We start from the raw sequence: 57,671 nt of genomic DNA, 5'->3' as shown, positions 1-57,671 counted from the left end.
ATCGCAAAGATATCGCGAGTAAAGATGCCTACCGTTCCTTTTTCATTGTTCTGCTGACCTTTGGATTCGTTTGGGTCTTTTTAAAGAAAAAACTGAGCGAGGGTGTATTATTAGGGGCTTTGCTCGTCTTATTCTTGTTTGATTTATGGAGTGTAGATAAGCGCTTCTTGAATGACAAATCTTTTATGGAGAAGGGTGCTACAGCACAGCAAGTATTCCAACAACGTGAAGTGGACCAATTGATCTTAATGGATAAAGATCCAAGCTACCGCGTACTTGACTTGACTTCAGATCCGTTTTCGGATGCCCGTCCGTCCTACTTCCATAAATCCTTAGGCGGATACCATGCAGCAAAATTAATGCGTTTCCAGGAAATTTTGGAAAATCAATTTAATGGCGCCCTGAACGAAGATGTATTGGATATGTTCAACGTACGTTATTTGATTACGACAGATCCTCAGAATCAGTCACAACGTATTGTAAGAAGAAGTACAGCTGCAGGAAATGCTTGGTTTGTAGATCGGGTAAGTTTTGTGAAAGGAAATGCCGAAGAAATGCAGGCAATCAGTTCGTTTGACCCACATAAGGAGGCCTTTGTGAATCAACAATATCAAAATGAGATTAAGGCTAAAACTTCGAATGCTTCAACGACAGGAGAGATTAAGTTGACCTCCTACCATCCCGATAAAATGCAATATGAATATACATCTGCCAATGATGCCTTTGCGGTATTTTCTGAAGTATTTTACGATAAAGGGTGGAAAGCTTATGTGGATGGAAAGGAAACGCCTATTATTCGTGCGGATTATATCTTAAGAGCACTGCAGTTACCTGCGGGAACGCATAAGGTAGAATTTGTTTTTGATCCAGAGTCGCACAAATTGGGTAATGTATTGACTTTAATCTCGTCTATTGTTCTTGTATTGGGAATAGGCGCGGCGATATATTTCTCCTTTAAAGGGAATAAAAAAGAAACAGCGGCTTAGCTGCTGTTTCTTTTTATTGTGTGAGCTTTAGAATAATTTGAGTTGTGGATCAGTTATTCTAAAGCTTTTTCTATGATGTGGCGTAGACCCATGCGCCAATACAGCTGTTCTGTGTTTAACTGTTGGGTACCCTTTGTTGTTGAGCCAGTCGTAGTGGGGATAATCCACAGCAATGTTGTCCATATATTCATCCCGATAAGTTTTGGCCAGAATTGAAGCAGCTGCGATCGACAGATACTTGCCATCCCCCTTGACGATACATGTATGCGGAATTTGTTGATAGGGAATAAACTTATTTCCGTCAACGATGATATACTCCGCTTTGGTTTTTAAGAGATCAAGCGCCTTGTGCATGGCTAAGTAGCTTGCATTATGGATGTTTATGCGATCTATTTCTTCGGCTGAAACACTGGCAACTGCAAATGCGAGAGCTTCGCGTTCGATAATTGGCCGCAACATCATCCTTTTTTTCTCACTAAGTTGTTTGGAGTCGTTAAGGAGATCGTGGTAATAGTCTGTTGGGAAAATCACTGCTGCAGCGAAAACGGGCCCTGCCAGACAGCCCCTTCCAGCTTCGTCACAACCGGCTTCAATCCACTGCTCCTGATAATATGATAATAGCATATGCGATTCTTAAAATAGCCGAAATTACAAATAAATTTGGAGTTATTTATTGTAACTTCTGTGTGAATATTGGCCATTTACATTAATTAACACTAATAATGTCTTCTTTTGTAAAGATTTAGAGCACTAGACTATTAATATGATGGAATAATTTTCATTAGCAAAATAAGAAGTTGTTCCGGTCTGGGCCATATTGTTTCAATATTAAACTTGGGCAATAGTTTTGGTGTCAAAGATTTAACAATTATAGAAATATAAAAATACATATTATGAGAGGCTTTATGCTTTTGTTGTTTAGTATGCTGATGGGATGGACTGTTTATGGCCAGACGAATAGCGTACAGGGAATCTTGAAAGATGACAAGAATCGAATTGTTGCCGGGGCGACGGTTAAGCTGACGTCAAAGTTGGATTCTATGACTACAGGATCCAATATGGCGGGGATTTTTATCTTTGATAAGATCAAATCCGATACCTTTAAAATTACCGTTTCAAACTTAGGCTTCGAGCGCTTTGAAAAGGAATTTAGTATTCCTAAAGGCGAGTCAAAATATATAATTCCAAGTTTAACTTTACAACAGAATTCACAGATGCTGCAGGAAGTTGTGGTTGATGGAGTACCTACTGTCGTTGTTAAAAGTGATACCCTGGAATATACCATGAAAGATCTAAAGCTCCGCGATGGCGCCGTTGCGGAAGACGCGTTGAAAAAGTTACAGGGAGTCGAAGTGGATAAAGATGGTAACGTTACAGCACAAGGTGAATCCGTAAAGCGGGTTCGTATTAATGGTAAGGACTTTTTTGGTGGAGATGTAAAGACAGCTACCCAAAATTTACCTGCAAATATTATCCAAAAGATGCAGGTCATCGATGATTATGGTGATATGGCCAATGTCACTGGCAATAAAAACGGTGATTCGGAAAAGGTGTTGAATATTCAGATAGATCCCAAATACAATACTGGGCATATGACTACCCTACGGGCTGGCGTGGGAACAGAAGATCGCTATCAGGCTACCGGTATGTGGATGGGGATGCGTGAAGGTGAACAAATTTCGGTGCTGGGGAATTTGAACAATACCAATGCCCCCTTATTCGATTTTAGTACTGTAGGTGGTGGCGCCCGCCGTGGCCAGGGTGGTGGCGGCCGCCGAGGTGGTGGTATGTTTGGTGGCTCGGACGGTTTGACAAAAATTGGTTCCATAGGACTGAATTACCGCAAAGACTTTAATGATAAACTGACTGTTTACGGTAGCTATAGTTTTAGCCATAGCAACAATACAACACTATCCCAACGTTTTCAGGAAAATACACTGCCTAATATAATGCAGACGGACAGTGTGACATCCAATTCGAACACGGTTGGTGATAGCCATCGTTTCGAAGCAAATGTCGAATGGAAGCCTACAACGAAAGATTATATCAAAATATCGCCTCAGTTTGGCTACGACAAGAGCGATGCAACGACAGGTACGAATTCGCTCACGTATCGTAGTAGTGTATTTAATAATTCTCAGGCGCAAGATATTGTTGCCAATTCCACTGCACCGAGATTTGGGATTAGCGGTTTATACAATCATAAATTTAATGATAAAGGAAGGAATGTTTTTGTAAACATGAACTTCAATAATGCAAAAACAACGAAAGATCAGAATGCCATTCTGGATAGGTTGTTGGCCGATCCCAACAATGCAAATGCTCCCTTAGATTCGATCTATGAGAAGACGATTCTGGAAGCTAATAATAAAAGTTGGAATGGAGGAGCCTCGGTGAATTATACTGAACCTGTTTCCGAGAAAGGAAAAGTAGAGTTTACCTATGATTTCAACAAAAATAAGTATGATAATTCGAACAAACAGCAAGGATTTGACCGCGATGGAAACCTTATAGCAGAAGACCCGAAGTTGAATTTTGATTATAATTACGATTATTCCTTCACAACACATAAAATAGGGGCAAACTATTTGTATAGTGGCGATAAAATAACCTATTCCATTGGAGCAGCAGCTCAACCTTCCCAATTAAGAGGAGATGCGATCAGTTCAGGCTTAGTCGTTCCAATTCATCGCAACAATATGAACTGGATGCCTATTGCACGTTTTGAGTATAAATTTTCGAGACAGTCCAATATCTCTGTCAATTATTCGGGAACACCGAATGAGCCTTCAGTAACGCAGATCTTGCCCTTTGATATGAGTACAAATCGGACCAGTATCGTAATCGGTAACGCCAATCTGAATCCGGAATTTAGCCATCAATTGAATGTACGGTTCCGTAAAAATGATTTTCAAAAAGGAAATAACTTCTTTGCGTTCGTTAATGCCGGTTTGACTAACAACAAGATTGTGAGCTTGAGCAAAAGCTATTTTGATGATTTAATGGACTATCAAACTGGACAAACAAATTCTACGTTAGTATCCGAAACTCGCTACTTGAATGAAACAAGCGATAAACCATTTAATGTGAGTTCTTTTTATCATTACGGAAAGTCATTGAAAGAAAAAACATATAATATTATGTTAATGGGCGGGGTGTCCTACAACAAAAATATTGGATATGTTTCTACGGAGAAAGATGATAACATCGGTCAAAAGAACGTTGCCCGGAATATTGTATTAAATCAAGGTTTGATGTTTAGATACAACCCTTCGGAGAATTTGGAAATCAATCCGGGAGTACGCTACCAATTTAATCATACGGAGAATTCATTGACAAATCGTACGACGAATGTTTCTTCTTGGACACCCACATTGATTGGCTCTGTTAACATCACAAAAACTACAATTTTCGGAGCGGATCTATCGAAGCAATTCAATAGTGGTTATGGAGCCGGTATCAATGCAAACCCGTTTGTCATCAATACGTACCTTGAGCAGAAGTTCTTGAGTCAACAACGTGGTACAGTACGTTTACAAGCATTTGACTTATTGAATCAGCAAACGAATGTTTCCCGGACAGTGAGCGAATCTATGATTACAGATAGCCGTACCAACCGTTTGGGACGATATTTTATGATTTTGTTTACCTACAAGTTCCAAAAATTCGCTATGGGGAACCCTGAAGGCGAGAACAGATTCCCAGGCGGAATGAGACCACCGCGTATGTAATTTGAATAATCTTATTGCTATAGGATATAAAAACGGTCATAGTGATTTCGCTATGACCGTTTTGCGTTTAAAAATGCCTAGTTTTGTGATCACTTCATGTGCCCTATGATTTGAAGATTGAGCAAAGTGGCGAAAGAATGTACGATTGTATATTTTTTTGGAGGAGATAGTCAAGGCTAACGGGCACACAAAATAGATAGACTAAAGAAGTTACAGCAAGTTTATACTGCATGGAATACGAAATTATTAGACTTTCAAACGGAATACGCGTAGTATTTCAATATCAGAATTTACCGGTTACACATGTCTGCATGGTCATCAATGCGGGGTCTCGGGATGAGTCTGCTGGAAAATATGGTGTAGCCCATTTTATTGAGCATCTTTTATTCAAACGAACAGAAAGACGCTCTACACAACAGATTATAAATCATTTGGAATCCGTTGGCGGAGATTTGAATGCTTATACAACGAAGGAATATACCTGTGTACATGCCTCTATTCTTCAGCCTTATTTAAGTCGTGCCTTAGATCTTTTTGAAGATATCTTTTTTCATTCCACTTTTCCCGATATAGAATTGGATAAAGAAAAATCTGTCATTGTAGATGAAATGGCGTCTTACCTGGATAGCCCAGAAGAGTCTATTGTAGACGATTTTGAGGATCTGGTTTTTCAGGGGTCGGGTTTAGGACACAATATTTTGGGACTGGAAGATCAGCTTCTCGCACTACAAAAGGGCGATATCGTAGACTTTATGCAGGCAAACTATGATACAAATGAAATGGTTATTGGTATCACAGGTAATTATACGCTAAAAGAAGTTGAGCGATTGTTGCACAAGATCTTTGGTGGTGTTCCAGCAAATACAATTATGCGGATGAGAAACGATGTCAATCCAATTATTGAACAGCATCTTGCAGTTGCAAAACCAATTAATCAGGTTCATTACATGCTTGGATCTTTGGCTTACGGTTATCGTGATGAGCGTAAGACAGGGCTGTTGCTTTTGAACAATATGCTTGGCGGCATGGGAATGGGTTCTATTCTGAATCTTTCTATTCGGGAGAAATATGGAATAGCCTATACCATTGAATCTAATTATACTATTTTTTCGGATACAGGGTTATTTAGTATTTACCTCGGTACCGATGAAGAAAAAGTTGAAAAAGCTAAAAAACTCGTCTTTAAAGAACTAGCGAAGCTAACCGAGCAACCGCTATCCGAAACTGCAGTAAAAAAGGCGAAGCAGAAATTTATTGGTCAGATTGCTTTGACCGAAGAGAACCGTATGAGTATGATTATCTCTGCCGCGAAAAACGTGATGGACTATGATCGTGTCATCTTATTGGACGAAGTAATTGAAAAAATTCAGGACTTGACTAATATAGGGCTGCTGGAAATAGCGCAAGATGTATTTGACCCGAAGAAGATGTTGTCGCTAAGTTTTGTTCCCGAAGACTGAATTTAAGGATCGATAGATCCTTCTGAGGAAATGAACAATATGAGATCGAACGGCCGAAGATGGGAATATAGCTGGCTGAAATGAATTTATATTGCATATAAAAAGCAATTTATCTAAGTTTGCGCTTACGGGAATTCGTTCTCATCAACCATTGACTGCAGAAAGCAGATTCAATACCTATTGTAGCAGACAAATAAACGAATAAAAAATATAAGGGATGAAAACAGCATATGTATTTCCTGGTCAAGGGGCCCAATTTGTTGGAATGGGGCAAGACCTGTATAATTTAAATGATGAAACGAAAGCTTTGTTCGAACAGGCTAACGATATTTTAGGATTTCGCATCACGGATGTCATGTTTTCCGGTACAGACGAGGAGTTGAAACAAACCAACGTAACCCAACCGGCTATTTTCTTGCATTCGGTCATTTTGGCAAAAGCATTGGGAGAGTCTTTTCAACCGGACATGGTTGCAGGTCACTCATTGGGTGAGTTTTCGGCTTTGGTAGCAGCGGGCGCACTGAGCTTTGAAGATGGCTTGAAATTGGTTGCACAACGCGCCAACGCGATGCAAAAAGCATGTGAGCTTCAGCCTTCAACGATGGCTGCGATATTAGGTCTGGAAGATGCTATAGTGGAAGAGATCTGTGCTAAAGTTGATGACGTTGTGGTGGCAGCGAATTATAACTGTCCCGGACAATTGGTGATTTCGGGATCTATTGAAGGTGTGGATAAAGCTTGTGCTTTATTGACCGAGGCCGGTGCTAAGCGCGCATTAAAGCTAAATGTTGGTGGAGCATTTCACTCACCATTGATGGAATCTGCCAAAGTCGAATTGCAGGCGGCTATCGAAGCTGTAGACATTTTGTCGCCTAGCTGTCCGATTTATCAAAATATAGATGCCAAACCACAGACAGATCCAGCGGTTATCAAGGAAAATCTTATTGCGCAATTAACTGGCGCTGTACGGTGGACGCAGACAGTACAAAATATGTTGGCCGATGGTGCAACAGCTTTTGTAGAAGTCGGTCCAGGAAATGTATTGCAGGGATTGGTTAAGAAGGTTGACCGTCAGGTGCAGACTTCTGCGGCTTCAGTGACCGCGTAACAAAATATTCAGTATAAAAAAAGGAATTATTTTGCTGTGCCCTCAAAAAGTGTCCAACTTTTTGAGGGCATTTTTTATGAACGAAAAATCGGAATCACATCAAGAATTACCTGTCCATCCCTGAAAAATGTTTACAAAAGGTCTAATACGGTTCTTACTTTACCTCAAGAATTAACCTGTAAAAATGGATAAGACATAGCGATCAGTTTCGGAGATTACTCGGTGCTTATTCGGTACTTGTTCGGAGCTCGTTCGGTACTTCTTCGGTTGCAAGCGAAGAAACACCGAACGAGCTCCGATCGATATCCGTTTTTTAACCGAGAGAATGCAGAATCAACTATGAGCGTAAAAACTATTTATCCTTAAACATGCTGTAATGATCTTTCATGACCTGCAGCACGAAGTCGTTGGGAGTCATTTTTTCAGGATGTTTGACTTCCATAACCGCCTCAAGACGCTGGACCAAAGCTGTTAAAATGCCCACATCTCTTCTATCAAAAGCTGTTTGGTAGATCTCTTTGACCGAATTAGCATCCTTGTCGCTCAATTTGATAACCTGTGGAAATAGAATTGGATGATTGTCGAAAGTCTCTTCGTAAATTGTGTCGCTCAATTTTAATGTAGGTTTGAGGCTGATAACGGAAGTTTCTGCGGCAATATCTCCAATGCGTTGCCCATTTTTGGATAAAACGATCGAGGTAATGGCGACACCACCCATCGTCATCCAAATATCTACAATAGATAGACTCCATCTGGACAAGTATTGATAAAAGTTGGCTCGCGAACCGTCAAGTTTAACGACCTTTATTTTCATGATTTTCTTACCTACTGTCTGACCACCAAAGGCGGTTTCGGTAATCAATGTGTAAAAAAACGCAGGTAGGGTCAATGCCATCATAACGCCATAAAAAAGATAGGGATCTCCTGCGTTCATGTTTATGCTGTCCAAGAGAAAGAAGCAAAAGAAATAATAACAGACTATAATAAAATAATCTATTGCAAAAGCGATCATTCTTGAACCAAGACTGGCAAGATTATATTCGATTTTTACATTTTGTGCTGTATTTATCTCAAGCTTATTCATGTGTAAATTATTTGAGTTTAATAGCAATATAGAATTTCTAGGTCATTTTAGCTCCAATTTGTGCTTTTCAATCATGGATATTTCCTATATTTGGTTCAGCCAGTTAAAAAAATTAATGAGAGAAGCATCCTTTGTAGAACGAAATAAAGAAAAATGGACGTTAATTGAAAATAATTTATCAATTAATATGCAGGTTGATCCAGATGAACTGGCCTCAAATTACATTGAGCTCACTAATGATCTGGCTTATGCACAAACTTTTTATCCTGAAAGTAAGGTAAAGGCTTACCTGAATGAACTGGCAGTGACCGTGCATCAGAAAATCTATAAAGATCAGAAAGCTTCCAATAATAAGTTTAAATCTTTTATCAATGAAGAGATACCGCAGGCGATCTGGTCAATCCGTAGACCTTTGTTGTACTCCTTCTTAATTTTTGTTTTGGCTTCAGTCATTGGTTTTGTATCGTCTGTATACGATATGGATTTTATTCGGCTTATTTTAGGTGACTACTATGTCGATTCGACGATAGAAAGTATAAAAGCAGGAGATCCTGCTGCAGTATATGGGAAGGGGAGCAACTTTGGATCAGCGATTTGGATTACGATTAATAATGTGCGGGTTGCTTTTATGGCCTTTGCTGCCGGACTATTTTTCAGTGTAGGGACAGGTTATGTGCTGTTTAGCAATGGTATTATGCTTGGTGCATTTCACCATATGTTTTTCCAGTATGGCGTTATGGGGAAAGCCATGTCGGCGATTTGGATTCATGGCACTATTGAGATTTCGGTAATTATTGTGGCAGGAGGATGCGGATTGGCCATCGGTAATAGCATTCTATTTCCCAAATCGTTTACACGTTTGACATCGTTTGTCCGTACAGCAAAGATTGCAATGAAAGTTCTCGTCAGCACGATTCCTTTTTTTATTATAGCCGGAACATTGGAAGGTTTTGTAACACGGTATTATAATATGTCAATTTGGTTATGTTTAATAATTATCGTTTTATCCGTACTGGCTATCCTTTATTTTTATGTTATTAATCCTTATCGACTAGCAAAACGATTTCAATGGAAATAGATTTTGAGTTTCAAAAAGAACGGAAGGTGGGGGACTTTATCCAAAGTTTCATAGATCTTTTTAAATTGATCTATAAGCACTTTGTTTCTACTATTTTTGGTTTATCTGCGGTTCCCCTAGCAGCGATTGCTTTAGTTTACTATTTTCTTTCTACAAAAATCACTTTTTCGGCCAACAGCGATTCTTTTGAGGATATCGATGCTTTTACTTGGGCTGGATTACTCATTTTGGCATTGATCGCTTTGGGATTGTACGTTTATGGTATTTCCATTGAATATTTTATGCTACTCAAAGAACGTAAAAGCACAGCATTTTCAGGATCGGAAGTATTCAGAAATTTCAGATCTAACCTCGGTAAATACTTTATGTTTTTGATTGCCATGATATTGGCTTTAATCGTTGTCTTTATCCCACTGGCAATCGTAGCTGTGATTTGTGCATTTATCCCTTTTATTGGAAGTTTTGCCATTGGTATATTGGGCTCGATGGTTGGGATATGGTTGTTTTGCTCTTTTCTATTTTATCGGGAAGGTTATTCGGATCTGGGAAGCTGTTTTACAGATGCCTATGTCATGCTGAGCAAAAAATTGATCCAATACGGTATCGCAACCTACATTGTGAACTTTATTTTTCAAATGGCTGTCATGATGATTTCCATTGTACCATTGATTATCATGGGGCTTTTGTCATTTAACTTCCTTGGAATAGATGCCGCTTTCTTTGACTCATCCTGGGGAAAACTCCTGATGACATTTGGGGGCTTATTTATCACACTATTTACGCTCTTTCTTTATATGTCCGGCGTTTTGGCCAATGGTATTATTTATGAAACAGCCAAGGATCTCAAATTTGGAGAACGTATTTATGGCATGATCGAAAAGATAGGAGGAAAAGATGAATAAACTCTTGTCTTTTTTCTGCATTGCCTGTTTATCGATTATGTACGCCTGTGATCCCAAGCCAAGGGACACGGACTCCAACAGCGATAGGATTGATTCACTTAATGTGCAAATAGATTCAACCTTGGTGGGAGCAGATTCTGTCCGCATTGATTCTGCAGTAAAGGCTCCTAATGGCCAACAGGGAAAAGACGAAATTGACCTGTGGGATCCAACATTATTTGATTCGATTCCAAAATATACCGAAGAACGTTCGTTTAAAATGGATCCTTATCAGGATATCATCAAACGTTACGAGACAGACGATTTTGTTTATTCTGAAAATATTAAAGATCGGGTGGGCGTATTGCAACGCATCCTTGCCCGGCTCGCCGATTGGATCGGGAGTATCATGCCGGATAATCCTTATAAATTTCGGGAAGAGTTTGGCTATGTATTTGCCTTCTTAGCTGTCATCGCATTAGCGTTTATTCTTTATAAAGTGCTCTACAACAGAAAACAATATTTTATTAAGCATAGTGAAGAGGAGAGTGAACTGGACGTTTTAGCGTATGTGGAGCGAAACCTGATGAATAGCAACCTGGAGCCTTATATTCAGGAGGCTATCGCTCAAAGGAATTATGCATTGGGTATCCGGTACTTACAGCTATTGAATATTCAGAAACTAGCGCAATCCGATCATATCAAATGGAAGCTGAGCAAAACGAACGCTGAATTTACACAAGAGATTCAAAACGAGGAGCTCCGTCGTGGATTTGCGGAATGTACAAGAATATTTGATTATGTCTGGTTTGGTCAATTTGAATTAACAGAGGACAATTTTAATCAATATCAGCAATTGTTTCACCAGTATCAAAAACAAATTAAATGAAGGGATCGGTAAAATTTGGATTGATATTATTGACTGTTGTGTTAGTGTTAATAGCCCTTATCGATGCAACAAGTAAGAAACCTATTATCTGGGATCGGACTTTTGATGCAAAAGATAAAAATCCTTTTGGCGCTTATGTGCTACGTCAAGAACTAAAGCATATCATTGATCAAAAGAACACAACGATTGAGCGACCATTGTATGAATATTTGGACAGTACAAAGAAAACCGACGCTAACTTATTTTTTTACACCTCCTATTTTTCAATGGGTGAAGCAGCGGAAGATAAATTACTGGATTATGTAAACCGGGGTGGGAAAGCAATGATTGTAGCCGAGGATATTGATCCTTATCTGTTGGATTCCCTCGGTTTGAAAACAGATAACTTCTATGGTTTTAAAAAAGGTGTGAATATAAAAAGCAAACTGCGTGTGCGGTTGATGAACGATAACAATAAAATTCATTATAGTAAATCAGATCTTGGCGAAGTATTCAAAAAACTTCCTAAACATGCGACCATTTTGGGCGCGATTACCTATAAGGAATTTATGTTACCGAACTTCATAGCCGTTCAATTTGGTAAAGGGACATTCTATCTGCACCTGACCCCTGACTTATTTGGAAACTATTACTTGCTGAATTCCGCTTCGCAATATGCCTATGTTGCTAAGTCGTTATCTTATCTAAATGATAAGCCGATCGCTTGGTATGATTTTAAAGCGAATTTGGAGCAATATCGGACACCTTTGCGTGTATTGCTTATGAATGATGGTCTTAGGCAAGCTTGGTATGTTTTGTTGGCGGGGCTAGTTCTTTTGCTTGTATTTCGAAGTAGACGAGAGCAGCGAGCCGTGGCGGTCGTGAGCCCAGAACCGAATCTCTCGAAGGACTTTTGTGGAACCATTGCTACTTTATATTATGAAAATGGCGCACCAGGTAATATGGTCGCAAAAAAAATAGATTACTTCCTGCACGATCTTCGGATGCGGTTTCATTTGGACACGCTGATGTTGCGGGAAGAGGAGTTCAGTGAGGAGCTGGCTGAGCGGACTGGAGTTCCGCTCCTAGAGACGCAGTCTTTAATCAGGCTGATTGTTCATATGCAAGATGCTAAACAACATGATGTGGCTGATCTTAAGATGATTAATGATACAATAGAAGAGTTTAAACATAAAGCAAAAATGATATGAGTGACTTCGATAAATATATATCTTTTGAAAACCGAATAGATGTCTCGGTTTTATTCGATAAAATGGCGCAGGTAAAGTCGGAGGTGAAAAAAGTCATCGTTGGGCAGGATCAATTGATTGACATGCTCTTAATCTCGATCTTGGCCTCAGGGCATTCTTTGATCGAGGGCTTACCCGGGGTGGCGAAAACATTATCCGCAAAATTGATTGCCAAAACGATTCACAGTGAATTTAAGCGGATTCAATTTACACCGGATTTAATGCCCTCGGATGTAACCGGTTCGTCGATACTCGATTTGAAAAGTAATGAGTTTGAATTTCGTAGGGGCCCCATTTTTGCAAATATTGTTTTAATCGATGAAATCAATCGTGCTCCCGCAAAGACCCAGGCAGCACTTTTTGAAAGCATGGCGGAGCAACAGGTGTCGGTAGATGGAACAACCTATCAATTGCCAAGGCCGTTTGTTGTTTTTGCGACGCAAAATCCCATCGAACACGAAGGTACTTATCGATTGCCGGAAGCTCAGCTCGACCGTTTCTTGTTTAAGATCAATGTGAACTATCCTGAACTTGAACAGGAATTGGAAATATTGAAGGAGCATCATGCTCAAAAAGCACAGAATAAAGAGGATCAGGTTCAGGCTGTCGTTTCGGCCACAGAAATTTTAGAATTCCAGAAATTGATCAAGTCTATTTTTGTGCACGAGGAGTTGCTAACTTACATTGCTCAAGTTATTATAAAAACACGAACTAATCCAAGTTTGACACTAGGTGCATCACCACGGGCTTCTATTGCTTTGTTGGAATCAGCAAAGGCTTCAGCTGCGTTGACAGGCCGCGACTTTGTTACTCCTGAGGATATTCGGAGGGTAGCATCTGCCGTACTGGGTCACCGTGTCATGTTGACTCCAGAAAGAGAAATGGAAGGATTTACCACCACTTATGTCATCGACCAAATCATAAATTCTGTAGAAATTCCAAGATAATGAAGAAACTAAAACAGCTTTTTCTAACAAATCAGTTCTTCTACTCCCTGTTGGGGGTAGCGACACTCTTCACATTTTCTTTTTTCGTTAAAGGATTGTTGATTATGGCTTGGATTGTCTTTTGGATCTGGTTGGCTGTTTTGGCTTTTGATTTTATTGTCTTATTTTCAGGAAAGGGTAGAATTGAGATCACAAGGATATATCCTGAAAAATTATCCAACGGAGATGAAAACCCGATGAAGCTAATGGTGAGCTCTTTTTATCCGTTTGCAACAAAAGTGGATGTTTTAGAGGAGTTCCCGGTACAGCTCCAAATTCGGGATAAGGATTTTGCAGCCAATTTATCCGCCTTTCAGCGCTCTGAAATATCATTTTCCCTGCGGCCCACACAAAGGGGAATTTATCAGTTTGGTCGTTGTATGGCTTTGGTTAAACGTTTTGGATTTTTCAAAAGAAGGTTTGTTACCAATCAAGAACAGGAAATCCCCTGTTATCCATCCTATATTCAACTACGAAAATATCAGCTTTTGGCAACAAGTAACCGGTTGAATGAACTGGGGATAAAGCGTATTCGACGTATTGGTTCAGCCATGGAATTTGACCATGTCAGAGAGTATGTGCAGGGGGACGATTATAGGCACATGAACTGGAAGGCATCTGCAAAAGTAAAGAAGCTGATGGTCAATCAGTACGAAGAGGAGAAGTCTCAGCCGATCTATTCATTTATTGATTTAGGTCGGGCAATGCGTATGCCATTCAACGGTCTTACCTTATTGGACTACTCGATTAATGCTGCACTTGTTCTTTCCAATGCGACCATCTTAAAGCAGGACCGAGCTGGATTATTAACCTTTTCAAAAGATATCAATGCATTTATAGCTGCAGAGAAGAGGAATAATCAAATGCATAAGATTTCAGAAGCACTATACCAGGTGTCGACCAAATTTGAGGAGTCTGAATTTGGAAGATTATATAGTTATGCCAATGCGCATATTAACAAGAGGTCGCTTATTTTTGTATATACCAATTTTGAGACCTTAGATTCCTTAAGACGTCAGATAAATTATCTGTCTATGTTAAACAGGAGCCACATTATCGTTGTTGTCGTCTTTAAAAACGTAGAAATAGAGGATTTAGCGAAAAGTACGCCTAAAAAGACAATCGAAATTTACAATCAGGTCATTGCTGAAAAGTTTATCTATGAAAAACAGCTTATCGTACAAGAACTGATTCGCAACGGCTTTCAGACAATCTATACAGCGCCCGAAAACCTGACCATCAACTCCATCAATAAATATTTGGAAATTAAGGCCCGGGGCCTTATTTAATGATGGAGGTATCTTTGACCATTACTTTTGTCCAAAGATGCTGATATTTTTCGATCGCTTTTAAATGGATTGGATGTGTCTCGTAGCTGGTAATATCTTTAAGGTTTTTGAAAGTGACGATCAAGGTATAGTCGAAGCTGTTGTCTACGACAGGCCGCGGGTTTGTTTGAGCCGGGACGCCGTAATTAAGTGTTTTGATGACGTCGATCTTGCGCAATTCCTCAAAAAATCCAACAAAATTCTTTTTTTCTTTTTCACTGAGCTCTTTTTTTAGCCAAAAATTCACAACGTGGACAATAGTGGTAGGTTGGATGTCTTCATCCGATTGAACGTTATTTGCCCATGTTGGGGCAGTTACGAGCACCATTGGTGCCAGAAGAAAATTGCGTCTTTTCATGATTGAAACGGTTTAGAACGCTTAAGATACAAAACCTGCGCGATTTCACCAATAGCCTGGGTATAAAAGTCGGTTCAAACTGTTTAAGAATAGGATGCTGAGAAGGCGCTGTGAAGGGATGGGGTATAAAGTTGAATAAAAAAGGGCAGTCCAACTTTGTACTGCCCCATTCTATTTTGATGGACATCTGGCTCTTATAAACCAAACGCTTCTTTTACTTTGTCGATATAATCTAGTTTTTCCCAAGTGAACAGTTCAACTTCGACTTGCTTTTTCTCGCCTGTTGAGCTTTCGAACTCCTTGGTTACTTTTCTTGGTGTTCTTCCCATGTGTCCATAGGCTGCAGTTTCTGAATAAATGGGATTTCTCAGCCCCAAACGGGTTTCAATTCCGTATGGCGTCATATCAAATAAATGTGCGATTTTTTCCGCAATCTGGCCATCTGTCAAATTTACCTTGCTCGTTCCATAGGTATTTACATAGATTCCCATCGGATCTTTTACACCTATTGCATAAGAAATCTGTACGAGGATTTCATCTGCAACACCTGCTGCTACCAAGTTTTTAGCAATATGGCGCGTTGCATATGCAGCGGAACGGTCTACCTTAGATGGATCTTTTCCTGAGAAAGCCCCACCACCATGTGCACCGCGGCCACCGTAGGTATCGACAATGATCTTGCGACCGGTAAGTCCTGTATCTCCGTGTGGTCCACCGATAACAAATTTTCCAGTTGGATTGATATGAAACTTAATTTCATCGTTAAATAACAACTGAAGTTCTGGTTTCAATTGCGCTTTAACACGTGGAATTAAGATCTTTTTAATATCGTGTGTAATTTTATCCAACATGACTTGTTCAGTAGCGAAGTCGTCATGTTGTGTAGAGATTACGATTGCTTCAATTCTTTTCGGCTTGTGATCATCACTATACTCAAGTGTCACCTGAGATTTTGCGTCCGGGCGCAAATACTTGATTTCGTTATTTTCGCGACGCAGCTCGGCCAATTCATAAAGCAGGCGATGCGATAAGTCCAATGCCAAAGGCATAAAATTTTCGGTTTCATTGTTGGCATAACCGAACATGATACCTTGGTCGCCCGCACCCTGTTCTTGTCTTGTCTTGCGGTCTACCCCCTGGTTAATATCAGCAGATTGCTCGTGAATAGCCGAAAGGACGCCACAAGAGTTTGCCTCGAACATATATTCCGATTTGGTATAGCCAATCTTTTGGATCACCGAACGGGCTATTTTTTGGACATCAAGGTATATGTTTGATTTAACCTCGCCGGCAAGAACTACTTGCCCAGTCGTTACTAGCGTTTCAATAGCGACGCGAGAATCCTCGTCCCATGCTAAAAAATTGTCTATTAATGCATCTGAAATTTGATCCGCAATTTTGTCTGGATGCCCTTCAGAAACAGATTCTGACGTAAATAAATAAGCCATGCTTTACGTAATTTTTAATATTGGATTTGCGCTAGAATGAAATAACAGCAAAGTGATAAGAGCCGTGATAGCGAGGGGTTTTTAGCACTTTTTTACTGTGGTTGCAATCTCCTTGTCGTTGCTTGTAACGCAACAGCACGCAAATCAGTCCACATTCTATTTTTTGTGCGACAAAGCTACGATACTTTGTGGATTATTTAAAATCAAATTTATATTTTAACTTTTAAAAGTATGGGGAAGTGCGGTAATTCGTATAAAGATTACATTATTTTAAGAAATTGGTAATTTCCGCTATCTTTGGATATGTCAGAACGTAAACAAATATTGTTTGTTATTAATCCTATTTCGGGAGGGAAAAATAAAACTTCCTTTAAAAAGCAGGTGCTGGATGTGCTTGATCTACAGAAGTTTGATCCTACTTTCCAACAAACGGCGAGACCGAACCATGCTTATGAAATTGGGCTGAAAGCGATCAAAGAAGGCTATGATGCAGTCATCGCTGTCGGTGGTGATGGGACGATCAATGAATTGGGATCCGCTTTGGTCGGATCTGGAATTCCATTGGGGATTATTCCTGAAGGCTCTGGCAACGGCCTGGCGCTCTACTTGGGAGTTCCAATGAATGAGGCTGCAGCTATCCGTCGGATTAATCGTTTTGAATCAATAGAAGTGGATTGTGGAGTAATTAATGATAGACGCTTTTTTAATATTGCTGGCTTGGGTTTTGATGCATCCGTAAGTGAAAATTTTGCTAATGAAAATATTCGTGGACCTTTGGGGTATATGAAGTCCGTTTTTAATGTGCTCAGTAAATACCAACCGGCACATTATAAATTGACAATTGATGGAAAGGTGTACGAAAGGCAGGCCTTTATGATCAGTGTGGCGAACTCTCCCCAATATGGTAATAATGCTTATATAGCACCGCAGGCTTCGGTTAACGATGGCATTTTAGATGTCTGTATCGTGCACAAGTTTCCACTTTATATTTTGCCAAAGATGATTTTCCATCTTTTTAATAAATCGGCGGATCAATCCAGTTATGTCGAGATTATTCCGGGGAAGAATATACAGATTGAGATTGATAAGGTGTCCCCGGTTCATGTGGATGGGGAGCCGATTGAACTTGGCGATAAATTGGATATTTCCATTATGCCAAAAGCGTTAAAGATAATTTGTTAATATCATGAGTAAAAATAAGAAACAGTCCTATGAGGGCGTTGTATATTCGACAGATGACAGCTTCAGCTATCAGCTGGCCGATTTTTTTCAGGAAGCAGATACGTTACCTGTAAATCAGCAAAACTTAAAGGTGCAGCTTGATCGGAAAATGCGGAAGGGGAAAGTTGTTACGTTGGTCACGGGCTTTGTTGGAAAAGTGGACGACTTGGAGAACTTAGGTAAATTGTTGAAAACGAAGTGCGGAGTTGGTGGAACAGTGAAGGATGGGGAGATCATCATTCAGGGCGAGTTTAAACAAAAGATCTATGATTTGTTACTTAAAGAGGGGTATCGCGTAAAATTAGTTGGTGGTTAAACAAGTATATCCAGCAGAATAGTGGTAAATCTAATGAATTGTCTATTAGGCAAGTATGCTTTAAGTGTAGGATGTCTGATTGTTCAAAAACATGAGTAATCACTTACTTTTTGTCGTTTAAAATCCTTGATTTTCTTGCATATCAAAAAAAAAATGGCTTTCATTGTAAAATAATTATTGCGAATAAGCGATTTAGCATAGAGTAGCAATGATTATATAACGGGAACTGCTGAGAAAAATAACACGGATTAATGGTGTATTCAGTTTTAAAAACAAATTTGATTTTTTTTATATATTTAAGAGGAATATTTTAAATTTGACATTAAATATTAAATTTGCTTTGCAAAATTGGTTTCAAAAGCGAATAAAAGTGCATATAATTTAAACAACATTATATATTTAAACAACAGTAAAAAACTAAAAATTAGAAAAATGGCAAACGCACCTAAAACTGCTGCAAAACAAGAGAGCAACAACGGAGGATCTTTCTTTGCTCAAGCTGCAATCATCATCTGTTTCATCGTGGGTTTCTGTGTATGGAAATTTGTGATGGGTAATCCAACTAACTTCGTTGACAACAATCCTGAAAATGCTCCAAATCCAGGTAACTACTTAGGAATGGTTTACCATGCTGGGGCTATCGTACCTGTTTTGCTTGGTTTATTCTTGATGGTATGGGTTTTCTCAGTAGAACGTTTAATCGTTATTAACAAAGCATCTGGTACAGGAAACGTTGGAAACTTTGTGAGAAAAATCCAAACGTTGATTAATGGTGGAAACATCGACACAGCAATCGCTGAGTGTGACAAACAAAAAGGTTCAGTAGCAAACGTAGTTAAAGCTGGTTTATTGAAATACAAAGCAGTATCAGTAGATCCTAACGTTGACACTGAAAAAGCTACTATCGCAATTCAAAAAGAAATCGAAGAAACTACAGCATTAGAAATGCCAATGTTAGAGAAAAACTTAAACGTTATCGCTACATTAGTTTCTATCGGTACATTATGTGGTCTATTGGGTACGGTAACAGGTATGATCAAAGCCTTCTCGGCATTGGCAACAGGTGGTGCTCCAGATTCAGCTAAATTGGCAAACGGTATCTCTGAGGCCTTGATCAATACAGCAACTGGTATCGCGACTTCAACATTCGCTATCGTATTGTATAACATCTTTACTGCAAAAATCGATAAATTAACTTACTCTATCGACGAAGCTGGTTTCTCAATCGTACAAACGTACGCTGCAAACCACAAATAAGAACTATGATGAAAATTTTTGATTTTATTTTATGGAAATCAAAAATCAAAAGCATCATAGGATAGAAGATTGAGTTTTTAATTTAAAAAGAAGAATTTAAAATGGGTAAAGCAAAAGTAAAAAGAGCCAGTACGTCGATCGACATGACAGCGATGTGTGACGTATCGTTCTTACTGCTTACGTTCTTCGTCTTAACGGCGACTGCGCGCCAACCGGAAGCATTGACGGTGGATACCCCAGCATCGACTACAAAAGATAAGTTACCTGATTCAAATGTGGGTATGATCACAATAGGCGATAAAGGTAAAGTTTTCTTCGGTACGACTGATCAACAAGTTCGCGTAAAAGCACTAGAAAGAATGTCAGCAAAATATGGCGTTGGCTTTTCACAAGAAGATTATGATCGTTTCAAATTGATGGAAAACTTTGGTGTACCAATGTCTAAATTGAAAGGATTATTGGCCCTGGATGGAAGTAAGCGTACAGAAAAAGGTTTGCAAACTGGTATCCCGGTTGATAGTACAGAGAATACTTCAAATGAGTTGTATTACTGGGTTCAAAATGCCCGTCTTGCAGCTGAGGAAGTAAATAAGGAAAAAGAGGCATCAGATAAAAACTTCGTGCATCCAGGACCTTTAAAGATGGCTATCAAAGCAGATGCGAATGAAAAATATCCTTCGGTTAATTTAGTTATTGAAACGTTGCGGAATCAAAAGCAAAACAAATTTAGTTTCATAACAGGCATGCGTGCTGAGGAGAAATAATTGACGATTTAATAAGAACAAACAATGGCAGAATTAAATCAGGATAGTGGTAAAAAAGGCAAAGGCGGGAAAGTAAGATCCAAGAAGAATGGCGGTAAGGTCGACCTTACGGCGATGGTGGATTTGGCATTCTTGTTGATTACCTTCTTCATGTTGACCACGTCCTTAAATAAACCGCAAGCGATGGATGTGGCTATGCCAGACAAAAATAAAATTAAGGAACAACAAAGCGATGAATTGCTTACAGCAGATAATCGTTCCCTGACAATTTTATTGGGTTCTGACAATAAAGTCTCTTGGGTATATGGTCAAGTTGCTCGTCCGATCGAAGGTCCTACTGTTGCTGGTTACGGTGCAGATGGGATTCGTAAGGTACTGATGGAGAAAAAGGCATATGTACCTCGCGTTTCAGGCGGTAAAGACATGATCGTAATCATAAGACCTAGTGATAAATGTACACAACGTAATCTGGTTGACATTCTTGACGAGATGAAAATTGTAGACGTAAAACGCTATATGATCGGTAAGATTACTCCAGAGGAAGTGGAAGTGTTAAAACGTGACAATATCTATAATGATTAGTTATTAGATTGACACAAAAAACTAAAATAAGATGATAGGGTCAAAATTAGATATTTTTAAGAAAGAATGGCTTGACGTCGTTTTTCAGGGCCGAAACAAGGAATATGGAGCTTACGAGCTTCGTAAGCTGGCGCCTAAAGCGACTAATAGAGGTCTACTCGTCGTAATCGGCTTCGTAGTGCTAGCAAGTCTTCTTCGTCTTTTCGGAGATAAAATTTTTCCGAAAAAGGCAGTTGAAGCACCTCCAGCAGTAACCGAGGTTACTTTGGAAGACCTTGAAGAAATCAAACCACCAGAGCCACCAGAAGAGGAGCCGCTTCCGCAAGAGCCGGAAGAAAAACCTCAACAAGTGGCTATGGATGTGCCAAAAGAGGATTTGGTTCGTTTCCCTGAGCCTAAAGTAGCTCCTGCAAACAAAGTTGTGGAAGAAGTTGCTTCTCAGGAAGAGTTGAAGGATCCAAATAAAACGCCAGCACGTATTACCTTGAAAGGTAGTCCGACTGGTACTTCCGTTGCACGTGGTGAATTTGGTTCGAAGAAACAAGACGGTGCAATCACTGGTGCTGCAAAAGGGGATCCTAATGGTAATGGAGACGAAATTCTTCCATTTAATGCCATTGAGGTTCAACCAATGCCTGTAGGCGGTATGCAAGCATTTATGTCTTGGGTTGGTTCAAACTACGAGTACCCAGCTGCTGCGACTGAAAATGGTGTGAATGGTGTCGTTGAAGTGTCCTTCGTTGTAGAAAAGGATGGTAGCTTGACAGACATCAATATCAAACGTGATTTGAAATATGGTACTGGTGATGCAGCTGTAAGGTTGCTTAAAAAAGCGAAGAAATGGAAACCTGGTATTCAAAATGGTCGTCCAGTTCGTGTAGCGTACACTTTACCAATTCGATTGAACCTTCAAAATTAGAATGACAAATTTTAATTCGAATAATAGTTCAAATTTTAGACAGAAATCGCCTCTGAAGCGGTTTCTGTCTATTTTAGGACTATTTATGTTTGGCTTTTATTTTGTTTTGGGCCTTTTGATTATATTCTGGGACAGTTTTCCCATTCCGATTAATCCAACTTACAAAACAATCTTTGGCGTCGTATTGATCCTGTATTCTTTTATGCGGTTTGTACGGCTATGGCAAAATAATTTTTAATTAACTGCCCTCTTCTTTTTGGCTACAACCAATTCTCTCTTCAAAAATTAAACTATTTTTTAATTAAACTGTCTTATTTTATGATGTATCATATGAGAAAATATAAAATGGTTCTTGTGATGCTAGGCATCTGTATGGGCATTTTTGTTTCCTGTAAAAATAAAACAAAGCAAGCGAAAGAGGGCGATGATATTTTAACAGGTAAGCTGCCCGTTATTGTGGATCAAACGTTGTTGCCTATTATCAAAGAATCTGCCGATGTGTTTGAGAGCTCTTATCCAAATTCAAGTTTGGAGCTTATGGCCCGGCCGGAGATTAAAGCGGTGAATGCATTGCTTGCTGATTCGGCCTATGTGGTTGTATTGACGCGAAAGTTGACAAATGAAGAAGATAGCTATTTCAGAAAACGCGGTATTCAGCCAAAGATATTTCAAATTGCTTCGGATGCTGTTGTATTGATCAATAATCGTAACAGTGCTGATACTATAATGCCTCAAAAAGACGTTAAGTCTTTGTTGGAAGGTAACTTAGCCGGACAACGTTTGATCTTTGACAATGCCAATTCAAGTACACTGCGGTATTTGAAGGACTATTTCAAATTGAACAAAATCGATCCGAAAGCTGTTTCTGCTTTAAAGGATAGTGAAGATGTTATGAAATATGTGAGCGAGAATACGAATACAGTGGGCGTTATTGGTTATAATTGGTATTTAAAAGCTGTGGAAAAAAATTCGAATTTATTGGATAAAATTCGTACATTGAGCATCGAAAGCGTTGGTAAGGAGGGCGAAAAGCTTAGTTTTTATAGACCGTCCCAATCAACTATCGCCGACGGCTTATATCCTTTTGTAAGACCTGTCTACATTATGAACTATCAGCCGAATATGGGCTTAGGTTTGGGCTTCAGCGCCTTTTTGACAGGAGATCGTGGACAACGTATTGTATTGAAAGCTGGATTGGTTCCCGCTACAATGCCTGGTCGGGAGATCATTATTAGAGATGAAAGTTATATTAAATAGATAATAAATAGTACAAAAATAGATTATGACAAACAGTAAATTATTATTTAGTCTTTTATTGGCGGGATCTGTGGGCACAGTAAGTGCACAAAGTTTGAAAGATGCTAGAGCAGCCATCGAGGCTGAGAATTATGGTAAAGCGAAAACTATCCTTCAACAGTTAGTGACTAAGCAACCTAAGAATGGAGATAATTATTTCTATTTGGGTCAAATTTATTTGGTAAACGACAGAGCGGATTCTGCCGCTGCGATTTTCAACCAAGGTTTGGCTGCTGATCCAAAGGCTACAATCAACAATGTAGGTTTGGGCTATGTTGACTTAATGAAAAAGGATAAAGCGAGCGCTGAATCTAAATTCGCTTTGGCAACCGCAAAATTAGGTAAGAAAGATTATGAACCATTATTGGAAATCGGTCGTGCATATATAAAAACGCCTGAGCCCGATTATGCGAAAGCTTTGGAATATCTAACGCAAGCGAAAGAAAAAAACAAAAAAGATGTTGCAATTCCTATCGCATTAGGTGATGCATACCGTGGTTTAAAAGAAGGTTCATTGGCCTATACAAGCTATGGTGAAGCGACTGATATCGATCCAAATTCAGTACAAGCGAAAGTTGGACAGGCTGTGATCGTACGTGGTGCACAAGCTTTTGATGAAGCTATCACACAATTGGAAGCTATTGCAGCAGAAACTCCGGCTTACGCACCTACTTATCGTGAGTTGGCTGAAACATACAATCAATGGTCAAGATTACCGGGTACTTCTGATGAGAAATATGTTGAGTTAAATAAAAAAGGTGTTGAGCAATACAAAAAATATCTAGAAGTTGCGGGTGATAATTCATTGGAAGCTAAAATCCGCTACGCCGATTTCTTGGTTTATGCACGTCAATATGACGATTTGAAAGTGGTTTCTGAGGAATTAGCGAAAAATCCTTCTGTAGATCCAAAAATCTATCGTTATTTGGGTTATATCGCTTTCCAAAAAGCGAAAGATTATCCAAAAGCTTTAGAATACTTAAACCAGATGTTTAGCAAAATGGAGAAGGATCGTGTAATTCCATTGGATTATATGTATCTAGGTATGTCAGAGATTGCGGCAAATAGTCCAAAACCAGCTGCTGGGGGTGCAGATAGCACGGCTACTGCTGCTCCGGTATTAACAGCAGAGAATACTGCGAATATTCAAAAAGGTATTGCTGATATTAAAAAAGCGATTGATTTGGACAAAGAATTGTTGGGAGAAACAGCTGAGTTGGCATTTGCGAAGTACCAAGAGCAAGAATTGCAGACAGCAGCCTCTTTATTTGAATTAGTGGCTTCTTACAAAGACAACAAGACGTATTTGTTTGATGCAAATTATTATGCAGGTGAAGCTTACTACCAAATCGGTGCTAAAGAAGATGCGGCTAGTAAAAATGAAGAGCAAGTTGTTGTAAACCAGGAATTAAGAGATAAAGCGCTTGCTAATCTTCAAAAATCTCAAACTTTCTTGTCAGTAATTGAAACTACAGATAATAAGGAAGCGCAAGATAAATATTTGATTAACGCACTTTATTACAAAGCTTTTGCAGCGTTAACTGCAGACAACTTGGAGCAGCCTAAAGGTGATTTCGTGGCACCATTCCAAAAATTGATCGATACCATCAATCAACGTGGCGCGCAAGAGAAAAATAAGAACTATTTAGTCGATGCGAATACCTATATCGGTCTTTACTATTATGTGAAGCAAGATCTTCCTAAAGCGAAAGAAAGCTTCCAAAAAGTATTGGCAATAGATCCAACGAATGAAGCTGTTCAAGGATACTTAGGTGCATTGAAATAGGCTTAAGTAAAATCATTCTAAATTAGGCGCAGATAGTAATATCTGCGCCTTTTTTGTTTTGTTTTTTACCTTGGAATCTCTATATTTAGAGACAGTTACCAATATAAATTGAATTGAGATGGAGCAAGCCAATAGTATGCCGATAGACTACTTGCCTATATTTATACAGCTTCTAGTTGCTGTAGGATTTGGAGTAAGTACCATAATTATTACACATCTTATCGGGCCAAAGGTCCGTACTGAAAACAAGCTTGGGGCTTTTGAGTCGGGGATTGAAGTTGTCGGAAATGCCAGGCAGCCTTTCTCTATCAAGTATTTCTTGGTGGCTATCCTGTTTGTGATTTTTGATGTTGAAGTCATTTTCATGTACCCGTGGGCTGTAAACTTCCGGGAGATGGGATTACAAGGCTTGATTGAGATGTTTATTTTCATGGGACTGCTCTTGTTGGGCTTTATCTATGTGATCAAGAAGAAAGCATTGAATTGGGACTAAACGTCCCGTTGGTCGTTGGCTCTTTGAGTCAATGATACTTAAACCTATAAATCGACTTTTCATGAGTGATATAAAATTGGCAGAAGCTCCTCCGGGAGTAGAAGGCGCAGGTTTTTTTGCGACAAGTTTGGATAAAGCCATTGGCTTGGCCCGAGCCAACTCTTTATGGCCTTTGCCGTTCGCCACATCCTGCTGTGGTATCGAATTTATGGCAACGATGGGCTCTACTTACGATTTGGCCAGATTTGGCGCTGAACGTCCTAGTTTCTCGCCCCGTCAGGCAGATATGCTTTTGGTAATGGGGACAATCGCTAAAAAAATGGCGCCTGTATTAAGACAAGTATATATACAGATGGCCGAGCCGCGCTGGGTAATCGCTGTAGGAGCTTGCGCATCGAGTGGTGGTATTTTCGATACGTATTCTGTTCTACAAGGAATAGACGAAATCATACCGGTTGATGTGTACGTGCCTGGTTGCCCTCCCCGCCCGGAAGCAATTTTGGATGGCGTATTGCGTCTGCAGGATATTGTAAAGAATGAATCATTGAACCGGAGAAATACGCCCGAATACAAAGCGCTGCTTGAGAAGTACGGAATACATACAAATAAATAGATGATGGAAAACAGTTTTTTATTGGATAAGCTCCAAGGAAATTTTCCGGGAAAGATTAACGAAATTCAAGATGCACACAGTCTATTGACCATTGTTGTTGATATGGAAGATGTGATTGATGTACTTCGTTTCTTAAAATCGAATAACGAATTGCAGTTTATTCATCTCACGGATATTACGGCGGTACATTATCCACATTTAGAAAAGGAGTTTGCTGTAGTTTACCATATTCAAAGTCTCGTTCATAATATCCGAATCCGCGTGAAGGTCTTTTTGCATGGACCAAATCCTGAGATTCCAACGGCAACAGTCGTTTGGAGAGGTGCAAATTGGATGGAGCGTGAAACCTTCGATTTTTTTGGTGTCAATTTTATTGGACATCCCGATTTGAGAAGAATTTTGAATGTAGATGATATGGAGGTGTTTCCAATGCGTAAGGAATATCCTTTAGAGGATCCAAATCGCGTAGATAAGAAAGATTTGTATTTCGGCCGTTAATTTATACGATATGAGCGAATTTATAAGCAAGATAACAGCTAATCAGCCTGTCTTTGATGATAATGATCCACAAGATGAGTTGATTACCCTAAATATTGGTCCCACACATCCGGCTACGCACGGTGTATTTCAGAATGTCGTGCAAATCGATGGTGAACGGATTGTTAGCGGAGTTTCCACGATTGGCTATATTCACCGTGCATTTGAGAAAATTGCTGAACATCGGCCTTTTTATCAAATTACGCCTTTGACCGATCGTCTAAATTATTGCTCGTCTCCAATCAATAATATGGGCTGGCATATGACCGTTGAAAAACTACTCAAGATCGAGATTCCTAAGCGGGTGCAGTATATGCGTGTTATCGTCATGGAGCTTGCCCGTATTGCAGATCATATTATCTGTAATGGTATTTTGGGGGTAGATACGGGGGCTTTTTCGGGCTTTTTGTATGTGATGCAGGAGCGTGAATTTATCTACGAAATCTTTGAAGAAATCTGTGGCGCTCGCCTGACAACGAACATTGGTCGTATTGGAGGCTTCGAACGTGATTTCAATGCTATAGCCTTTGAGAAAATACGTGAATTTCTAAAACGCTATCCGCCGGTATTGCAAGAGTTTGAAGAGTTGTTTGTTCGTAACCGTATTTTTATTGAGCGGACTTCAGGCGTTGCTGCTGTAACAGCAGAAGATGCACTGGATTATAGCTGGTCTGGCCCTATTTTACGGGCGACAGGTGTAGATTACGATGTGCGTGTACAGAATCCTTATTGCTCATATGAAGAATTTGATTTCGACGTACCTGTTGGTACAACAGGTGATGTATACGATCGTTTCATGGTTCGGAATGCAGAAATGTGGCAATCACTTCGGATTATAGAGCAGGCATTAGCGAAAATTGAGAAAGAACCTAAAGGTGTCTTTCATGCAGATGTGCCTGATTTCTATTTACCACCGAAAGAGCAGGTGTATACCAATATGGAAGCTTTAATCTACCATTTTAAAATCGTCATGGGTGAGGTGGACACACCGAAAGCCGAAGTCTATCATGCAGTCGAAGGGGCAAATGGTGAACTTGGTTTTTATCTGATTCATGACGGTGGACGGTCACCTTATCGTCTTCACTTTAGAAGACCTTCTTTTGTCAATTATCAAATGTTCGCGCCAATGAGTGCAGGAATGCTGATTTCAGATGCCATTATAAATATGAGTAGTCTTAACGTTATAGCCGGAGAATTAGATGCTTAGTGTAAAACAACATAATGAAAACGTAAACTTTTCTCCAGAATTGTTAGCCAAGTTTGGAGAAGTGGTAAGCCGTTACCCCGAAGGAAAGCAAAAATCAGGCTTATTGCCCATTTTACATCTGGTTCAGGCGGAATATGGCTGGGTAAGCGCAGATGCGATGGATAAGGTTGCTGTTTACCTGAATATATTGCCTATTGAGGTGTATGAGGTGGCAACCTTCTATACCATGTTCCTGTTGCAACCTAAAGGAAAATATGTACTGGAGATTTGTCGTACCGGACCTTGTTGTTTGGTCGGTGCAGAGCGTATCATGGGGCATTTAGAGCAAAAGCTCGGCGTAAAGGAAGGTCAGGTCACCGCTGACGGGCTTTTCTCTTGGCGGGGTGTAGAATGTTTGGCCGCCTGTGGTTTTGGACCAGTCTTACAGATCGGCCCTGAATATACATTCTATGAGAATCTGACAGAAGATAAAGTCGACGAATTGATTGATAATTTAAAAGCTAAAACAGAATAATATGGCACGTAAACTTTTGTTGACTCATATCGATGTTCCTGGCATCAATACCTTTGAGGTCTATCGACAAAAAGGTGGTTATGTTGCTGTTGAAAAAGTAGTAAAGACAATGTCTCCTGAGGATGTTGTTGAAGAGGTTAAGAAGTCTGGATTACGTGGACGTGGGGGAGCTGGTTTTCCTACGGGCATGAAATGGTCCTTTTTGGCTAAACCTGAAGGGGTGCCACGCTATTTGGTCTGTAATGCCGACGAGTCTGAACCAGGAACATTCAAAGACCGTTATTTGATGACGCACATCCCACATGCGCTCATTGAGGGAATGATTGTGTCCAGCTTCGCCTTAGGAGCTCATACATCGTATATCTATGTGCGTGGAGAGATGATGCCGCAAATCAGAATTCTGGAGCGTGCCATTGCTGAAGCCAAGGAAAAAGGTTTTTTGGGTAAAAATATTTTAGGCTCGGGCTATGATCTGGAGATTTATGTTCAACCGGGAGGTGGAGCGTATATCTGTGGTGAGGAAACAGCTTTATTAGAATCTTTAGAAGGTAAACGGGGTAATCCGCGTATTAAACCGCCTTTTCCAGCGATAGCAGGTTTATATAACTGCCCGACAGTGGTGAATAATGTGGAGTCTATTGCGACCACAGTGCCCATTATCAATTTGGGCGGTGAAGAATATGCTAAAATCGGCGTGGAGCGTAGTACCGGGACAAAATTAATTTCCGCTAGCGGAAATATTGTAAAACCAGGTGTCTATGAGATCGAACTCGGTCTGCCTGTGGAAGAGTTTATTTACTCGGATGAATATTGTGGTGGTATTGCCAATGGGAAACGAATGAAAGCTGTCGTAGCTGGAGGCTCTTCGGTTCCAATCCTACCCGCTAACTTGATCTTGAAAACTGCTGCTGGAAATAGCCGATTGATGACTTATGAGTCATTGGCGGATGGTGGCTTCCAAACAGGGACAATGCTCGGGTCGGGTGGTTTCATCGTATTTGATGAGGATCAGTGCGTTGTGCGTAATACGTGGAACTTTGCGCGATTCTATCATCATGAAAGCTGTGGGCAGTGCTCGCCTTGTCGTGAAGGAACGGGTTGGATGGAGAAGGTGCTGCATAAGATCGAGAGTGGTCACGGCTCGATGTCAGACATTGATTTGCTGTGGGATGTGCAGCGAAAAATTGAAGGGAATACAATTTGTCCATTAGGGGATGCGGCAGCATGGCCTGTGGCAGCAGCAATAAGACATTTTAGGGATGAATTTGAATGGCATATCCTTCATCCGGAAGAGTCACAAACACGGAATTATGGACTGGCACATTATGCTGATCCTTTACAACCAATAGTATCATAATAGAAGCTGTAACGATAAATTAATTATATCATGGCAGAAGCGGAAGATGTAAAGTTTAAGGTCACCATCGATGGTATACCGGTAGAGGTTGCTCCTGGGACAAGCATATTAAATGCAGCGAGACAGATCGGTGGAGATATAGTCCCTCCGGCAATGTGTTACTACTCCAAACTGGAGGGAAGTGGCGGTAAATGCCGTACCTGTTTGGTCAAAGTCTCCAAGGGATCTGAAAAAGATCCGAGGCCGATGCCCAAACTGGTGGCTTCTTGTCGTACGACGGTGATGGACGGTATGGAAGTACAAAATATTACTTCGCCAGAGGTGGTGGAAGCAAGAAAAGGTGTTGTTGAAATCTTATTGATCAATCATCCCTTGGATTGTCCAATCTGCGATCAGGCTGGCGAATGTAAATTGCAGGATCTTGGGTATGAACACGGCAGCGCTAATACACGCTACGAATTCGATCGTCGTACCTTCGAACGTATTGATCTGGGCGATAAGATCCAATTGCATATGAACCGTTGTATCTTATGTTACCGTTGTGTTTATGTCGCCAATCAGTTGACCGACCAACGTGTACATGGTATCCTAGGAAGAGGAGATCACGCCGAAATATCGACTTATATTGAAAATGTCATCGACAATGATTTCTCCGGAAATGTTATTGATGTTTGTCCTGTGGGAGCTTTGACGGATAAAACCTTCCGTTTCAAGAACAGGGTATGGTTTACAAAGCCTGTCGATGCACATCGCGATTGTCCGACATGTTCAGGTAAAGTAACCTTATGGTATAAGGGAGAAGAAGTCATTCGGGTAACTGCTCGAAAGGATGAGTTTGGTGAAGTGGAAGAATTTATCTGTAATACCTGCCGCTTTGATCAGAAAAAAACAAGCGATTGGATTTTGGAGGAACCAACAGAAATAGATCCACATTCTGTTATTTCTGCCAATCACTATGAGTTATTTAATCCGCCAAAAGTCATTAAAGAAAATCCAATATTGCAGGAACAAAATCGGGAACAGTTAGCTAGAACGGAAAAATTGAAATAATCACAAACATGGAGTGGTCTTTTGTCATAGAAAAATTAATACTGGTGTCTGTTATTTTTGTTGTCACCCTGGTGATTGCGATGTATTCGACACTTGCTGAGCGTAAAATTGCAGGTTTTATGCAGGATCGATATGGTCCTGACCGGGCTGGTCTCTTTGGTATCTTGCAACCGCTTTGTGACGGTGGTAAATTCTTCTTTAAGGAGGAAATTATCCCTGCAGGGGCACACAAGGTACTTTTTATCTTAGGGCCTACTATTGCCATTATTACGGCCTGTATTAGCTCGGCGGTTATCCCTTGGGGACAGGAATTGCAAATTGGGGGACGGGTCGTTTCCTTGCAGGTGGCCGATGTTAATGTTGGGATATTGTATATGTTTGGTGTGATCGCATTAGGTGTATATGGTATTATGTTGGGCGGCTGGGCTTCCAATAATAAATTCTCACTTATGGGTGCTATTCGCGCTGCGTCGCAGAGCATCAGTTATGAGATCGCCATGGGACTTTCAATTATCGCTTTATTGATGGTGACACAAAGTCTCTCCTTAAAGGAAATCGTTGCGCAGCAGTCGGGTTTTGTCAATTGGAATATCTGGGCGCAGCCGCTAGGGTTTATCATTTTTATGGTCTGTGCTTTTGCCGAATGTAATCGGGTTCCTTTCGATTTACCGGAATGTGAGACAGAGCTTGTCGGTGGTTACCATACGGAGTACTCCTCCATGAAATTGGGACTCTATATGTTTTCCGAATATATTAACATGTTCGTTTCCTCTGCATTGATGGCATCACTTTATTTTGGCGGTTATAATTTCCCCTTTATGAATGATCTGGGATTGTCGGCCAATATGATCACGATCATCGGGGTAGTGGTATTCTTCATTAAAATATTGCTGTTTATCTTTTTCTTTATGTGGGTGCGTTGGACTTTACCACGTTTCCGCTACGATCAATTGATGAATCTGGGCTGGAAGATGCTGATTCCATTGGCAATTGCCAATATTGTACTCACAGGTGTATTTACATTGATTAAAGATACTTATTTCTCATAAGAAAGGACTTTTTATGCAACTAACCAATCGTAAAAAAGTAATTGAACAAAAACCGATGACATTTTCGGAAAGAATATACTTTCCGGCTATTATCAAAGGTTTGCGCATTACATTAAGGCATTTTTTTAAGAAAATTCCAACCATTAAATATCCGGAGGAAATAAGACCTTATTCGAAAAACTTCAGGGGGCAGCACTCGCTCAAACGTGATGAGGAAGGGCGTGAGCGCTGTACAGCCTGTGGATTATGTGCTTTGTCCTGCCCGGCAGAGGCGATTACAATGACTGCCGCCGAGCGGAAAAAAGGTGAAGAGAATCTTTATCGCGAGGAAAAGTATGCGTCGGTATATGAAATCAATATGTTGCGCTGTATTTTCTGTGGTCTATGTGAAGAGGCCTGTCCTAAAGAAGCGATTTATCTGGATGGACCGCATGTGACAGCAGATTACCTACGTAAGGATTTTATCTATGGAAAAGATAAATTGGTAGAACCAACTTTTGATATTACCAAATTAAAGAGCTAAACCAGGAAATTATGACAGTATTTTATTTTGTAGCCTTCTTGTCTATTTTCTTTGCGCTGCTGACCATTTTTACAAAAAATCCTGTACACAGTGTACTGTATCTGGTCATTACGTTTTTTACGTTTACAATACATTATATTCTTTTGAATGCACAGTTTTTGGCTGTGGTGAATTTCATCGTATATATGGGAGCCATCATGGTGTTGTTTTTATTTGTACTGATGCTGCTCAACCTGAACAAGGATACCGAACCCATGAAATCCAATCTGGTTAAGTTTATGGGTGCTATCGCCGGTTGTTGCCTATTGGTGACTTTCTTCGGTGTATACCGCGTATTTGACATTTCTAATCCCTTAACTGTTGTTAATCCGGAAATAGGGTTAGTTAAGAATCTGGGTAAGGTGTTGTTTAACGAATTTTTGCTTCCTTTTGAGTTATCATCATTATTGTTATTGACAGCAATGATTGGAGCAATATTATTAGCTAAGAAAGAACCTAAACAAATCTAATGGAAACAGTTGTTCAACAGTTGCAGGGGGTGCCAATAAATCATTATCTGATTTTTTGTGCGATTATTTTCGTTATTGGTGTTATCGGTGTTCTTATTCGCCGTAACGTCATTATTATTATGATGTCTATTGAATTGATGCTGAATGCGGTGAATCTTCTTTTAGCTGCTTTTTCAGTGCAGCATGGCGATTCGTCAGGACAGGTCTTCGTCTTCTTTATCATGGCATTGGCAGCGGCAGAAGTTGCCGTAGGCCTAGCGATTATTATTATGGTATATCGGAATACGAAGTCTGTAGATATCGATTCCTTAAATAAACTTCGTTGGTAGAACTTAGAAATAAATACGATGAGTGAATTAGTTTGGTTGATTCCCCTTTTGCCCTTAATCGGGTTTATTGTGAACGGATTGGGTAGGAATGCCTTCTCCAAAGGTATGATAGGTGCTGTTGGCAGCGCTGTAGTGCTTATTTCTTTTGTATGCAGCTGTATTCTTTTCTCCGAAGTCTACCAAGCGAGGCAAGCTGGACAAGCAGGTATTATAGAACAACATGTATTTGACTGGATTGCGGTGGGCAATCTCAAGATCGGTCTGTCCTTTTTGGTAGACCCACTAAGTGCCATCATGCTCCTGATCGTTACAGGGATTGGTTTCCTTATCCATGTCTATTCGATTGGTTATATGCATCATGATCATGGATTTGGTAAGTTCTTCGCCTATTTGAATCTCTTTATCTTTTTTATGTTGCTATTGGTATTGGGATCCAATTACCTGGTCATGTTCATCGGCTGGGAAGGTGTAGGGCTATGTTCTTATTTATTGATCGGCTTTTGGTATAAGAATAGTTCGTATGCAAATGCGGCAAAAAAAGCATTTGTGATGAATAGAATAGGTGATTTAGGTTTTCTACTTGCGGTATTTTTAATCCTTGGAACTTTTGGATCCTTAGAATTTTCAACTGTATTTCCTGCGGCCAAGAATTTTGCTGTTGGTGATATCACAGTCGTTAGCATTACCATTTTGTTGTTTATTGCTGCAACAGGTAAATCGGCGCAGATACCTTTGTTTACTTGGTTGCCAGATGCCATGGCTGGCCCAACCCCCGTGTCGGCCCTAATTCATGCGGCAACGATGGTTACGGCCGGTATTTATATGATTGCACGTTCCAATGTACTGTTTATCCTTTCACCGTTTACCTTGCAGCTCATTTCTGTGATCGCTATTTGTACAGCCCTATTGGCTGCTGCAATAGCATTGACACAAAATGATATTAAGAAAGTATTGGCTTATTCCACCGTTTCACAATTGGGCTATATGTTTCTTGGCCTTGGTGTCGGAGCATTTACGGGAGCGTTTTTCCATGTATTGACGCATGCCTTTTTCAAAGCCTTACTATTCCTGGGGGCGGGATCTGTTATACACGGTATGAGTGAAGAACAGGATATGCGAAAAATGGGAGGCTTGAAGAAAGCAATGCCTATTACTTATCTGACGATGTTGATGGGGACAATCGCGATTGCAGGAATTCCACCCTTCTCCGGCTTCTTTTCCAAAGACGAAATATTGGCGGGGGCATTTGCTGCGAGTCCAGTTTTATGGGGTTTAGGTTTTATTGGTGCATTAATGACGGCTTTCTATATGTTCAGGATGTTGTTTATGACCTTTTCTGGAACATTCCGTGGTACGGAAGAGCAAAAACATCATTTGCATGAATCTCCAAAAAGTATGACAGTGCCACTCATCGTATTGGCTATACTTTCTGTGATCGGAGGAGTGATCAATTTACCAGCTGTTTTAGGTGGTAACCATTGGCTTGAGGATTTCCTGACGCCAGTGTTTTCAGAGGGAAAAGCGATAATGCCTGCAACTCATCATTTGGAACATAGTACGGAATATTTACTCATGGGCATTTCTGTTGTTGGAGTATTGATTATGGTTGCTTTGGCTTTTCATAAATACGTTAAACGACAACAGCTACAGGAAGAGGGCGAAGGTACGCGTGGTTTCTTGGGCAATCTTTCTTACCATAAGTTTTACGTGGATGAGCTCTATGATAGCATCATTGTACGTCCCATCAATTGGCTCTCGGCTTTCTTCGGAAATGTCGTGGATCAACGTGGTATTGACGGTGTTGTTAATGGGGCCGGTAAGGCAACATTTGATACGGGAAAGGTATTGCGTTTGCTCCAGAATGGTAATGTTGGTTTTTATTTATTGATGATGGTAATTGGGGTGATTGCCATTTTCATCTATGGATTGTTGAGTCTTTAATTTTGGTGTAATCGATGGATAACTTGTTTTTACTTATTTTATTGCCGTTAATAAGCGCATTGATTCTAACGTTCTTAAAGACCAATGCTGCAAAGTCTATTGCCTTGATTTTATCATTACTATCTTTGGCTTTGACTATTCCGTTCGTCTGTACTTTTGACACAAATGGCGGAATGCAATTTGAACAAAATTGGCTATGGATTTCTTCCTTGCATATTCATTTTCATATCGGCGCTGATGGAATTAGCTTGCCGTTGATCTTATTGACGAATGGATTGATGCCTCTAATTATTGCTACAACCTTTAAAAAGGATTATAAAGGAAACTTTTACGCATTAATGGCTTTTATGCAAGCGGGCTTATTGCTCGTATTTATGGCCCTGGATGCTTTTACTTTTTATGTGGGTTGGGAGATTGCCTTGATACCGATTTATTTTATTTGCGCGCTTTGGGGTGAAGGAGATCGTATTCGCGTAAATTTGAAATTTTTTATTTATACTTTTTTGGGTAGCCTTTTGATGTTGATCGGTATTCTTTATCTCTATCAACAAGTGCCCAACCGTGATTTTGAATGGACCTCATTTATTGCCTTAGATTTGGAAGAAAATACGCAGCGGTGGTTATTTTGGGCATTTTTTGTCGCTTTCGCCATCAAAATACCAATTTTTCCTTTTCATACTTGGCAACCCAATACGTATACAAATGCGCCAGCGGCAGGCACGATGTTGTTGGCAGGTATCATGCTCAAAATGGGGGTTTACGGTTTAATGCGTTGGCTATTGCCTATCGCACCAACTGGTGTTGCGCTGTATGGGCATTTTGCAATGATCTTATGCGTTATTGGGATCGTTTATGCTTCCATTATCGCAATTAAACAGGACGATGTGAAGCGATTGATCGCGTATTCGTCAATAGCCCACGTTGGCTTAATTAGTGCCGGTGTCTTCACATGGAATACGAATGGCCTGAGTGGAGCAACTATTCAAATGTTAAATCACGGTATTTCTGTGATCGGGCTTTTTTATGTGTTGGATATTATACAGCAGCGCACACAGACACGTAGTCTCACAGCGCTTGGCGGAATAGCAAGCAAGGCGCCTCGTTTGGCCATCTTCTTTATGATTATTTGTATGGGGGCAGTGGGTTTACCATTAACGAATGGATTCATTGGTGAGTTTTTATTATTGAAAGGCGTTTTTCAGTATGGATTTTGGTTTGCTGTTTTCGCGGGTTTAACCTTAATTCTGGGCGCAGTTTATATCCTTAGGCTTTACCAAGGAACGATGTTGGGGGAAACGACCGAAAAAACTGTACAATTTGAAGATGTAAAAGGAACGGAACTTATTGTATTGACAGTCGTCTCCGTCTTGATCCTTTATATTGGTATATTTCCTAATTTCCTATTGAACCTTTCTGCAGGTTCCGTGGAAGTTTTAAGTACATTTTTAGGCAGATAATAGATATATTTAATTGTATGGGTGCAATAATTACACTTTCGATATTAGCATTAGTCGTCCTTTATCTTGGTTTATTCAAGATGAAATCTATGCTACTGCCTGTTTCTATTCTTGGCTTCTTGGTCGCTATTGGTTTTTTATGGAATGATTGGACTTCGACCAGTGGACCGCTCTATAGTGGGATGGTTCATTTTGATCATTTTGCTATTGCTTTCTCAATCTTATGTATCGCAGTTACCTTGTGCATCTTTGTCATCTCAAAGGGCTATTTTGATGAGGAGGGACAAATTGCGGAATACTATTCCTTATTAATTTTCTCCCTTACAGGTGCTGTTCTTGTGAATAGTTATCATAATTTTTCAATGCTTTTTTTAGGTATTGAAATTATGTCTGTAGCGCTTTACATTTTGGTCGGTATACGTAAAAGAGACAAAGCATCAAATGAAGCTGCATTGAAGTACTTTTTGATGGGGGCTTTCTCTACGGGCTTTCTATTGTTTGGTATTGCCCTTTTGTACGGTGCCACAGGATCATTTGATTTAAGTGAAATCAAAGACTATGTTGTCAATAACCCGCAGGCAATTTCACCGTTGTTTTATGGGGGTATATTGCTTCTCATTGTAGGACTGACGTTCAAAGTGGGCGCTGTTCCCTTTCATTTTTGGACACCAGATGTTTATGATGGGGCTCCGATATTGATTACGAGTTATATGAGCACCGTGGTTAAAGTTGCTTCTTTTGCTGGATTGTTACGTTTATTCAGTTATAGTCTATTGCCTTTACAAGATTTTTGGACGCCGGTTTTCTTAGTGATCGCCATTCTCACCTTATTTGTTGGAAATATTTCTGCATTAATGCAGTCTTCCTTCAAACGTATGCTTGCTTATTCGAGCGTTTCGCATGCCGGGTATATGTTATTTGCGATTGTAGCAGTTGGGGCTACCTCGGCTAATAGTATCTTTGCTTATGGCCTTGCCTACTCTCTAGCCACCATTGTTGCTTTTACAGGATTGATCCTAGTCAAGAAAACGACCGGCTCTGAACATTTTGAAGCTTTCAATGGCCTGGGCAAACGAAATCCTTTGCTCGCATTTGCCATCACGATAGCAATGCTTTCTCTTGCGGGTATACCACTGACAGCTGGATTTATCGGTAAGTTTATGATGTTTTCTTCTGTTATGGAAAATTATCATATTGTTTTGCTTGTATTGGCTGTAATCAATGCAGGAATTGCAGTGTATTACTACTTGAAGGTTGTTGTTGCGATGTACTTTAGAGACAGTGACGAATCCTGTGTCAATGTACAGTGGAATTATTCATTTGTGTTATTCCTTGCCGTAGCGCTTACAATCTTAATTGGGGTATATCCAGACTGCCTTTTAAAATTAATATAAAGTTTCTGTTAAAATACTTGTTGTTTATTAGAGCATGGCGATTTCGCTGTGCTTTTTTTATTTTTATTGGTATAACTCTTGCATACAAATTGTATATTGTAAAAAAGAAATCCTATCAAATTGCAGATGGCGTTTAAAGTGTGTGTTAAATCTTTTTCGATTCGTGTTTTAAGTGTGTTACTATTCTTCTGTATGGGTGGAAAAGTAATTGCACAGGACTTTATTCGTGGAAAGGTCATTGATGCACAAACAGGCAAGGGTATTTCAAGGGTTTCAATTAACTGGCTTGATGGAGATAGCGGTGGTAGCAGCGATACCCTTGGGTTTTTTAAGATTCTGGATATCAAGAAATACAGACAGCTTGTCTTTGGAGCTGTGGGGTATGAGCGGCGTACGGTGGATGTTCGTCGTTTACAGGATTCAATGCTGACCGTGCACTTAATTGCCTCAAATAACACATTAGAGGAGGTCGTGGTCAATCGAAAAAACAAAAAAACCAAAGATCCTGCTATAGCACTGATTGAACAGGTTATTGCACATCGACCACAAAATCATTACACCCGCATACCTGAAATTCGTTTTGATGAGTATGAAAAGACGCAGTTTGGTTTTGTCAATCCTGAAGATAAAGCGAAGAAATTTCCGAAACCATTCCGATTCCTCTTTGAAAATATAGATTCTACCGCTTTTCGGGGGCAAACCATTGCACCCTTTTATTTGGAAGAAAACTATGCAAATGTCTATTCATCCCATAATCCAGATCGTAGTAAGAAGATTGTCATCAGCCACAACCAGACCGAATTAAATCCACGCTTTTTTAACAATGACAATTGGCAGACGCGGTTTCAAACGATACTCCGTGATGTTGATCTCTATGATAATACAATTCAGATCACAAACAAAGGAGTCTTGAGCCCAATTGCTGCAGGTGCTACAGCGTTTTATAGGTACAAAATTCAAGATACGGTCAAGATCGAAGGCAAGGATTATATTGAGCTCCATTTTGAAGGTAAATCGGCTATTGATCTGCTCTTCTACGGTGATCTTCTGATCTCTGATGATACAAGGTATGCTGTTCATCGCGCAACTTTGAATATCGGACGTTCTGCAAATATCAATTGGATCAATGACGTGCAAATAGATCTCAGCTATAGTGAATTTAAAAATGGTAGCATGCTCCCTGTTCGTGCAGATCTAAAAATGTTATTTGGTGGGAGCAAGTCAGATGTATTGTATGGACGCAGGGAAACCCAATACCTGGGATATCGCACAGATTCTATTTCGAATGAGAATTTTGCTGGTGTACCAGTTGAAAAGAGGTATCTCCTCCAGTCCGCACCGAAGGTACCCATTGTAGGGGTTAGACCAACTCCGTTAAGCCATGCTGAATTAGGAGCCTATCAAAAGGTTGATTCGGTACAGAATATGCGTTCTTTTAATCAGTTGGTCGCATTGGGTTATTTGTTAGCAAAGGGATATTATAATGCCGGGAAAGTTGAATTTGGTCCACTGGAATATCTTTATAGCCGCAATAATTACGAGGGGAATCGTGTGCGCCTGAGTGGTCGGACGACGCGTTTATTTTCGGAAAAAGCCTACATTGAAGGATACACAGCCTATGGCGATAAGGACAAAGAGCTAAAGTACTACCTGAGTACGGCATTTACTTTAAATGGAGAACGTATTGTTCAGTTTCCGGCAAATTATTTACGCTTTACAGTACAGCATGACGTCATGGAACCGGGGCGAGGTTTGGGTTTTTTAAAAGGGGATGGTTTCTTCCGTTCTTTTGGGAAAAACAGGCCTAATAAATGGCAATTTAATGATATCTATCGTATCGATCATCTGATCGAATTTGGGAACCATGTTAGCGTAGGAACGGCGTTTACGCATACCCGCAGACAACCGCGCGCTGACTTGTTTTATATTAATAGCCTACCTTTACCTGATACTGTCCGACAAGTCAATACAAATGACCTACAGCTGATTTTACGTTGGGCTCCGAATGAAGAATTTACTTATCATAATCTCGACAGAGGAACCGTAGAAAACAAATATCCCATTTTTACCCTGCAATATAATAAAGGACTGAAAGGATTTTGGGGCGCAGACTATAGTTATGATGCATTACGCTTTAGCATTTTCAAACGACTATTTTTATCCCCAGCGGGGCAGGCGGATTTTGAGTTTTCAGGAGGAAGAATTTGGGGGAAACATCTGCCTTATACCTTACTGGAACTCCCTGATGTCAATAGAGATAAGCAGGGACCGTTGGTGAATTTTGACTTGATGGCTACCTCGGAATTTGTTTCAGACCAGTTTTTGAAACTGACCTATTACCACAACTGGAATGGTTTCTTTTTCAATAGAATTCCGTTGTTCAGGCGGTTAAAATGGCGTGAAGTGACGGGATTTAAGGCTTTTTATGGAAAGTTAAGCGATGTCAACAACCCCTTTGTAACGCCCGAAAATATTCAGTTTGAAGCGGACAAAAATGGTATTATCCAAACAAAAGCAGTGCGTAACAAACCGTATGTAGAAGGGCTAGTGGGGGTGGATAATATCTTTAAATTGATTAGATTAGAGTATAAAAAGAGATTAAGCTATAGTGGTGGTGAAGGCATACCTTCTGATACCTTTACAGCATCCTTACATTTTAATTTTTAGCAATTATGGTCCAATATTCAAATTTAAATTATGTGATTAAAGATAGCATCGGCTATGTTATCATTAATCGCGAACCCCAGCTGAATGCGTTGAATCAGGAAACCCTTGACGAATTGCAAGATATCTTCATGCATTTCAATGCCGATGACCACGTAAGAGGTATTATCCTGACAGGCGCTGGGCTTAAAGCATTCGCTGCAGGGGCAGACATTAAGGAATTTATGGATTTATCTGTAATTCAAGCACGGTGGCTCAGTGAACGAGGACATATTATTTTTTCGGACCTTATTGAAGGTTCTCCGAAGCCAGTTATTGCTGCAATAAATGGGTATGCTTTAGGCGGAGGGCTGGAGATGGCTTTAGCCTGCCATATTCGTATAGCGTCTGACAATGCAAAAATGGGACTGCCGGAGGTTTCTTTGGGACTGATTCCGGGTTATGGTGGTACGCAGCGTTTACCCAAGTTGATCGGAAAAGGACAGGCTATGCAAATGATTTTAACGGGTGATATGATTGACGCGCAGCGAGCCTATGAACTAGGATTGGTCAATGAGGTGATCGCACAGGATAAACTAATTGCCCGTGCGGAGGAAATACTCCATAAGATATTTACGCGCTCTCGCGTTGCAGTGGCAAATGCTATTACTGCTATTAACGCTGCTGAAGATAAACAACAAAACGGGAGTAAGGTGGAAATGGATGCTTTCGGACATCTGTTCGGAACAGAAGATTTCAAAGAAGGTGTTTCCGCATTTTTAGCGAAAAGGACACCCAATTTTGAATAATACCGCAGCACTTCGCTAAATGCTATATTGCCGTGTATTGTCAGGTTTGAGTATCGATGAAGAGGTAAAATAAGACCAAGAAAGGAGGTTCGGATTGAGCGCCAATCGTTTTGCGGCATTGGTTAAGATGGCTCATGAATCTGAATCAGAAAGCTTTAACCGACATTATTTTTGATATTTTTTGCGATATTCCTGTGGCGACATTTTCATTTCCCGTGTAAACGCTTTTGAAAAATGAAAGGGGTCATAAAAATGGAGTTTGAATGCGATTTCTTTAATCTTAAGTAGGGTAAATTGCAGATAGGAGCAAGCCCTTTGCATACGGAGTTGATTGTAATACACCATGGGTGGGTAAGATGTTTTCTGCTTGAACAAGTTAATAAGATGTGACTTGGAATAGTTGAAATGTGCTGAAATATCATCCAAGTTGATATTGTTTTCCAGATTGTCTTTCATAAATATAATGATGTCCTGTATGATATTATCTACTTGAATTCGGTTACCTTCTCTAAACTGAGCCTGATATTGAATGGACGCTAAAAAATATTGAAAGCAAAAACTCGTATACTCCAAATTTTCTGGACTATACCCCATTTCCAGGTTTTTGTAGATGCTCTCGAAGAGCTGGATGCGGTTGGCATGTTTGTTTGAATCCGCGTCATCTATATGAATCACTTCGCCCATGATATGTTGAAAAAGAACTGCATCTGTGCCGTCGAAATGAATCCAATAGATGCTCCAGGGATCATTTGATTTTGCGCCATAGCAATGAGCGCTATCTCTCGGGATAATGTATATATCGTTTCTTTTAAGGTTGTGCGTTGTTTCATCCTGTTTTATCCAACCGCTTCCATCTTCGCAATAAATCAGAATATATTCCTTACATCCTTCTTGACGATCACGGTAGTGTTTTTTAGCATTGGGATAATAGCCGATATGTGTGATGTGTAATTTTGATGTGATGTTGTTGCCTGTCAGGTAATTGCATACGGCATAGGGAAGGACAATCGCCTTTTCTCCTTTGAATCCTTCAGCGATGACATCTTGGTTTTGTTTCATAGATCGAGCTTATTTTTGGTTATTCGTATAAAAATAGTAATATTTTACATGTTTATCGTGTTCACTTACATGATTCTCCCCAAGTATTCCATTAATTTTACCTAAGTAAATCTAAATATGTAAACTCTTATGCAAAAGACTGCGACGACCTATCTGCTATTGATCACTTTTGTGGCCGCTATTGGTGGATTTCTATTTGGGTATGATTGGGTAGTTATTGGTGGTGCAAAGCCATTTTATGAGGCTTATTTTCATTTGGAGTCCGATCCTGCATTGCAGGGCTGGGCCATGTCTTCGGCGATTGTGGGAAGCTTCGTTGGTGTACTACTCTCGGGGGGATTGGCCGATCGCTATGGCAGAAAACCGCTGATTTATACTGCTGCAATTTTATTTATAATGTCTGCAGTGGGAACCGGTATGGCGTCCGAACTGGACACTTTTATTATCTATCGGATTTTGGGCGGGATAGGTATTGGTGTAGCCTCTAATTTGGCACCGATGTATATTGCTGAGATCGCCCCCGCAGAAAGTCGAGGGAAATTTGTATCGATCAATCAGTTGACCATTGTACTGGGCATCCTTGCAGCACAAGTGGTCAATTGGCTCATTGCAAAGCCGGTTTTAGCCGGAGAATCTATGCTAGAAACCTGGAATGCGCAAGAGGGGTGGAGATGGATGTTTTGGGCAGGAGCGATCCCGGCGGTTATTTTTTTATTGCTACTTTTCCTGATTCCTGAAAGTCCGCGCTGGTTATATACAAAAGGGAAGCACGAACAGGCAAAACGTGTGTTTTTACGCATGGGTGGAGAGGAGTATGCAGCAGAAAATATACGTTCTATTGCCGAGGCGGCTGAACTAAGTCAGGCTAAATCCCGAAAGAGAAATTTATTTCAGGGGAAGCTGCTACGGTTGTTGTTGCTAGGAAGCTTTATTGCGGTTTTTCAGCAATGGTGTGGGATTAATGTTATTTTTAATTATGCCCAGGAAATCTTTACAGCTGCTGGATATACGGTTTCGGGGATGCTTTTCAATATTATTATCACTGGCGTGATCAATGTCATTTTTACATTCATTGGCATGTATCTGGTTGATCGAATTGGTCGTCGCGCATTGATGCTTTTCGGATCAGCAGGCCTTTTTGTGATTTATATTGCCTTAGGAGCATGTTATTATTTCAATTGCAGCGGCATTTTTGTGCTTCTCCTTGTACTGGCCGGAATTGCGGTATATGCGATGACCTTGGCTCCTGTAACTTGGGTAATTATCGCCGAAATATTCCCTACCGCTGTAAGGGCGCAGGCCATGGCGATTGCAACATCGTTATTATGGATTGCATGTTTTGTGCTCACCTATACTTTTCCTTTACTGAATCAAAACCTGGGAGCAGCTGGTACATTCTGGCTGTATGGTGGAGTCTGTTTTATCGGTTGTCTGTTTCTATGGAGCCGATTGAAAGAGACCAAAGGAAAAAGCTTAGAAGAAATTGAACAGGAACTGGAAGGATAATTGGCACCCGGATAATCAACTGAATCAACTCGACCTATATAAACCTATTAGCGTATTAAGAAAATGACAGAATTGACTCGTTACCTCATAAAATCAACAGTGGATCAAAAAGGGATCGTAAAAGCATGGGAAGAGCAAGTTGCTATTCCAACATACGAGATTGGAACGATGGAGAAGAATCCCATATTTGCAGAAAAACGCGTATATCAAGGTAGCTCAGGGGTAGTATATCCCTATCCAATCATAGAGAAAATTAGCGATCAGAAGCGAAACAAGATCTATCAGGCGCTATTTCTTGAAAATGAATATATCAAGGTGATGATTCTTCCAGCCTTAGGTGGGCGGGTTCATATGGCTTATGATAAAGTCAGAGAGCGACATTTCGTTTATTATAACGAAGTTATCAAGCCCGCTTTGGTTGGACTCACTGGTCCATGGATTTCAGGGGGAATTGAATTCAATTGGCCCCAGCATCATCGACCTACTACTTTTATGCCAACAGAGCATTTAATCGAACACAACAGCGATGGAAGCATTACGGTTTGGTGCAACGAAATTGAACGCATGTTTCGCATGAAGGCCATGCAGGGATTTACTTTGCATCCCGATAAAGCATATCTAGAAATTAAGGTTCAGGTATATAATCGGACAGCATTGCCACAAACCTTTCTGTGGTGGGCCAATCCGGCTGTTGTTGTGAATGATGACTATTTTTCCGTCTTCCCTCCCGACGTCAATGCCGTTTTTGATCATGGAAAGCGAGAGGTTTCCTCTTTCCCAATTGCTCGGGGGACTTACTACAAGTACGATTACTCAGCTGGTGTTGATATAGCACAATACAAGAATATTCCTGTTCCGACCTCCTATATGGCCATTCAATCGAAATACAATTTTGTGGGCGGCTATGAGGCCGGTGCTATCAATGCGGGGATGTTACATGTGGCCGATCATCACATTTCACCGGGGAAAAAACAGTGGACTTGGGGAAATGGTGATTTTGGTGTCGCTTGGGATAGAAACTTGACAGATGAAAATGGACCCTACATTGAATTGATGGCTGGTGTATATACAGATAATCAGCCTGATTTTGCTTGGTTACAACCCTATGAAGTGAAATCCTGGTCTCAGTATTTTATGCCTTACGCAGAAGTCGGACAGGTGAAAAATGCAACAAAAGATGTGGTGCTCAATATGGAGGTTAGGGAGCAGACCGCTCACATTGTCTTATATACAACGGGGACGTATGAAGGTATACGCGTTTTGTTACGTAATACGGCAGGTAAAATCTATTTGGACGAACAAGTGGACTGTTCTCCTCGGAATATTTATACCCAAAGTGTTGCTGGATTGGATAGTATACCAACCGAACTCATCTTGACTGTGTATGATAAAAATAACCATGAAATATTGGTCTACCAGCAAGAGCAGGCAAAGGATGCTAAAGACATACCCAAGCCAGCGCAGGCAGCATTGCTGCCCGAAGATATTCGTTCTATCGAAGAGTTGTTTTTGACGGGACAGCATTTGGAGCAATACCGACATGCAACTTATAATCCATTGGATTATTATAAGGAAGCGCTGCGACGTGAACCGAACGATATCCGATGTAATAATGCAATGGGTGTTTTCTTGTTGCGAAGCGGTAAGATAGAGGAGTCTATTCCTTATTTTGAGACCGCTATCGCGCGCGCTACTGAGCGTAATCCCAATCCTTATGATGGAGAACCTTATTACAATCTAGGTGTAGCTCTGCAACTATCTGGAGATTTGAATGGAGCTTATGCAGCTTTCTACAAAGCGACATGGAATGCCGCCTGGAAGGATTCTGGCTATTTTGGTTTGGCACAAATTGATGCGAAGAGAGGCGACTGGAAAGCTGCTTTGGAAAAAATAGATCAATCATTGAGCCGAAACTGGTATCACCACAAAGGAAGACAGCTGAAGGCCTCTATTTTAAGAAAACTTGGGGCAAAAGATGCCCCTTTGGCATTTATTCAAGAATCAATGGAATTGGATCCGTTTAATATGGGATGTCGATTTGAATGGTACCTGTTACATAAAGAAGAATCCATTTTTTCTCCTATTCTCGATTTAGCGCGTGTAAATATTCATAGTGCGATAGAGTACGCATTGGATTTTGCGCATGCCGGTCTATATGAAGAAGCGTCTTTACTGCTAGAAAAAACCATTGAAGACCCAACCTTAGTTTACCCTATGGTATATTATACACTAGGTTATTTTGCGACTCATTTGGGTTTGCATGACAAGGCAAAAACTTATTGTGATCAAGCCGTCGTTATGGATCCTACCTACTGTTTTCCAAATCGTTTGGAAGAGATTGCAATTCTCCGACATGCCATCGCTTTAAATAGTGCTGATGCAAAGGCTTCTTATTATCTGGGCAATCTTTGGTATGGAAAAAGACAGCATCAGGATGCGGTAGACTGTTGGGAGCATGCGATCCAGTTGGATGGACAGTTTCCTACCGTTTTTCGCAATTTGGCCTTAGCTTATTATAATCGGATAGGCAAGAAGAAAGAAGCCGTGACCTTATTGGAGCAGGCATTTTCATTGGATGAAACTGATGCACGTTTACTCATGGAGCTTCATCAGCTTTACAAAAAGGAGGGCCGTCCTTACAAAGAGAGGTTGGCGTTACTCGATCGATATCCGGATTTGGTGACGCTTAGAGATGATCTATTCTTGGAGCGGATCACCCTGTTTAATCTGTTGGGCGAATACGAGCGCGCGAAAACGTTGCTTGCTTCCCGGCAGTTTAAGCCCTGGGAAGGAGGAGAAGGTAAGGTCTCTCGTCAATACACAATATGTCAGCTCGAATTGGCTAAAAAATCGCTATTGCAAAATGAACTGCAGCAGGCGCTTTCCTTGCTAGCGGCAATTGATTATTATCCACATAACCTTGGTGAAGGTAAGCTGATTACAATGGAAGAAAACGACATTCATTATTATAAGGGGCTTGTTTATCGTTTATTGGGTCGGGAAGAAGAAGCTAAGGTTTATTTCTATAAAGCAACAGAAGGTGCTGATGAACCCCAGCAAGCCCTTTTCTATAATGATCCACAACCAGATAAGATCTTTTATCAAGGTTTAGCCTGGCATGAGCTTGGCAATCCTGGGCGAGCTGAGCAACGTTTTCAATGTTTAATAGATCATGGAAAGTTATTTATTGACAAGCCCTTTAAAATAGATTATTTTGCAGTTTCCTTACCTGATATGGATATTTGGGAGGAAAACCTGGATGATAAGAATAAAATACATTGTCTGTATGTCATGGGATTGGGGTATTTGGGGAATGGGGATCGTGCTTTGGCAATGGATTATTTCGCACAAGTCCAGCAGTTGGATCCTAATCACCAAGGGAGCCAAGCTATTATGCATTCTTTTTTAGGTGAAACTTCTTTAAAGAATTAATTTCAGTATGTATCGCTATATCATTTTATTCGTCATTCTATTTCAAAGTTACACGGTCTGGGCAGATGGACTAAATCGGCTTGACCTTACAGGTGAGTGGAAAGTTCGGCTTGATCCCGAAGATGTCGGTATCGATCAGGGCTGGGCTGGTAAATCGTTCGAAACATCGATCAAATTACCAGGAACAACAGATGATGCGGGTTTAGGAACCTTAAATACGTTGACACCTGCTCTTGCCAAACCTCAGCTTTCGCATTTAACGCGAGAACATCGTTATGTGGGGGCAGCATGGTATACACGGGAACTTTCAATTCCAGTAGGTTGGGCTGGTAAGGAGATGATCTTAACCCTCGAGCGTGTTCTTTGGGAGTCCATGGTTTGGGTCGACGGGGTAGCAGTGGTCCAAAAGCAACGGAGCCTTGTCAGTCCGCATGAGTTTGACTTAAGCTCACTTCTGAAAGCTGGGAAGAAACATCGGTTGACAATCCGCGTAGATAACAGAAAGAAGCTCCCAATCAGCGTTGATGATATGGCGCATGCTTATACCGATCACACCCAAATTATTTGGAATGGTATTCTTGGAAAGATTGCTATTCAGGCCTATGATGCGGTGCGTCTGAAGTCGGTGTATGCTAGTCCTAATCTAGCGAAAAAGGAAATCAACCTGCAGATCAATCTCCGTAATAAACTGGCAAAGAGCGTTATCGGTAAACTGAAAATAGCGGTAAAAGACAATAGGGGTTCCCTGCCTCCAGTTGAAAAAACCTTTCAGCTCTCGCAAGGGGATTCAACGATAAACCTAAACTACCTTCTTGGCGACAAACTGAAACTTTGGAGCGAATTTTCACCGCATTTGTACGACATCGGTCTGGAATTGAAAGCCGCAGATGCCGTATCAACGTTGCATACCTCAATAGGTATGCGTGAGCTTTCTACTGATGGGACTATCCTAAAAGTCAATGGCGAGCCTTTGTTTTTGAGAGGAACATTGGAATGCAGTATTTTCCCGTTAACGGGACATCCGCCAATGGATAAGGCCGGTTGGCGGAAAGTCTTTCTGACAGCGCGCGAATGGGGGCTAAATCATCTCCGGTTTCATTCATGGTGTCCTCCGGAGGCGGCCTTTGCTGTTGCCGACGAATTGGGATTCTATCTTCAAATTGAGTTGCCAATCTGGGAGAATAATATTGGTAAAGATGAAGGAGTGATGAGTTTTCTCTATGAAGAGGCCGATCGAATAATGCAGACTTACGGAAATCATCCGTCCTTTTGTTTTTGGAGTATGGGTAATGAGTTGAGTGGTGATTTCAATGCGCTGAATACTTTGGTAAAACACCTAAAGCAGAAAGACAGACGGCATCTTTATACGGCAACTTCTTTTACATTCCAGCAAGGGCATGGTGTGAAGGAAGAACCTTATGATGATTATCTGATTACCCAGTGGACAGCTAAGGGCTGGGTACGGGGACAAGGTGTATTTAATAGCGAAGTACCCACATTCAATAAAAATTACAGCAATTCTTTGGAAGGAATTTCGATTCCGGTCGTGACGCATGAAATTGGACAATATGCTGTCTATCCCAATCTCGCCGAAATCAAAAAATATAAAGGTGTTTTAAAACCGCTAAACTTCATTTCTGTAGCAGAAGATCTGAAACAAAAGGGATTATTACATAAGGCCAAAGCATATACGATGTCTTCAGGAAAATTGGCTGCTATGCTATATAAGGAGGAGATGGAAAGAGCGTTGAAGACACCTGGTATCAGCGGGTATCAGCTCCTTGATCTTCACGATTTCCCTGGTCAGGGAACGGCGCTGGTAGGCTTATTAGATGCTTTTTGGGACAGTAAAGATATACTTCCTGCGGCAGAATTTCGACAATTTAGCGCTCCAGTAGTGCCTTTGCTCCAGTTTGCGAAAGCTGTATATACCAACAATGAAACGTTCGAAGCTTCTATCGATGTGAGTAATTATGGTCAGGAGGTTTTGAAGAATCAGGGGATTAGCTGGTTCCTGAAGGATGGGGGGAAAATAATCGAACAAGGACATTTCCAGTCGACCATTGGAAAGGGACATCAAGGCCATGTGGGGCATTTAGAAGTGCCATTACAAGCAATTGGACAGGCGAAGAAATTGACGATTCAACTTAAACTGGAAGGTACATCCTATGAAAATCATTGGAATATTTGGGTATACCCTCAACAGCTCGCTGTTGATTTTGGGGACGTGAGTTATACGCGCGATCTGGCGGAAGCGATGCGCTTGCTGAAAGATGGGAAAAAGGTGCTTTTAAATCCCGATTGGAAGAAAATAAACGGTATTGAAGGGAAGTTCGTTCCTGTTTTTTGGAGCCCAGTACATTTTCCAAAACAGGCCGGTACCATGGGATTGCTTTGTGACCCTAAACACCCTGTATTTGCCGATTTCCCAACAGATAATCACACTGACTGGCAATGGTGGGATCTCCAAATTAAATCGACTACGCTAATTACGGATGAGATCAAAGGCGGAAATGCAATTGTAGAGCTCATTGACAACTTTACCAATAATAGGAGATTAGCATCTCTTTTTGAAGGGACAGTCGGGGCGGGCAAACTGATGATTGCTTCGTTTGATCTGGAGACAGATCTAGCCAACAGACCCGTGGCAAGACAGCTGTTGGGCTCTATCTTAACGTATATGAACAGTACAAAGTTTAGGCCTAAAGTGATCGAAAATCCAGCTATGCTATCGCAGGTATTGCGTTACAAAGAAGCGCAAGAAAAAGCCGAACCCAAAGCGATCTATTAGTTATAAGATCGCTTTGGGAAAATTGAATATGCTTGAATTTTTTAAAGTAAATATGTAGAAATAATTGTTAACTTGGCCTTGTAATCTAATTGTTAACTGAAAAGCACAATGACCAATAAACTGAAGATTGGGAGCTTTAGTTATGAGAAAAGAAAATGATGAAGCCAATTTGATCCAGGCGCTCTCTATAGGGAAGCAGGCTGTTTTACCAAAACTTTACGAACGATATGCAGACCGCATTTTCGATGTATCTTTTCACTTGCTTAAAGATACAGGTTGGAGCGAGGATGTTGTGCAGGAAGTTTTCGTGAAACTGTGGACCAATAGAGAAAGTATAAAACAGGATGTGGATCTCTGGCCGTTTCTCTATGTATTGACTAAAAGAGAGTGTTTCAATAAACTAAGAAGTATTAAACGTTCTCATTCGGCCTTTGAGCTTCTCTATTACCATATTGAACATCATTCGGATAGGGCCGATGGTTTAATAGAACGAAAGGAACTTGCCGATGAAATAGAAAATTACCTTGCTCAACTTCCTGAACAACAAAAACTTGTTTTTACATTAAGCCGAATTGAAGGAATACCCCACAATCAAATCGCAGCGGAACTCAATCTTTCTAAGAACACAGTAAAAAACCATCTTGCGAGAGCATCGAAACATTTAAAACAAGTCCGTTCTGGACGAAATCGGCTATTATCCTTATTTTTCTATTTTTTTTGAAAAGGATTTCATGGATTGATGGAATCCTCCTAACTGCTTATCGATATGCTAAACAGTTGGACTGAAGTTCCATTGGAAATTTTATACCTATAACAATTTCATAAGGATCTAAAAAAAAATAAAAAAAATATCTCTTCCTGTAGTCCTTTTCTGTTTTTGCGGTGTACTGAAATAAATACTTAGAAAGTACGAACCAATTTGACCATGCAAGAAGAAAGACTACGCTATTTGCTAACCCATTATTTTAGGAATACAATCTCTCGTTCGGAATTGAAAGAGATGCTCGATCAATTAGATCAGCTGGAAGAAGCTGAGTTCTCCGATCTTTTTGAACGTATGGGCGAAAGAGTTCCTGAACGCTCGGAGCTATTTAACAGGGATCAGGTTTTAAATCAGATCTCAAGTCGAATAGGCGGACATCATAAAGAGATAGGAGATGAAAGAAAATCAAAGCTGCGCTACATCAAATGGGGGGGGATTGCTGCCGCAATTGTTGTCTTTTGTTTTTCAATTCTGTTTCTGGTCCAACAAAGCGCGAAGGAAGGAACTTCTCAACAAGCCGTCTCACCAAGGGAAATCGCCTTGCCAGAAAACGGTGCGCCTATACTTAAACTTTCCAATGGTGACCAATATTCAATTTCAGAAGATCATCCTGAAACCTTGGATAAAAACGGTCTGAGCATCATTAAAGCAACAGATGGTACAGTAGTATATCAAGTTAAAAATAATGTCGAGGGCAAATCTGAGATGAGAACTTTCCTGAGTCCAAAAGGTAGCGCATTGACCGTGAAGTTGGTTGATGGCACACAGGTTCAACTAAACTCGGGCGCGAGCTTGACCTATCCAACACATTTTGATGAACATAACCGAACGGTATCCTTGGATGGTGAAGCTTATTTTGATGTCACTCATGACAGTAGAAAACCATTTATTGTTCAGACGAAACAAACCCAGGTCAAAGTGTTGGGAACACAATTCAATATTGCCTCTGATCTCAGCAAAACTAAAATCCTGACCACTTTAATCAAAGGTAAGGTTGCTGTAAGTGCGGGGCATAATCAGCAGATTTTAAGCCCTGGAATGCAAGCACAAACCAATCTGCATACGAAACAAATTTCCGTACAGGAAGCCGACCTAAAAGAGGTTCTCGCTTGGCGGGATGGCTTCTTCCGCTTTACAGAAGATAATATTGAGACTGTCTTGCAAAAAGTGGGCGAATGGTATGATATCAAAGAAGTGAAGGTGAATTCATCGTCCACCGATAAATTTACGGGGATGATAAAGCGGACCAAAAAGCTCTCGGATTTACTCCGGCAGCTGGAAAAAATATCCAATTATAAATTTAAAATTCAGGATGGGAGGGTCCTTGTTATGTAACAATGAGACTTTGAGCTAAAAGTAATCGGAAGTGCTCGCAACACTCCCGATCGTAGTTTAGCAATTAAATAAACCTAATTGAGTTATAAACCATTTAACACCAAACCTATACAAATGTATAAAAGGAATAGCAAAAGTTGCTTTTTTACACAAAAATTCTTTGTAAAAGCATTTATCAGGATGAAAGTATGCATACTAATCCTCATCATCTCCATGGTGCATGTTCATGCATCTAGCTTTGGTCAACAAGTGACATTGGATATAAAAAATGGACGTTTGGTGGACGTCCTGGATGAGATTCAAAAACAAACGGGGTACGAGTTTTTGTACAATAACAGTTTGATTAATAAACAGAAAAGAGTGACCATTAAAGCAAATCACAAAAACTTTAAAGAGGTCCTGCAAGAGTTTCTGTCGGAAAGAAACCTGACTTACGAATTGAATCTGAACACGGTATTGATTATGGCCAAAGTGGGTTCTCCGCAAGTTGCTTCCAGCACCGCGGTGTTCTTGCAGCGGCGTAGAATAACAGGGGTTGTGTCTGATACGAAGGGAGCGCCATTGGAAAGTGTCACGGTTTCGGTTAAGGGGACAACTATTGGAACGAAGACCGATGCGCAGGGGCAATTTGCCTTGGAAATTGAAGATCAGCATAAGGTGCTGCAGTTTTCGCTCGTAGGATTTCAGTCGTTTGAGCGGAATATTAGTGCGTCAAATCAGCTGAAGATCACTTTGGAGCCTGCGGTAAGCGATCTGGAGGAAGCTGTAGTTGTTGCTTATGGAAAGCAACGTAAAATTAGCGTAGTGGGTGCAATTAGTAGCGTTTCCCCGCAACAATTAAAAACTCCCGTTGCTAAGATCAGCAGCGCATTGGCGGGACAGATGGCGGGCGTTGTTACGGTTCAAGGTTCGGGAGAGCCCGGCTCTGCAACGTCATTTTGGATACGTGGGGTGAGCAGTTTTGCGGGGGGGACCGGTCCTCTGGTATTGGTGGACGGGATCGAACGTCCCATGGACCTCGTAGACCCCGAGGATGTCGAGTCATTCTCTGTCTTGAAAGATGCAACTGCCACAGCCGTGTATGGCGTAAGGGGAGCAAATGGTATTGTGATCATTACAACAAAAAGGGGAAAGAAAAGTGTTAAACCGAGTATCAATGCACGTGTTGAGCGCGGTATGTTGGAACCTGTTGTCCTACCGAAATTGGCAAATGCTGCTCAATGGTTAGATTATTATAACGATATCAATTTTGAAGCTTCTGGAAAAGCCCCATTGACACAAGAAGAGATAAATAAATATGTGAATAAAGTAGATCCAGATGTCTATCCAAATGTGGATTGGATGCAAGAGATCTTTAAAAAGAGAACATCAAATGAACGTTTGAATGTAAATGTGACTGGAGGAGGAGATTTTATTAAATATTACGTTTCGGGTTCTTATATGAAAGAGAATGGGATCTTTCAGCCTCGAAAAACATCGAATTATGATCCATCTGTGAATTTCGACCGGATTAATTTTAGATCGAATGTTGATATTAGACTGTCTCGATCGACTGAAGTAAACCTAAACCTCTCCAATCAATACGAAACAAAAAACCGATTAGGTGTAAATTTGGGTGATATGTATGATATTGTGCTCCACACCACACCAGTGGCAACACCTACCCAGTTTTCAAATGGCGCCTATGCACAGCCACAAGGAGGACAAAATCCCTATTATTCGCTCAATACTACTGGATTCTCGAAGGATTTCTGGAATAATGCGCAGTCGTTGATTGGTATCACTCAAGATTTTTCGGAGTTGATAACTCCCGGTTTAAAAGCGAATGTTAAATTTTCCTGGGATGCAAAGAACTCTTCGACATTAGACAAAAGAAAGGCACCAACCACCTATTATGTTGACAAAACAAAACCGCGGGACAGCGAAGGGAATCTTATTTTAAAAGATAACGGTAATGGCAGCGATTATCTTGCTTTAGCCGACTATCATTCGGGAGAGCGTGCGACTAATTTTGAAAGTTCCCTGATGTATGACCAGTTGTTTGGAAACAAGCATCGCGTCGGAGGACTATTTTTATTCTCCATGCGCGAGCGGACAAATAACTTTCCAGAACGGGATTATATCGCAGCATTCCCCTATCGTAATACGGGGATTGCTTCACGTTTGACCTATTCCTACCAGGACCGCTATTTTATCGAAGGTAACTTTGGCTACAATGGATCTGAGAACTTTGCGCCAAAGAAACGTTTTGGTTTCTTTCCTTCCCTGGCTATGGGCTATGTTATTAGTAATGAAGCGTTCTTTAAGTCGCTATTGCCTGTCGTTAACTTTCTGAAAATTCGGGGATCAATTGGTCGGATTGGTAGCGATAAAATCGGTGGTTCACGTCGATTTGCTTACAATTCAGAAATGAAGCTCGATGGTGGCTATTCTTTCGGCATTGGTGGCAAAAATTATCTTCAGGGTATAGCAACCGGTTATCCAGGGAATCCACTGGTTGCCTGGGAAAGTGCATTAAAGCGTAATATCGGGCTTGAGTTAAGCCTTTTCAACAAATTGACCATACAGGCCGATTATTTTGCGGAGAAACGTGATGGAATTTACATTCTTCAGGAAAGTGTGCCTTCCATCGTGGGAATTAATGTAAAACCCTATGTTAATATTGGACAGATGCAAAATAAAGGGGCCGAAGGATCCTTGGAATTTAATCATCGCCAGGGGGAAGTCGGCATACAGGTCCGGGGTAATCTAACTTACAATCGAAATAAAAAATTATTTGATGACAAGCCAATTCCAAGATGGGCATATCAGTCTGAAATAGGACAACGTTGGGGACAGCAGCGCGGATTAATTGCTTTGGGGCTGTTTGAGTCAGAAGAGGAAATCGCGCATAGCCCGATTCAACGCTATGGCGATGTGATACGTCCCGGTGATGTAAAATATCGGGACATCAATGGAGACGGCGAAATTACAGAAGAAGATAAAGTAGCGATCGGTGATACAGATATGCCGCAATGGAATTATGGATTTGGCGCCAGTGTATCTTGGAAAGGATTTGATCTATCGGCTTTTTTCCATGGCGTTGGACAAATATCCCGGATTATAGCGGGAGGACCTCTATATGGTCAAACTGGCAACATCTGGGGCTATGGACAGATCTATTCGGATGTCGCTGATCACCGCTGGAGTGCAGACAACCCTAATCCAAATGCAACTTATCCACGGCTCTCATTTAATATTGCCAATAACTCTCAGGCTTCCACTTTATGGCAACGCGATATGAGCTTTATCCGTTTGAAGAATCTAGAATTGGGCTATACGTTGCCAAAGCAGCTCACGGAAAAATGGAAAATGTCAATCGTGCGTATTTATGCACAAGGCGTAAATGTGTTCACATTCAGTAAGTTCAAGTTGTGGGATCCTGAACTGGAAACAGTGTCAGGAAGCAGCTATCCTCAAATGCGTGTTTTTAATGTTGGTTTAAGTGTAACACTTTAATCTGAAAGATAATAATGAAAAAGTATATATACTCGATTTCCTGCCTATTACTGGTATTTTCCCTCGGGGCATGTAGCAAATATCTCGACGTGGATCTAGAAAATCAAATGACTTTAGAAGAGGTTTTTAATAAACGGAAAACCACGGAAGAATATCTGGCTCAGGTGTATGGCTATTTGCCTATAGAACATGATATGTTCAATGGTGAAGGCGGAAATGTTCCGCTGAGTGATGAAGCCTTATTTTCATGGGTAGCCTGGGTTCCATGGCTTAACTTTGCGAATGGGGCATGGGGCGTGACAACCCAGGATTATACAACTTGGGAACAGAATTATAAAGGGATTAATCAGGCAACCATTTTCATTGAAAATATTGATAGAAATGTGGAATTGAGTGCTGCTACTAAAGATATTATGAAAGCCGAAGCCCGTTTTTTAAGAGCCTATTTTTATTATCTGCTTTTAAAAAGATATGGACCTGTATTTGTATGGGGCGATCGTGCTCCCGATAGTAAAATTGATCCAACAACAGTAGATCGTATGTCTTTGCAGACAAATGTGGATTTCATAGTTTCTGAATTTGATAAAGCAAGTGCCGTATTGCCACAGGAAATAACTGATCAAGCCTGGTATGGTCGATTGACAAAAGGGGCTGTGATGGCCGCAAAATCTGAATTACTGCTGTATATGGCTAGGCCGCTATTTAACGGAGCGAAACTTTATATAGGAATAAGGAATAAAAGCGGTGAATTCTTATTTCCACAAACCGCAGATCCCAATAAATGGGAGCTTGCGGCCAAATCTGCCAAAGCGTTGATTGACCTGAATGTGTATGCACTTTACCAAGATAACAAAGAGACGAACTCTTTTCGACGTGCAATTAAATCCTACATGGGTATTTATTTTGATAAGTGGAATTCGGAAATTATTTGGGGAAGATGGTCTGATGACGGCTTCAATTATAACGTCCGTACGGCTCCACCGCGAGTTGTGACGATGGGCTGGGGCGGTTATGCACCTTCGCTAAAACTGGTCGACAGCTATCCGATGGCAAGTTCAGGACGCTACCCGATTACAGGTTACAGTAGCAATGGACAGCCTATAATTGATGAAAAATCAGGATACCAAGAAACGGGATTTACAGATAACTATGTACATCCGTTAGACAATTTTGCCTCCTTTAAGGCGCACAACAGTTGTGTCGGAAGGGATGCACGTTTCTACGCATCCATTTTGGCAAATGGAATGTATTGGACCAATCCAAAACCTCAACCCAGACAGGTGACATTCTTTGACGGCGGAACATCTTCGTATACGAAAACAGGGGACTGCGTAAAGTCAGGTTACTTGTGGCGGAGAATGAGTGATCCAACAAATGATATCGAAGCAGGTAACTGGGGGCAGTTTGCATGGCCATATTATCGTTTGGCTGAGATCTATCTAAACTACGCGGAGGCTTGCAATGAAAAACCTGCTCGTGATGAAGTGGAGGCGTTAAAATATATCAACCTGGTACGTAAACGGAGCGGCTTGAACGACTTGGAAGTTGCTTATCCAGAGGTTCGGGGAAATAAAGAACTCCTGCGGGTATTGCTGCGAAAAGAAAGAATGGTCGAATTGGCATTTGAAGGCCATCGTTACCCCGATCTGAGAACCTGGATGATTGCAGAGGAAGAAATGAATGAGCCCTATTATACCCGTAATGTTGCCGCAACTTCTTATGAATCCTCTTGGGAACGGACCAAAGATGTTTTTCCTGGAAAGCGAAGTTTTCAGGCCAAACATTATTTCTTCCCGATACAGCAAAAGCAACTGAGCGAGATGATCAACATTACACAGAACTATGGATGGTAGTACTTATTAAATAATACTGAAAACGATGAGAAATTATATATCCTATTGTGTTCTCCTGTTGACACTTTTCCTGATGAATGGATGTCAAAAGGATGATCGAATGAACAACATGGTCGACGACACCATTTATTTCAGAGATTTCAAAGAGAATAAAATAACGGTATTTGACTGGGGAAAATTTGATTATAATGTAACTGTTGTTAAGGCTGGAATTGGACAACAGGGAGCAAAGATAAACTTCAAGATTGACGAAGCGTACCTAGCAGCCTATAACGCGCAGCAAGGGACAAATTATAAGCTGC

The 57,671-nt window shown here is 40.6% G+C and carries 47 protein-coding genes (2 of these 47 only partly in view); 42 read left to right on the top strand and 5 right to left on the bottom strand.

The features are described 5' to 3' along the window. Positions 1-986, top strand: partial view of a YfhO family protein gene (locus tag B3600_RS10030; protein ID WP_286752835.1) — the end only. 1,495 nt of this gene lie to the left of the window's left edge; 986 of the gene's 2,481 nt are visible here — the last part of the coding sequence; the start codon falls outside the window, past its left edge; the stop codon is at positions 984-986. Between the two features lie 27 nt (positions 987-1,013). On the opposite strand, the gene B3600_RS10025 is transcribed toward B3600_RS10030, so the two are convergent. Beyond that, the gene (locus B3600_RS10025) at positions 1,014-1,610 is read right to left on the bottom strand and encodes a ribonuclease HII (RefSeq protein ID WP_070560938.1); all 597 of its coding nucleotides are present in this window, start codon (positions 1,608-1,610) and stop codon (positions 1,014-1,016) included. 269 nt (positions 1,611-1,879) lie between these two features. On the opposite strand from B3600_RS10025, the gene B3600_RS10020 reads away from it, so the two are divergent. The 3 genes from B3600_RS10020 (at position 1,880) to fabD (ending at position 7,285) form a co-directional block, all read left to right on the top strand. Continuing rightward, the gene (locus B3600_RS10020; protein WP_286752834.1) at positions 1,880-4,717 is read left to right on the top strand and encodes an outer membrane beta-barrel protein; all 2,838 of its coding nucleotides are present in this window, start codon (positions 1,880-1,882) and stop codon (positions 4,715-4,717) included. Positions 4,718-4,947: 230 nt separating this feature from the next. After that, positions 4,948-6,177 carry a M16 family metallopeptidase gene (locus tag B3600_RS10015; RefSeq protein ID WP_286752833.1) on the top strand — a complete coding sequence of 410 codons (1,230 nt, stop codon included), beginning with the start codon at positions 4,948-4,950 and terminating at the stop codon, positions 6,175-6,177. A gap of 217 nt (positions 6,178-6,394) precedes the next feature. Beyond that, on the top strand, positions 6,395-7,285 hold the full coding sequence (gene fabD, locus B3600_RS10010; protein ID WP_070560944.1) for an ACP S-malonyltransferase: 891 nt from the start codon (positions 6,395-6,397) through the stop codon (positions 7,283-7,285). Between the two features lie 352 nt (positions 7,286-7,637). Here fabD and B3600_RS10005 read toward each other — a convergent pair whose 3' ends face one another. Further along, complete coding sequence (locus B3600_RS10005; RefSeq protein ID WP_115046318.1) at positions 7,638-8,369, bottom strand: RDD family protein; 732 nt, start codon at positions 8,367-8,369, stop codon at positions 7,638-7,640. Between the two features lie 115 nt (positions 8,370-8,484). Between B3600_RS10005 and B3600_RS10000 the strand changes: the two genes are divergently transcribed. The 6 genes from B3600_RS10000 to B3600_RS09975 are packed head-to-tail and all read left to right on the top strand — an operon-like array spanning position 8,485 to position 14,721. Beyond that, positions 8,485-9,447, top strand: a complete 963-nt coding sequence (locus B3600_RS10000) for a stage II sporulation protein M (RefSeq protein ID WP_115049359.1) — start codon at positions 8,485-8,487, stop codon at positions 9,445-9,447. Next, entirely contained in the window at positions 9,438-10,349 is a 912-nt protein-coding gene (locus tag B3600_RS09995; RefSeq protein ID WP_286752832.1) for an ABC transporter permease, read from the top strand. The genes B3600_RS10000 and B3600_RS09995 overlap by 10 nt, the downstream gene beginning before the upstream one ends. Beyond that, positions 10,342-11,217, top strand: a complete 876-nt coding sequence (locus tag B3600_RS09990) for a DUF4129 domain-containing protein (RefSeq protein WP_070560947.1) — start codon at positions 10,342-10,344, stop codon at positions 11,215-11,217. Before B3600_RS09995 ends, B3600_RS09990 begins: the two co-directional genes overlap by 8 nt. Continuing rightward, complete coding sequence (locus tag B3600_RS09985) at positions 11,214-12,407, top strand: DUF4350 domain-containing protein (protein WP_286752830.1); 1,194 nt, start codon at positions 11,214-11,216, stop codon at positions 12,405-12,407. The genes B3600_RS09990 and B3600_RS09985 overlap by 4 nt, the downstream gene beginning before the upstream one ends. Beyond that, entirely contained in the window at positions 12,404-13,393 is a 990-nt protein-coding gene (locus tag B3600_RS09980; protein WP_286752829.1) for an AAA family ATPase, read from the top strand. The genes B3600_RS09985 and B3600_RS09980 overlap by 4 nt, the downstream gene beginning before the upstream one ends. After that, complete coding sequence (locus B3600_RS09975; RefSeq protein ID WP_286752828.1) at positions 13,393-14,721, top strand: DUF58 domain-containing protein; 1,329 nt, start codon at positions 13,393-13,395, stop codon at positions 14,719-14,721. Before B3600_RS09980 ends, B3600_RS09975 begins: the two co-directional genes overlap by 1 nt. Here the strand turns inward: B3600_RS09975 and B3600_RS09970 are convergent. Both B3600_RS09970 and metK read right to left on the bottom strand, forming a co-directional pair. After that, on the bottom strand, positions 14,714-15,118 hold the full coding sequence (locus B3600_RS09970; protein ID WP_286752827.1) for a Dabb family protein: 405 nt from the start codon (positions 15,116-15,118) through the stop codon (positions 14,714-14,716). The genes B3600_RS09975 and B3600_RS09970 overlap by 8 nt on opposite strands. A 194-nt stretch (positions 15,119-15,312) precedes the next feature. Continuing rightward, entirely contained in the window at positions 15,313-16,566 is a 1,254-nt protein-coding gene (metK, locus tag B3600_RS09965; protein WP_286752826.1) for a methionine adenosyltransferase, read from the bottom strand. Positions 16,567-16,869: 303 nt separating this feature from the next. On the opposite strand from metK, the gene B3600_RS09960 reads away from it, so the two are divergent. The 24 genes from B3600_RS09960 to B3600_RS09845 all read left to right on the top strand — a co-directional run bounded on the left by B3600_RS09960 (position 16,870) and on the right by B3600_RS09845 (position 41,132). Further along, positions 16,870-17,748: a diacylglycerol/lipid kinase family protein gene (locus B3600_RS09960; protein ID WP_286734148.1), complete on the top strand. Its 879-nt coding sequence runs from the start codon at positions 16,870-16,872 to the stop codon at positions 17,746-17,748. Positions 17,749-17,752: 4 nt separating this feature from the next. Next, positions 17,753-18,103, top strand: a complete 351-nt coding sequence (locus tag B3600_RS09955) for a translation initiation factor (protein ID WP_070560961.1) — start codon at positions 17,753-17,755, stop codon at positions 18,101-18,103. 432 nt (positions 18,104-18,535) lie between these two features. After that, entirely contained in the window at positions 18,536-19,360 is an 825-nt protein-coding gene (locus tag B3600_RS09950; RefSeq protein WP_046673067.1) for a MotA/TolQ/ExbB proton channel family protein, read from the top strand. Positions 19,361-19,461: 101 nt separating this feature from the next. After that, entirely contained in the window at positions 19,462-20,124 is a 663-nt protein-coding gene (locus B3600_RS09945; protein WP_286752825.1) for an ExbD/TolR family protein, read from the top strand. 24 nt (positions 20,125-20,148) lie between these two features. Next, positions 20,149-20,706, top strand: a complete 558-nt coding sequence (locus tag B3600_RS09940; protein WP_286752824.1) for an ExbD/TolR family protein — start codon at positions 20,149-20,151, stop codon at positions 20,704-20,706. 31 nt (positions 20,707-20,737) lie between these two features. Then, positions 20,738-21,625, top strand: a complete 888-nt coding sequence (locus tag B3600_RS09935) for an energy transducer TonB (RefSeq protein ID WP_286752823.1) — start codon at positions 20,738-20,740, stop codon at positions 21,623-21,625. Positions 21,626-21,955: 330 nt separating this feature from the next. After that, on the top strand, positions 21,956-22,882 hold the full coding sequence (locus B3600_RS09930; protein ID WP_286752822.1) for a PstS family phosphate ABC transporter substrate-binding protein: 927 nt from the start codon (positions 21,956-21,958) through the stop codon (positions 22,880-22,882). 25 nt (positions 22,883-22,907) lie between these two features. Then, complete coding sequence (locus tag B3600_RS09925; RefSeq protein WP_286752821.1) at positions 22,908-24,707, top strand: tetratricopeptide repeat protein; 1,800 nt, start codon at positions 22,908-22,910, stop codon at positions 24,705-24,707. Positions 24,708-24,825: 118 nt separating this feature from the next. Continuing rightward, a complete protein-coding gene (locus tag B3600_RS09920; RefSeq protein WP_070560967.1) occupies positions 24,826-25,200 on the top strand; it encodes an NADH-quinone oxidoreductase subunit A in 375 nt (124 codons plus the stop codon). Between the two features lie 61 nt (positions 25,201-25,261). After that, positions 25,262-25,813 (top strand): NADH-quinone oxidoreductase subunit B, encoded by a 552-nt coding sequence (locus B3600_RS09915; protein WP_070560969.1) that lies wholly within the window; start codon positions 25,262-25,264, stop codon positions 25,811-25,813. Continuing rightward, entirely contained in the window at positions 25,814-26,311 is a 498-nt protein-coding gene (locus B3600_RS09910) for an NADH-quinone oxidoreductase subunit C (protein WP_070560971.1), read from the top strand. 10 nt (positions 26,312-26,321) lie between these two features. After that, positions 26,322-27,557 carry an NADH-quinone oxidoreductase subunit D gene (locus tag B3600_RS09905; RefSeq protein WP_286752820.1) on the top strand — a complete coding sequence of 412 codons (1,236 nt, stop codon included), beginning with the start codon at positions 26,322-26,324 and terminating at the stop codon, positions 27,555-27,557. Further along, complete coding sequence (nuoE, locus tag B3600_RS09900; protein WP_112375107.1) at positions 27,550-28,071, top strand: complex I 24 kDa subunit family protein; 522 nt, start codon at positions 27,550-27,552, stop codon at positions 28,069-28,071. The genes B3600_RS09905 and nuoE overlap by 8 nt, the downstream gene beginning before the upstream one ends. A 1-nt stretch (position 28,072) precedes the next feature. Further along, positions 28,073-29,428 (top strand): NADH-quinone oxidoreductase subunit NuoF, encoded by a 1,356-nt coding sequence (gene nuoF, locus B3600_RS09895; protein ID WP_070560976.1) that lies wholly within the window; start codon positions 28,073-28,075, stop codon positions 29,426-29,428. Positions 29,429-29,458: 30 nt separating this feature from the next. After that, positions 29,459-30,478: a 2Fe-2S iron-sulfur cluster-binding protein gene (locus tag B3600_RS09890; RefSeq protein ID WP_286752819.1), complete on the top strand. Its 1,020-nt coding sequence runs from the start codon at positions 29,459-29,461 to the stop codon at positions 30,476-30,478. Positions 30,479-30,486: 8 nt separating this feature from the next. Further along, positions 30,487-31,527: an NADH-quinone oxidoreductase subunit NuoH gene (gene nuoH / locus B3600_RS09885; protein WP_070560980.1), complete on the top strand. Its 1,041-nt coding sequence runs from the start codon at positions 30,487-30,489 to the stop codon at positions 31,525-31,527. A gap of 13 nt (positions 31,528-31,540) precedes the next feature. Further along, positions 31,541-32,050 carry a NuoI/complex I 23 kDa subunit family protein gene (locus tag B3600_RS09880; RefSeq protein ID WP_070560982.1) on the top strand — a complete coding sequence of 170 codons (510 nt, stop codon included), beginning with the start codon at positions 31,541-31,543 and terminating at the stop codon, positions 32,048-32,050. An 11-nt stretch (positions 32,051-32,061) separates the two neighbouring features. Next, the gene (locus B3600_RS09875) at positions 32,062-32,559 is read left to right on the top strand and encodes an NADH-quinone oxidoreductase subunit J (protein WP_070560985.1); all 498 of its coding nucleotides are present in this window, start codon (positions 32,062-32,064) and stop codon (positions 32,557-32,559) included. After that, a complete protein-coding gene (gene nuoK, locus B3600_RS09870; protein WP_046673084.1) occupies positions 32,559-32,888 on the top strand; it encodes an NADH-quinone oxidoreductase subunit NuoK in 330 nt (109 codons plus the stop codon). Before B3600_RS09875 ends, nuoK begins: the two co-directional genes overlap by 1 nt. A gap of 18 nt (positions 32,889-32,906) precedes the next feature. Further along, a complete protein-coding gene (gene nuoL, locus B3600_RS09865) occupies positions 32,907-34,829 on the top strand; it encodes an NADH-quinone oxidoreductase subunit L (protein WP_070560989.1) in 1,923 nt (640 codons plus the stop codon). A 14-nt stretch (positions 34,830-34,843) separates the two neighbouring features. Next, a complete protein-coding gene (locus B3600_RS09860; RefSeq protein WP_286752818.1) occupies positions 34,844-36,286 on the top strand; it encodes a complex I subunit 4 family protein in 1,443 nt (480 codons plus the stop codon). A gap of 17 nt (positions 36,287-36,303) precedes the next feature. After that, positions 36,304-37,680, top strand: coding sequence for an NADH-quinone oxidoreductase subunit N (locus B3600_RS09855; protein ID WP_201639981.1), 1,377 nt, complete (start codon positions 36,304-36,306; stop codon positions 37,678-37,680). Positions 37,681-37,872: 192 nt separating this feature from the next. Then, the gene (locus tag B3600_RS09850) at positions 37,873-40,347 is read left to right on the top strand and encodes a DUF5686 family protein (RefSeq protein WP_286752817.1); all 2,475 of its coding nucleotides are present in this window, start codon (positions 37,873-37,875) and stop codon (positions 40,345-40,347) included. Positions 40,348-40,379: 32 nt separating this feature from the next. Continuing rightward, positions 40,380-41,132, top strand: coding sequence for an enoyl-CoA hydratase/isomerase family protein (locus B3600_RS09845; protein WP_312129259.1), 753 nt, complete (start codon positions 40,380-40,382; stop codon positions 41,130-41,132). A gap of 165 nt (positions 41,133-41,297) precedes the next feature. Here the strand turns inward: B3600_RS09845 and B3600_RS09840 are convergent, their stop codons facing one another. Continuing rightward, positions 41,298-42,191 (bottom strand): AraC family transcriptional regulator, encoded by an 894-nt coding sequence (locus B3600_RS09840; protein ID WP_070560999.1) that lies wholly within the window; start codon positions 42,189-42,191, stop codon positions 41,298-41,300. A 129-nt stretch (positions 42,192-42,320) separates the two neighbouring features. On the opposite strand from B3600_RS09840, the gene B3600_RS09835 reads away from it, so the two are divergent. From B3600_RS09835 to B3600_RS09800, 8 genes are all read left to right on the top strand, one after another. Beyond that, the gene (locus B3600_RS09835) at positions 42,321-43,697 is read left to right on the top strand and encodes a sugar porter family MFS transporter (protein ID WP_070561001.1); all 1,377 of its coding nucleotides are present in this window, start codon (positions 42,321-42,323) and stop codon (positions 43,695-43,697) included. 63 nt (positions 43,698-43,760) lie between these two features. Then, the gene (locus tag B3600_RS09830) at positions 43,761-47,129 is read left to right on the top strand and encodes a tetratricopeptide repeat protein (RefSeq protein WP_286752816.1); all 3,369 of its coding nucleotides are present in this window, start codon (positions 43,761-43,763) and stop codon (positions 47,127-47,129) included. Positions 47,130-47,136: 7 nt separating this feature from the next. Continuing rightward, positions 47,137-49,920, top strand: a complete 2,784-nt coding sequence (locus B3600_RS09825) for a sugar-binding domain-containing protein (RefSeq protein ID WP_286752815.1) — start codon at positions 47,137-47,139, stop codon at positions 49,918-49,920. Between the two features lie 142 nt (positions 49,921-50,062). Continuing rightward, positions 50,063-50,641 (top strand): RNA polymerase sigma factor, encoded by a 579-nt coding sequence (locus tag B3600_RS09820; protein ID WP_286752814.1) that lies wholly within the window; start codon positions 50,063-50,065, stop codon positions 50,639-50,641. Between the two features lie 204 nt (positions 50,642-50,845). After that, positions 50,846-52,018: a FecR family protein gene (locus tag B3600_RS09815; RefSeq protein ID WP_286752813.1), complete on the top strand. Its 1,173-nt coding sequence runs from the start codon at positions 50,846-50,848 to the stop codon at positions 52,016-52,018. 180 nt (positions 52,019-52,198) lie between these two features. Beyond that, positions 52,199-55,516 carry a TonB-dependent receptor gene (locus tag B3600_RS09810; RefSeq protein WP_286752812.1) on the top strand — a complete coding sequence of 1,106 codons (3,318 nt, stop codon included), beginning with the start codon at positions 52,199-52,201 and terminating at the stop codon, positions 55,514-55,516. Between the two features lie 14 nt (positions 55,517-55,530). Beyond that, positions 55,531-57,369, top strand: a complete 1,839-nt coding sequence (locus B3600_RS09805; RefSeq protein ID WP_286752811.1) for a RagB/SusD family nutrient uptake outer membrane protein — start codon at positions 55,531-55,533, stop codon at positions 57,367-57,369. 25 nt (positions 57,370-57,394) lie between these two features. Then, positions 57,395-57,671 carry the start of a BT_3987 domain-containing protein gene (locus tag B3600_RS09800; RefSeq protein WP_286752810.1) on the top strand. It continues 1,067 nt past the right edge of the window, so only the first 277 of its 1,344 coding nucleotides appear in the window; the start codon lies at positions 57,395-57,397; its stop codon lies off the right edge, out of view.

The sequence above is a fragment of the Sphingobacterium sp. UBA2480 genome, from assembly GCF_002341965.1.
Taxonomy (GTDB): domain Bacteria; phylum Bacteroidota; class Bacteroidia; order Sphingobacteriales; family Sphingobacteriaceae; genus Sphingobacterium; species Sphingobacterium multivorum.
This window is presented reverse-complemented; position numbering and strand designations above follow the sequence as displayed.

Coding starts and splice junctions, on each gene's coding strand:
- B3600_RS10025 (WP_070560938.1), bottom strand. CDS start 1,610: ATGCTATTATCATATTATCAGGAGCAGTGGATTGAAGCCGGTTGTGAC.
- B3600_RS10020 (WP_286752834.1), top strand. CDS start 1,880: ATGAGAGGCTTTATGCTTTTGTTGTTTAGTATGCTGATGGGATGGACT.
- B3600_RS10015 (WP_286752833.1), top strand. CDS start 4,948: ATGGAATACGAAATTATTAGACTTTCAAACGGAATACGCGTAGTATTT.
- fabD (WP_070560944.1), top strand. CDS start 6,395: ATGAAAACAGCATATGTATTTCCTGGTCAAGGGGCCCAATTTGTTGGA.
- B3600_RS10005 (WP_115046318.1), bottom strand. CDS start 8,369: ATGAATAAGCTTGAGATAAATACAGCACAAAATGTAAAAATCGAATAT.
- B3600_RS10000 (WP_115049359.1), top strand. CDS start 8,485: ATGAGAGAAGCATCCTTTGTAGAACGAAATAAAGAAAAATGGACGTTA.
- B3600_RS09995 (WP_286752832.1), top strand. CDS start 9,438: ATGGAAATAGATTTTGAGTTTCAAAAAGAACGGAAGGTGGGGGACTTT.
- B3600_RS09990 (WP_070560947.1), top strand. CDS start 10,342: ATGAATAAACTCTTGTCTTTTTTCTGCATTGCCTGTTTATCGATTATG.
- B3600_RS09985 (WP_286752830.1), top strand. CDS start 11,214: ATGAAGGGATCGGTAAAATTTGGATTGATATTATTGACTGTTGTGTTA.
- B3600_RS09980 (WP_286752829.1), top strand. CDS start 12,404: ATGAGTGACTTCGATAAATATATATCTTTTGAAAACCGAATAGATGTC.
- B3600_RS09975 (WP_286752828.1), top strand. CDS start 13,393: ATGAAGAAACTAAAACAGCTTTTTCTAACAAATCAGTTCTTCTACTCC.
- B3600_RS09970 (WP_286752827.1), bottom strand. CDS start 15,118: ATGAAAAGACGCAATTTTCTTCTGGCACCAATGGTGCTCGTAACTGCC.
- metK (WP_286752826.1), bottom strand. CDS start 16,566: ATGGCTTATTTATTTACGTCAGAATCTGTTTCTGAAGGGCATCCAGAC.
- B3600_RS09960 (WP_286734148.1), top strand. CDS start 16,870: ATGTCAGAACGTAAACAAATATTGTTTGTTATTAATCCTATTTCGGGA.
- B3600_RS09955 (WP_070560961.1), top strand. CDS start 17,753: ATGAGTAAAAATAAGAAACAGTCCTATGAGGGCGTTGTATATTCGACA.
- B3600_RS09950 (WP_046673067.1), top strand. CDS start 18,536: ATGGCAAACGCACCTAAAACTGCTGCAAAACAAGAGAGCAACAACGGA.
- B3600_RS09945 (WP_286752825.1), top strand. CDS start 19,462: ATGGGTAAAGCAAAAGTAAAAAGAGCCAGTACGTCGATCGACATGACA.
- B3600_RS09940 (WP_286752824.1), top strand. CDS start 20,149: ATGGCAGAATTAAATCAGGATAGTGGTAAAAAAGGCAAAGGCGGGAAA.
- B3600_RS09935 (WP_286752823.1), top strand. CDS start 20,738: ATGATAGGGTCAAAATTAGATATTTTTAAGAAAGAATGGCTTGACGTC.
- B3600_RS09930 (WP_286752822.1), top strand. CDS start 21,956: ATGAGAAAATATAAAATGGTTCTTGTGATGCTAGGCATCTGTATGGGC.
- B3600_RS09925 (WP_286752821.1), top strand. CDS start 22,908: ATGACAAACAGTAAATTATTATTTAGTCTTTTATTGGCGGGATCTGTG.
- B3600_RS09920 (WP_070560967.1), top strand. CDS start 24,826: ATGGAGCAAGCCAATAGTATGCCGATAGACTACTTGCCTATATTTATA.
- B3600_RS09915 (WP_070560969.1), top strand. CDS start 25,262: ATGAGTGATATAAAATTGGCAGAAGCTCCTCCGGGAGTAGAAGGCGCA.
- B3600_RS09910 (WP_070560971.1), top strand. CDS start 25,814: ATGATGGAAAACAGTTTTTTATTGGATAAGCTCCAAGGAAATTTTCCG.
- B3600_RS09905 (WP_286752820.1), top strand. CDS start 26,322: ATGAGCGAATTTATAAGCAAGATAACAGCTAATCAGCCTGTCTTTGAT.
- nuoE (WP_112375107.1), top strand. CDS start 27,550: ATGCTTAGTGTAAAACAACATAATGAAAACGTAAACTTTTCTCCAGAA.
- nuoF (WP_070560976.1), top strand. CDS start 28,073: ATGGCACGTAAACTTTTGTTGACTCATATCGATGTTCCTGGCATCAAT.
- B3600_RS09890 (WP_286752819.1), top strand. CDS start 29,459: ATGGCAGAAGCGGAAGATGTAAAGTTTAAGGTCACCATCGATGGTATA.
- nuoH (WP_070560980.1), top strand. CDS start 30,487: ATGGAGTGGTCTTTTGTCATAGAAAAATTAATACTGGTGTCTGTTATT.
- B3600_RS09880 (WP_070560982.1), top strand. CDS start 31,541: ATGCAACTAACCAATCGTAAAAAAGTAATTGAACAAAAACCGATGACA.
- B3600_RS09875 (WP_070560985.1), top strand. CDS start 32,062: ATGACAGTATTTTATTTTGTAGCCTTCTTGTCTATTTTCTTTGCGCTG.
- nuoK (WP_046673084.1), top strand. CDS start 32,559: ATGGAAACAGTTGTTCAACAGTTGCAGGGGGTGCCAATAAATCATTAT.
- nuoL (WP_070560989.1), top strand. CDS start 32,907: ATGAGTGAATTAGTTTGGTTGATTCCCCTTTTGCCCTTAATCGGGTTT.
- B3600_RS09860 (WP_286752818.1), top strand. CDS start 34,844: ATGGATAACTTGTTTTTACTTATTTTATTGCCGTTAATAAGCGCATTG.
- B3600_RS09855 (WP_201639981.1), top strand. CDS start 36,304: ATGGGTGCAATAATTACACTTTCGATATTAGCATTAGTCGTCCTTTAT.
- B3600_RS09850 (WP_286752817.1), top strand. CDS start 37,873: ATGGGTGGAAAAGTAATTGCACAGGACTTTATTCGTGGAAAGGTCATT.
- B3600_RS09840 (WP_070560999.1), bottom strand. CDS start 42,191: ATGAAACAAAACCAAGATGTCATCGCTGAAGGATTCAAAGGAGAAAAG.
- B3600_RS09835 (WP_070561001.1), top strand. CDS start 42,321: ATGCAAAAGACTGCGACGACCTATCTGCTATTGATCACTTTTGTGGCC.
- B3600_RS09830 (WP_286752816.1), top strand. CDS start 43,761: ATGACAGAATTGACTCGTTACCTCATAAAATCAACAGTGGATCAAAAA.
- B3600_RS09825 (WP_286752815.1), top strand. CDS start 47,137: ATGTATCGCTATATCATTTTATTCGTCATTCTATTTCAAAGTTACACG.
- B3600_RS09820 (WP_286752814.1), top strand. CDS start 50,063: ATGAGAAAAGAAAATGATGAAGCCAATTTGATCCAGGCGCTCTCTATA.
- B3600_RS09815 (WP_286752813.1), top strand. CDS start 50,846: ATGCAAGAAGAAAGACTACGCTATTTGCTAACCCATTATTTTAGGAAT.
- B3600_RS09810 (WP_286752812.1), top strand. CDS start 52,199: ATGAAAGTATGCATACTAATCCTCATCATCTCCATGGTGCATGTTCAT.
- B3600_RS09805 (WP_286752811.1), top strand. CDS start 55,531: ATGAAAAAGTATATATACTCGATTTCCTGCCTATTACTGGTATTTTCC.